The following is a 57,389-nucleotide window of genomic DNA, read 5'->3' on the forward strand; positions in this document are numbered from 1 at the left end:
GTGCGCAGACTCGGGTACCAGCGCAACGACAACGCGCGCAACCTGCGGCAGAAGAGACTGGGGACGTCCACGATCGGCCTGGTGGTGGACGACCTGGCGAACCCCTTCTACGCCCTGATGGCCCGTTCGGTCGAGGACGAGGCGCACCGCCGCGGGTACGTGGTCCTCGTCGGCAGCACCAACGACGAGCCGCGCCGGGAGCGCGAGGTCATCGCCGCGTTCACGGCCCGGCAGGTGGACGGCCTGATCATCGTCCCCACCATCGGCGGCCACGGATTCCTCAAACCGCCCATGGAGGCCGGCACCCGGGTGGTCTGCGTGGACCGCCCGGCCAGGGACCTCGACGTGGACACCGTCACCGTCGACAACCGGGACGGCGCGCGGGGCGCCGTCACCCACCTGCTGGGCCACGGCCACACCCGGATCGCCTACCTCGGCGACCGCTACGAGATCTGGACCCAGAGCGAGCGCTACGCCGGCTACCTCGACGCACTCACCGCCCACGGCCTCTCCGTCGACCCCGACCTCGTACGGCACGGACTGCGCTCGCACGGCGACGCGCAGGCCGCCCTGGCCGGCCTGCGCGCCCTGCCCGACCCGCCGACCGCCCTGTTCAGCAGCAACGACCTCATCACCCTCGGCGTGCTGGACGGCCTGGAGCGCCCCGCGCCGCTGGCCATCGTCGGCTTCGACGACCTGCCGCTCGCCAGACGACTCGACCCGCCGCTGACCGTCGTCAGCCAGGACCCGGTCGCACTCGGCAGCACCGCGGCCAACCTGCTGTTCTCCCGGATAGACGGCGACCGCTCCGCCCCGCGGAAGGTCATCCTGCTCACCCGCTTCGTCGTGCGCAGATCGGGTGAGCAGCCCGTTGCGCGGGGGGCCGTGAGGGTGCCGCACCCGCTGCCGGTGCCCGACTGATCCCGGCCGCCTCCGGACCACCGGCCCCGGCCCCCGGCACGAACCGGGAGCCGGGTCGGTAGCACGGCCCTAACCGGGCTGCAGTGCCGTCCAGCGCTGGTTCGCGCCGCCGTTGCAGTCCCACAGCACCACCTGCGTGCCGTCCGTGGTGGCGGAGGCGGGGTCGTCGAGGCAGCGCCCGGACACCGGGTTGCGGTAGCCGCCGTTGTACGCCTGCCAGACCTGGTTGGCGCCGCCGTTGCAGTCCCAGATCTCGATCCCGGTGCCGTTGGCGGTACCCCCCGCGGTCGCGTCCAGGCACTTGCCCGTCGAGCGCAGGGTGCCGTCGGCGTACGCGTTCCACCACTGTGCCTGGGTCCCGTTGCAGGACCAGATCTGCACGGCGGTGCCGTTGGCGGTGCTGCCCGTGTTGACGTCCAGGCACTTGCCGGCGACACCGGACTGCACCGGGCCTCCGAGGGCGACGGGTGCCTTGATCCAGCCGGCGGCGTCGGCGGCCTGGACCCCGGCGTCGAAGGCGGTGGCCATCTTCTCGAAGCCGTTGTCGTTCGGGTGCAGGGAGTCGGAGAGGTCGGCGCCGGTCAGGGCGCCCATGTCGACGAGGCGGACGTGCTTGCCGGCGGCCTGCGCGGCCTGGACGATGCCGGGGATCCGCTGGTTGAAGGCGGGCCGGCTGGCCTCCTCGGTCGGGCTGGTGGAGACGATCAGGGAGCCGACCAGCACGGTGGCGTCCGGGGCGCCCCGGGTGATCTGGTCGATCAGCGCGCCGAGGCGGTCGGCGGCGGCGGGCACCTGGTAGTTCTGGTTCAGGTCGTTGGTGCCGATCTCCAGCGTCACCACGTTGGGCCGGTAGCGGGCCAACGTGGCGTCCGTGATGGAGGCTATCTGGTCGATCCGCCAACCGGAGTGACCCTCGTTGTCCGGATCGGCCATCGGTCCGTTGCGGCCGGAGCCCACGAAGTCCGTCGTGTGGCCCTCCGCGGCCAGCCGGTTGGCCAGAAAGCCCCGGTAGCTGTTGCCGCTGGGGCTTCCGATGCCCCAGGTGATCGAGTCACCCAGGGGCAGCAGCCGCAACGCGGCGGGTGCGGCGGCAACGGCCTGGACGCCCGGACGGACGCCGGCCCCGGCGGCCTCGGCCGGCAGCACGGTGGCCATGCCGATCACCGGGAGGAGCACTGCGAGCAGGCCTGTCGTGTATCTGTTCATCACCGGTTCCTCGTCGAAGTCAGTGTGGCGGCGGGTACGGCCGGGCCCGGGCGGACGGGATGCGGGGTGTCCGCCCGGGCCGCGGCAGGTCAGGAGGCGACCGGCACGTTCCACTTCTGGTTGGCGCCGTTGTTGCAGTCCCAGATGTCGAGCTGGACGCCGTTGGTGGTGTCGAACGCGGGGATGTCGAGGCAGCGACCGGAGCCGGGGTTCACCAGGGTGCCGTTGGTCGGCTCCCAGCGCTGGTTGGCGCCGCCGTTGCAGTCCCACAGCTCGACGAGGGTGCCGTTGGCGGTGGCGGCTCCGGTGATGTCCAGGCACTTGCCGTTGACCTGCAGGGTGCCGCCGGTCTGCGTCCACTGCTGGGCGGAGGAGCCGTTGCAGTCCCACAGGTCGATCTTGGTGCCGTTGACGTTCGAGGCGGTGTAGTCGTCCAGGCACTTCGCCGTGTTCAGGCCCGAGGTGACCGGGCCGACCGGGGGCTGTGCGCTCCCGCTGCCGGCGACGATCGACAGGTTGTCGAACTGGTCGGTGCGGTAGCCCTGGATGCCGAGGCCGGCCTGGCCGGACAGGAACGAGGAGTCGGTGACCGTCCCGATCTGGTTGCCGTCGACCTTGGCGGTGATCCGCGTGCCCTGGAAGGCGAACGACAGGTTGTGCCAGCCGCCGGTGCCCAGCACGGTGGTCGTGCCGGTGGCCAGGGTGTGGTTCGAGCCGTCGGTGTACATCTTCTCGATCCACCACTGCCCGGTGTCCCGGATGCGCAGGTAGTACGCGTTCATGTGCGACTGCGGGCGCTGCTGGGTGTTCGCGCGGCCGATCAGTTCGGTGGTGCCCGCGCCGCGCAGCAGGACGTCGGCGCTGACGGTGTAGTTGGACCAGGTGGTGTCGCCGATCAGCGAGTAGCTGTCCGAGTCGTCCTGCCACTCGATCGGCTTGATCGGCGCCATCTGCTGCAGGCACCGGCCCGCGCGGCCGCCCGCGCAGGTCTGGACCTCATAGGAACCCTGCATGTCGGAGAGGTACTTGGGCTCGTCGTTGACGGCGACATTGTCGAAGTTGTCGTTGTAGGGCAGCGCGAGCGGGTAGGCGGCCGGTGCGGTCGCCGTGCCCTTGCCCTGGCCGGTCGTCGTGCTGACCGTGTAGACGTAGCCGGGCTGCATGGTCAGCGAGTAGGAGCCGTTGCTCGGGGTGATGTCCTGGGTGTGGACGAAGGACGTCGCCGGGCTCGGCGAGTTCACGTTGGTGGCCCAGACGTGCACGGTGCCGGTCGACAGCCCGCCCTGGACGTGGAAGTTGGCGGTCTGCGGGCCGCTCGAGGTGGTGGTCTCCAGGATGGTGGAGTAGTCGGAGTTGGTGTTCGACTTGATCGTCACGTAGGTGCCGCCCGACTCCGTGCCGCCGAGGTAGCCGGAGGCGGAGTCGACGAACTTCCAGCCCGGCTGGGTGAACTGGGTGACCTGGGCGGTGGCCCAGGTGCTGGCGCCGATGGTGTAGTTGCCGGACCAGGGCGAGTTGGCGGTGGCCAGGCCGACGGTGTTGTACGGCAGGTTGGGGTAGATCGCGGCGATCAGCGGCCAGTTGAAGTAGCTGACCATCTTCGCGTCGATGTAGCCCCGGGTGATGGCGCGGATCAGCGCCGGTGCGCCGGTGTTCATGTCCTGCGAGCCGTTCTCGCTGTCCCAGAGCGGCTTGCCGTTGTTCTTCGCCGCGGTGCTGCTGGAGCAGGAGTTGGCGTTGCCGCCGTCACCGCCCTCGCAGGAGTAGTGCGCGCCGATGATCGCGACCGCGTCGTTGAAGGCCTGGTTCTTGGCCATGTCGTCGGCGACGCCCCAGCCACTGTCGTCGGCGACGAGCTTCACACCCGCGTACCCGGCGTTGTTGAGGGCCGTACGCAGCTGGACGAACCAGTTGGCGTCGTGTCCGCGCTCGTTCCAGCCGCCGAGGTATCTGATGGTCAGGCCGTGCTGCTTGGCGCAACCGAGCCACGAGATGAGGTAGTTGATGGTGTCGGTGGACCAGAATCCGCCGTTGATCCAGCCGGGCGCGGTCCACGCCAGCCCGTACAGGCCGATGGCGGGATTGCGGGCCCTGGCCTGCTCGGCCAGCCAGAACTCGTAGCCGGCGTTGCAGTTGATCACGCCACGGCTGTGCTCGATCGACGGCTCCGAACCGTCGGTGGAGTTGGCGTCACCGCCGATCTCCAGCTTCAGCAGCTGCAGGTTCGCGCCGTATCCGGGCTTGAACAGGTAGTCCAGGATCTGGGTCTGCTGCGCCGCCGGATAGTCCTTCAGCAACCGCGAGTTTCCGCCACCGCCGCTGATCGCGCCGATGCCGTCGAAGGTCCGACCGCTCTGGCCACCGTCCACCGTGATCGTGGTGGTGGCCGCCTGAGCGGGGGCGACACCGACCGCGAGCATCGCGGCGAGCAGCGCCAACAACCACAGCGGGACGAGTTTGCTGACGTGTTTCACAGGAGAAATCCTTCCGTTCGGGATGCGCGCACGGTCTGCGGCGGCCTGCGCGCCTCGATGGACGTACGGATCTTCGGCCGGTCGCCGGCCGGACCGGACTGCGGCCGGCCCGACGGCGAAGCGGCGACGGGTCCGCAGCCGGTCAGCCGGCGGCGTTGAGCAGGTCCAGTACGCTCTGCTGGCAGCCGTAGTCGGAGGTGCCGGCGCCACCGGCCCAGTGCGGCCCGTACTGGTCGAGCGGGTTGCGGTCCCTGGTGTAGGCGGAGTTCGCCCAGGAGCCGAGGACCGGGCTGTAGGGGTGGTCGGACAGCTGGGTGTTGAGCCGTCCGAGCCCGCGGACGTAGGCCCCCTTGAAGGACGGGCCGTCGCCGGTGCAGCCGTCACCCTCGCCGGGCTCGCGCAGGACGCCACTGCTCTGGAGCCGGACGGTGGAGGCGTCGGCGAGGGTGCGTGCGGTGGCCAGCAGGCTCGCGTCACCGGTCGCCCGGTACAGCTCGGTCAGCCCGCCGAGCACCACGCCCTGGTTGTACGTCCAGGTGGGCTGGCCGTTGTTGGCGCAGGCGTCGTTCAGCCCGTCGTTGATCATGTTGTCGGAGTTGATCATCTTGCTGTTCTGGAACCAGGTCCACTCGCTCCTGGCCCGGTTCAGGTAGCTGGTGTCCCCGGGGATGCGGTTGTGCAGAGCGGCGGTGAGCTGGAGGAACAGTTCGTTGGTGATCGCGTTCTTGTAGGTGCCGTTCGTGCTCCAGCGCACCCCGCCACCGCAGGTGCTGTTCCAGTTCGCGAACATGTGGTCGGCGTCGGCGCGCGCGGTGTTCAGGTAGCGGCTGTCGCCCGTCTGGTCGTAGGCGGCCACCCAGGCGAGTCCCCACCAGCCGGTGTCGTCGAGGTACTCGTTGGTGAAGTTGCCGCCCTGGGCGCCGATGTTCTTGTTGTAGGTGTCGGCGATCGCGTACGTGTAGCTGCCCATGCCGCTGACCCGGGCGTTGTCGATGATCGCGGTCAGCGCGTTGGCGGCGGTCCACCAGCCGTTGCCGCCGAAGAGCTTGCTGGTGCGGTCGAACGACATCATGAGCGCGGTCGCCGCGGCGGTGCGCCGGTCGCCGGCGTTCCAGGTGGTCCGGGCCCAGGGTGTGCAGGTGATGCCGCTGCCCACCCGGCCGCACGCCCGCAGCGCACCGACGCCCTGGGTGTTCCAGTCGTCCACGTTGTACATCAGCGTGCGCCAGCCGTTGCCGCCGGCCGGGACGCTGGTGTCGCCGAGTTTGCTGCCGCTCGCCCAGGTGCGGCCGCCGTCCGTCGACCGGTCCAGCCACACCTCGTCGCCGCCGGCGCCGTTGGCGATCGAGGCCCAGCCCATCGCGTCGGTGTCGTCGAAGTGCAGCACCACGGAGCGGCCGGACAGGGTCGCGGACACCGGTTGCCGGTCCTGGGGGCTGAGAGCCGGATCCCGGGTGTCGCAGTACTTGTTGCAGACCGCTGCCGCTGCCGCGGCTGCGGCGGAGACGGGGGCGGGGGCGGCCTGGGCGGCCCCGGTGATGCCCGGCAGGGTTGTTGCCAGGGCGATGGACACGAGCACGGCAGGGAGTGATCGGGACATGCGCATGGGGACTCCTGGAATCGACTGATGTGCGTAATCCGTGGGGGGATCGGTCGAGGAGCGCTCTCCCGGAGGCCGGCCGGTGGGTGGCCGGCCTCCGTCGGCGGGCGGTGTCGTTCTTCTCGCGGCCGGCGGTCCGGCCGGCTGTCACCGGGTCAGGGGATGGCCCAGTGCTGGTTGGATCCGTTGTCACAGGTCCACAGGTCGAGCCGGACGCCGTTCGTCGTGGCGTAGCCGGGGTCGTCGAGGCACTTGCCGGAGGCCGGGTTGACCAGGGTGCCGTTGACGGCGGTCCACTGCTGGTTGCCGCCGCCGTTGCAGGTCCACAGCTGCACCAGGGTGCCGTCGGTCGTGCCGGCGGCGTTGACGTCGAGGCACGACCCGTTGGCCCGGAGCGTCCCGTCCGGCTGCCTGGTCCAGCTCTGCGCGGTGGTGTTGTTGCAGTCCCACAGCTGGACGGCCGTACCGTCGGCGGACGCGTTGGCGTTGACGTCGACGCACTTGCCGCTGTTCACGGCGGACAGGAGAGCGCCGGTGCCCTGGGCGGACCGGTCACCGGTCAGGGTGATGTCCACGGTGTGCGTCCCGGTGAGGGAGGCGGGCACCGAGTTGCCCGCGGTGGTCGCGCCGTCGAGCTTGAAGGCCGCCACGGTGTTGCCGGAGCCGTGCAGCGAGATGGTGAGTTTCGCCGCCCGGTACGGCACGCCGGACAGGGTGGCGTCGCCCCACCCGGCGGGCAGGGTCGGTTGGAAGGTGATGCCGCCGGGGGTGAGGGTCATCCCGAACAGGCCGTTGTCGATCATGCGCAGGTACGCGGTGGCGGACCAGGTCTGGTCGGGGGCGGCGCCCCAGTGGCCGCCGGTCTGCCACCCTCCGTCCACCGCGCCGGTCTGGGCGTTGTAGATCTCCGCGAACTGGTTGCCTGCGACGGCGAGCCCGGCCAGCGTGCGGACCTCGTTGGCGAACCGGGCCTGGTTGCCGGTCCGTGCCGCGGCGTCGGCCCAGTAGCCCTGCACCATCGGCCAGACGACGTTGTTGTGGCGGCCGGGCTTGGCATCGCTGTAGCGGGCGTAGTTCGGGTAGGTGTCGGCGATGCCGTACGGCTGGACGTGGGTGTTGCGCATGACCGACTGGGCCTGGCTGCTGTCGGCGACACCGAACAGCACGGCGAACGACAGGCCGCTACCCTCCTCGGTCTGGTCCAACTGGCCTGCCATGCCGTCGTTGCCGTGAACGAAGTAGCCGTACAGACCCTTGCCGGGGATCCAGAAGTACTGGTTGATCCGGTTCTTCAGGGTGTCGGCCGCCGAGTTCAGCGCGGCGGCCTCGGCGGCCGGCCGGCCGAGCGCCGAGGCCATCTGGGCCGCGCTGCGGTAGGCGGAGTAGTACAGCGTGTTGGTGCTCAACGTCATCATCGTGCCGGTCGCCGAGTAGTTGCCGACGAAGCCGCCGTGGCTCTCGGTACTGTCCGCCGGCGGGGCCGGGTAGCCCGCGATGCCGTCGTTGAAGAAGGACGGCCCCTGGAACAGCCCGTACGACGCGTTGTAGCTCTGGCTCCGGCGCACGTCGAGGGTGTTCGTCGCCACCTGGTAGGCACTGGCCAGGAAGCTCCGGTCGCCGGTGACCAGGTAGTGGTTCCAGGCTCCGGTCATCCAGACCACCTGGTCCCACTGCTGGTTGTCCTGCTGGACGATCAACTGCCCGTTGGACTGCTTGGTCACCGCCGCCCAGAGTGTGTTCGCGGCCGCCCTCGGCTCCAGCAGGCTGGCCGCGTTCCAGGAGTTCACGGCCGCGTCCCTGGTCCAGGGCTGCTCGTAGCCGCCGCCCGCGCGGACGAAGGTCCGCGGCGAGTCGGTCATCAGGCCCGATGAGTTGTACACCGCCGGGTCGTAGCCGACCGTGTTCGTGTCGAGCAGGTTCGCCAGGGCCATGGTGTAGGCCGTTCCGAGCTTCGCCTGAGTGACCGGGTCGGCGAACCGCAGGGACGGCCGGGGCGTGTCGGCGGCGGCCACGGCCGGACCTGCCGAGGGCAGCACACCGGAGGCGGCGACCGTCGCCAGCGCCATGGCGAACAGCGCGGCCGTTCGCCGGGGCCGGCCGGCCCGACGGGCGGGCGGCGAGGCCGGGCCCGCCCGGCCGGCGCCGCTGTCGTCCCGTTGCGTACCGCGCCGTCCTGCGCGGATGGCCTCAATCATCGTCTTCCTCCAGGGGATGTCGGTCGGGCGTCTCCCCGCGCCGGTCCGAGCGCCCGGAGTGGGTCGGCGACCTGCTCGCGTCACGGGGTGGCCCGGCGGCCGCAGCTGCAGCCGCCGGGCCGGCTCGGCTCAGGAGGCGGGCAGCGTCCACTGCTGGTTGGCGCCGCCGTTGCAGTCCCACAGGACGAGCTGGGTGCCGTCGGCCGTACTCGCGTTGGGAAGGTCGAGGCAACGGCCGGACTGCGGGTTCCGCAGCGCCTTGGCCGTGGCGTCGTAGGCCCACTGCTGATTGGCGGCCCCGGCGTTGCAGTCCCACAGGACGACCGGCGTGTTGCCGGCGGTGCCGCCACCGCTCACGTCCACGCACCGGCCGAAGATCCGCAGCGTGCCGTCACCGGGGACGGTGACCGCCTGGGCGGCCGATCCGTTGCAGCTCCAGGACTGGATGCGGGTGCCGTTCGCGGTCGAGGCGGTGTTGTCGTCCAGGCACTTGCCGGCGACGGCGGAGGTGGTGGCCCCGGTGCGGACCTTCGGCAGGTTCCATTTCTGGGCGGCGCTGCCGTTGCAGTCGAAGAGCTGGAGCTGGAGGCTGTTCGCGGTGCCGGAGCCGGGCACGTCCAGGCACTTCCCCGAACCGGTGTTGACCAGGGCGCCGCCCTTGGGCAGCCACTTCTGCCCGTCGCTCTGGTTGCAGTCCCACAGTTGGACGAGCGCGTAGTTGGCGGTGGACCCCCCGTTCACGTCCAGGCACCTGCCGGACTGCATCACCGTGCCGTCGCCGGGAAGGGTCCAGCGCTGCGCCGCGCTGTTGTTGCAGTCGTAGCTCTGCGCCCTGGTGCCGTTGGCGGTGCCGCCGGCGGCCGCGTCCAGGCACTTGCCCGCGATGCCCGAACCCACCGGACCGGTCGGGCCGACCTGGGCGACCGGCGGCTTCGTGCCGCCGTTGCCGTTGTAGGAGGGCGGTGCGGAGGTGGGGGTGGTGGCCCAGTTCGTGTTGGGTGTGGTGGCGAGGGCGAGGTTGAGGGTGGCGCCGTTGATGACGCTGTCGGCGGGGAGGTAGGCGTTGTTCCAGGTGGCGCCATTGAGGGTGGCGCTCTGGATGTAGGGGGCGTCGGTGGCGGCCTGGGGGGCGTTCACGGTCAGCTTTCCGCCGCCCGCGAGGGTGACGGTGACGTTGGTGAACAGGGGTGCGGCGAGGGCGAGGTCGGCGGTGCCGGGGGTCTCGGGGTAGAAGCCCATCGCGGAGAAGACGTACCAGGCGCTCATGGTGCCGAGGTCGTCGTTGCCGACGCTCCAGTTGGCGGGGTTGTTGGGCCAGAGTTGGTTCTGGACGTCGCGGACGGTCTTCTGGGTCTTCCAGGGCTGGCCGATGTAGTCGTACTCCCAGGGGAGTTCGATGGAGGGCTCGTTGCCGAGGTCGGCATGGGAGCCGCCGGAGCCGTGGAAGTCGGAGAGGACGTTGTCCAGGTAGGCGGCAAGCTTGGCGTTGCCGCCCATGGCGTCGGCGAGTCCGCGGATGTTGTGGGGGACGGCGCCGGTGTACTGCCAGGAGGTGCCCTCGACGAACTGGTCGCTGCTGGTGGGGTTGAATCCGGCGCGCCAGGAGCCGTCCTTCGACTTCGGCTGCATGAAGCCGGAGGCGGGGTTGAACACGTTGCGCCAGTCCTGGGCGCGGTTGGCGAACTGATCCCGGGTGGTGGTGTCGCCCAGTGATCCGGCGAACGCCGAGATGGCGAAGTCCTGTGCCGAGTACTCCAGTTGGGTCGCCACCGAGCCCTCGAACCCCCGGACGTACGTGCCGTCGGACGGCAGATACCCGTAGTTGGACTGGTAGTCCAGGCCCAGCCGGACGCCGTTGCCGACCACCGCCTCCTGCACCATCGCGTTCTTCGCCGCGGCGGTGTCGAAGTCCCGGGCGCCGAAGGCGTAGTAGTCGGCGATGATGGCCGGCCCCGGATCGCCGTTCATGACGTTGGTCTCGGCGTCGTTCAGCGACCACTTGGGAAACTGGTCGCCCTGCGCGAAGTCGTTGACCAGCGACTGGGCACTGTCACTGGCCTGTTGCGGAGCGACCAGCGCCTCCAACTGCGCCTGGGAGCGGTAGACGTCCCAGCCGGAGTACGTGCCGTACTGGGCCTTCTGTCGGCCGCTGACGGTGTGCACCTGACGGTCGAAACCCCGGTACTTCCCGTCGCTGTCGCTGATCAGGTTCGGGTGCAGCAGCGCGTGGTAGAGCGCGGTGTAGAACACCGTCTGCTGGTCCGGGGTGCCGCCCGCGACCGCGATCCGGCCCAGGACGTTGTTCCAGGCGTTGTGGGCGGCACTACGGACGGCGTTGAAGTCCCAGTTCGGGTTCTCCGCGATCCGGTTGGCGGTGGCACCGGCGACCGAGACGTACGACAGGCCGACCTTCGCCTGCACCGTCCGGCTGCCCGTGGTGTCGAAGGTGACCGAGTTGCCGCCGCCGAACGTACCGGTGGAGGTGAACGGTCGGTCGAACACCATGTCGAAGTACGCGGTGTAGGACGGGCTGGACGCGCAGAAGAGACCGGCGTCCACCGAACCGCTGACCTCGGTGCTGCTGACCCTGTCGAAGTGCAGGTTGGTGGCCTTGTCCGCGTTCAGCTTGAACAGCAGGTTGGCCTGGGTGGTCGACGGGAACGTGAAACGCGCCATCCCGGAGCGGGCGGTGGTGGTCAGTTCGGTCGTGACGCCGTTGCCGAGGCCGACCGAGTAGGCGCCCGCGCTCGCCGACTCGTTGGCGTGCGAGAAGCCGACCGTCGCAGCGCCGTCGATGCCGCCGACGGTCGGCAGCACGGGTATGTCGCCCATCGCTCCGCAGCCCGGACCGGACAGGTGGTTCAGGCTGAACCCGGTCACCACTTTGTCCGAGTACGCGTAGTCGCCCCCCGGCGGTCGTGACGGGGTGTCAGGACTCCACTGCACCATGCCGAACGGCGTATCGGCACCGGGAAAGGTGTTGCCCTCGTGCGACGTGCCGAGGAGGGGATCGACCAGTGCGGCAGGGTCGGACACCGCGGCCACCGCCTCGGCCGCGCCGCCCCGTAAGGAGGCGGGCGCGGCCTGGGCGGACCCGGGCGCGGCGAGTCCGAGGACCACGAGACAGGTGACGAGAGGTAGGCGCCATCGTTTCATCGTTGCGACTCCAGAACTGAACAGACGGACTGTCACCGAACCGGATGGGGCTCGTATGCGGGTAAGCAAAGATGAGCATGGCAACGTTGTCAACGCACCGGACCGAATCAACTGCCGGTCGGCTTCAGGGATCAGAACTTGTACTCCCGGGACAGTCCCCCAATTCGCCGTCGTCGGCGACCATGCCCTATCAGTAGGCAAACCGACTGCGGTCGGGTGAATCGCCGCACTCGACCTGCGAAACCTTGCGGTGAAACCCCGAACGGAAAGACCATCAGGAATCCGTCTGAATCGCTATTATCGGGCGTCCCTTGTCTCCAAGTTCCGAATACGGTTCGGCCGCCCGATGCACCCGCTTCCGGCGCCACTGGTAAACCCCTCGGACCTGCTGGCATGCGCCACCCCGGATGCCCCGTCGGCTCCACCACCGAGCGCGGGCGGGCCACCCTCGGCCACACCGGACACGTCAGGGACGAGGGTTCGCAGGGCGCCCTCGCCCCGCGGTCCGCAGGGCCGCCTCCGGCCGAGGAACGGCCCCACCGGCCCGCGGCCCGCGCGGGCCGGCCGCCCCCCGGTCGGTCGATGAGGACGGCGGAGCAAGAGCCGGCGAAGGCACCCGCGCAGCCCCGCGTCCACAAGCCCGGACGAGGATCGGCATCGACGGCCCGTCCGTCAGCCCGCCTCCGCTGCGGCTGACGCGAGGCCTCGCAGCACCGGCCGGAGCAGCGGGTGGTCCTCGGCTCCGCTGCGTACGGCCGCGAAGACCCTGCGGGTGGCCAGCGCGCTGTCCACCGGGCGGACGGCCACCCGGTCGAGGTCCGCGCCGCGCAGCGCCGAGCGCGGGACCAGCGCCACCCCGGCGCCGGCCGAGGCCAGCGCGACCACCGCGTTGAAGTCGTCGGAGGAGTGCACCAGGCGGGGCTGGAACCCGGCGTGCTCGCAGGCCAGCAGCACCACGTCGTGGCAGGGGTTGCCGGGGTAGGGGCCGATCCAGGGTTCCGCCGCGAGCTCCGCGAGGTCGACCACGGCACTGGCCCGGCCGGGCGCGGCGAGCGGATGGGTGAGCGGCAGCACGGCCTCGAAGGGCTCGGCGTACAGCGGCACCCTGGTCAGCCGGGCGTCGTCGGCGCGGGGCGCGCCGCGGTACTCGACCGCGACCGCGAGGTCGGCGCGGCCGTCCAGCAGCATCGGCAGGCTGGCGTCCCCCTCGGCGTCCAGCACCTTCAGCCGCAGGCCGGGGGCCTGCGAGGCCAGGGCCCGGATGGCGGGCGCGAGGACGAGCGCGATCCCGGTGGCGAAGGAGGCCACCGTGACCTCTCCGGCGACTCCCCCGCTGTAGGCGGCGAGGTCGGCCTCGGCGCGTTCCAGCTGGGCGAGCACGGCGTCGGCGTGCCGGAGCAGGATCTCGCCGGCCGCGGTCAGCCGCACCCCGCGGCCGTCCCGGGCGAGCAGGTGGTGCCCGGTCTCCTGTTCCAGTGCGGCCAGCTGCTGGGAGACGGCGGAGGGGGTCAGGTAGAGGGCGGCGGCGGCAGCCGTCACGGTGCGGTGGTCGGCCACGGCCCGCAGGGTCCGCAGCCGTCTGGCGTCGATCACACCGCAATTCTGCCAGCGTCGCCGGTCGCGCCCGGCCGGCCCGCCCCGAGCCCGCCCCGAGCCCGCTCCGGGCGGGCCCCTCCGGGCGGCCGGTTCCCGGTCGCCGGATCCGCCCGGGGAGCAGCCCTCGGCACACGAACCGGAGCGCGCCGTACCGCCCTCGCCACCCGCCGTGACCTGCGCCGGGAAGCGAAACGCACGCCACCCGCGCCCCGCTCGCACTCCGCGCGCCCTCACGCGCTCCCGCGCCGGGGCCGGTCGCGCCTTCCTATCGTGAGGGCCGGCCTGTCATGAGGGCCGGCACTCCTCGGCGAAGGGCGTTCAAGATGGCGAGACGTTGGCTGGTGACGGGCTGCTCGTCGGGGCTCGGGTACGCGCTGGCCGAGGCGGTGGCCCGGGGCGGGGACACCGTGCTGGCGACCACCCGGCGGCCGGGCGCGCTGGAACCGCTGGCCAAGGCCCATCCCGGCCGGATCACCGAGGCCGTGCTCGACGTCCGGGACGCCGGACAGTGCCGGGCCGCGGTGGAGCTCGCCGTGGAGCGCCTGGGCGGGGTGGACGTCCTGGTCAACAATGCCGGCTGCGGGCTGTTCGGCGCGGTCGAGGAGGTCTCGGACGCGGAGTTGCGCGAGCAGCTGGAGGTCCTGGTGGTGGGCCCCTGGCGGCTCACCCGCGAGGTCCTCCCCCTGATGCGGGCCCAGGGCTCCGGACACATCGTCAACGTCTCCTCCCTCGCCGGCCGGACGGTCTTCCCCGGCCTGGGCGCCTACAGCGCCGGGAAGTACGCACTGGAGGCGATGAGCCAGGCCCTCGCGGTGGAGGCGGCGGCGTTCGGCGTCAGGGTGACGGTGCTGGAGCCGGGCGGCTTCGCCACCCGCTACGGCAGCTCGCTCACCGCCGCCGCGGCCCGGATGCCGGAGTACGAGCCGGCGACCGACCCGATGCTGGACGGGCTGCGGGCGATGGAGGGCAACGCCGAGCTCGGCCGGCCGGAGGACTTCGCGGCCCTGGTGCGCAGGGTCGTGGCGAGCGGCTCCGCGCCGCTGCGGCTGCCCGTGGGCGAGGACGCCTTCGGCTACCTGACCACCCTCGCGGCGGCGGCCGTGGCGGAGCTGGCCGAGGCCGCGGACTTCGTCGGCGACCCGGGGGCGGCGCAGACCGCGCCCGTCCCGACGGTCCCGGCGCCGGCGCGGGCCGAGGCCGCCGGCAACCCGGCCTGACCCGTCCACCGTCCAGGGCGGGGGGCCGGACGGCGGGCGCGGGTGCCCGTGCGGGCGAGCGGGCGGACGGGCGGACGGACAGGGGCAACCCCGCGGCCCGCCCGGTTCCGGGCGGACGGGCCGCGGGGTCGTCGGTGGGGAGCGCCGGGAGACGCTCCGGGGAGGCTAGGCCTCCAGGGCCGCGCGGGCGTCCACGAAGGCCGCGACGGCGCGCTCGACGTCCTCGGTGGAGTGGGCGGCGGAGAGCTGGACCCGGATCCGGGCGGCGCCGTGCGGGACGACCGGGAAGGAGAACCCGATCACGTACACGCCGCGCTCCAGCAGGAGTTCGGCCAGCCGGCCGGCCTTGGCCGCGTCGCCGATCATGACGGGCGCGATCGGGTGGTCGCCCGGCAGGATCTCGAAGCCCGCCTCGGTCATCTTCGAGCGGAACAGCGCCGTGTTGGCGGTCAGCCGCTCGCGCAGCTCGTTCGACTCCTCGACCAGGTCGAGCACCTTCAGCGAGGCGGCGGCGATCACCGGGGCGAGCGAGTTGGAGAACAGGTAGGGGCGCGAGCGCTGGCGCAGCAGGGCGACGATCTCCCGGCGGGCCGCGACGTAGCCGCCGGAGGCTCCGCCGAGGGCCTTGCCGAGGGTGCCGGTGATGATGTCGACGCGGTCCATCACGCCGTGCAGCTCGGGGGTGCCGCGTCCGCCGGGGCCGACGAAGCCGACGGCGTGCGAGTCGTCGACCATGACCATGGCGTCGTAGCGGTCGGCGAGGTCGCAGATCTCGCGCAGCGGCGCGACGTACCCGTCCATCGAGAAGACGCCGTCGGTGACGATCAGGCGGCGGCGGGCGTCCTGGGTGTCCTGGAGCTGCTTCTCCAGGTCGGCGAGGTCGCGGTTGGCGTAGCGGTGGCGGCGGGCCTTGCTGAGGCGGATGCCGTCGATGATGCTCGCGTGGTTGAGCGCGTCGGAGATGACGGCGTCGCGGTCGTCCAGCAGGGTCTCGAAGACGCCGCCGTTGGCGTCGAAGCAGGAGGAGTAGAGGATCGTGTCCTCCTGGCCGAGGAAGGCGGAGAGCCGGTCCTCCAGCTGCTTGTGGACGTCCTGGGTACCGCAGATGAAGCGGACCGAGGCCATGCCGTAGCCCCAGCGGTCCAGCGCGTCCTTGGCGGCGGCGAGGATCTCGGGGTGGTCGGCGAGGCCGAGGTAGTTGTTGGCGCAGAAGTTCAGCACCTCGCCCGGCCGGCCGCCGCCGGTGACGGTGACGGCGGCGCTCTGCGGGGTGCCGATCACCCGCTCGGGCTTGAAGAGGCCGGCCTCGCGGATCTCGTCGAGGGTGGTGGCGATGTCGTCGCGCACGGAGTCGAACACGGCTACGGGCTCCTTGTGAGAGGGTCAGACGGTCCAGTCGAGGATGATCTTGCCGCAGCGTCCGCTCGCGGCGTCGTCGAAGGCGGACTCGAATTCGGCGGCGGGGTAGCGGCCGGTGATCACGGGGCTGAGGTCGAGCCCGCCCTCCAGCAGCACCGACATCGCGTACCAGGTCTCGAACATCTCGCGGCCGTAGATGCCCTTGATGGTGATCATCGAGGTGACGATCCGCGCCCAGTCGACCGGGAAGTCCTCGGCGGGCAGGCCCAGCATGGCGATCTTGCCGCCGTGCGTCAGGTTGGCGATCATCTGCTGCATCGCCTCGGGACGGCCGGACATCTCCAGGCCCACGTCGAAGCCCTCGCGCAGGCCCAGCTGCCGCTGGCCCTCCTCGATGGTGTGCTCGGCGACGTTCAGCGCCAGCGTCACGCCGACCTTGCGGGCCAGGTCCAGGCGGTACGGGCTGACGTCGGTGATCATCACGTTGCGGGCGCCGGCGTGCTTGGCGACGGCGGCGGCCATGATGCCGATCGGGCCGGCGCCGGTGATCAGCACGTCCTCGCCGACCAGCGGGAAGGACAGCGCGGTGTGCACGGCGTTGCCGAACGGGTCGAAGATCGCGGCCACGTCCAGGTCGACCGGCACCCGGTGCACCCAGACGTTGGAGGCGGGCAGCGCCACGTACTCGGCGAAGGCGCCGTCGCGCCCGACGCCCAGGCCGACGGTGTTGCGGCACAGGTGGCGGCGGCCGGCCAGACAGTTGCGGCACTTGCCGCAGACCAGGTGGCCCTCGCCGCTGACCAGGTCGCCGACGCTCACCTCGGTGACGGCGGCGCCGATCTCGGCGACCTCGCCGACGAACTCGTGACCGAGCGTCAGCGGCGTGCGGATGGTCTGCTGCGCCCAGCCGTCCCAGTTGCGGATGTGCAGGTCGGTACCGCAGATCCCGGTGCGCAGCACCTTGATCAGCACCTCGCCGGGGCCGATGGCGGGCTTCGGGACGTCCATCAGCCAGAGTCCCGGCTCGGCCTTCTGCTTGACGAGTGCCTTCACTGCGGCGGCTCCTGACGCACGTGGGGGCGGCCTGGTGTGGGCAGGCCGGCGGAGCCCGGCGGGGGCGGCCGCTGCGGCCGGCGCCGCACCGGGCACTGTGCAATCTGCCTGGTGGGAGCGGGTGCGGTCCATCGAGGAATTCTTAAGGGCCGCCACAGCTGGGCTTCACGATGGTGCCCGAGCCGTGCCCCCGCGACCCGGCGCCGTGCCGCGCGCCACCCGTACGGAGGATGCGGTGCGGTGCGCGGCGGTGCGGTGCGCGGCATGGCGTGACGTGGCTCGCGGGCGGCTGCGGTGCGGCCGGCCACCCGGTCCGGCGGGCCGGGACCGGGCGCCGGACCGGGCGGCCGGGACCGGTCGCCGGTGGAGCGGCCGCGGACCTCAGGGGGTCGCCGGGGCCTGGGACTGCCGCCGATCATTGCGGCACATTGCGGCGGCGTGACATTTAATCCGGACTGTTGACGTAAATTCGTCGCGCTCGCCATCCTGACTGGCATGCACCAACACGACGGCCCTCTGGCGCGCTTGAGGCAGGGCCACGAAACACTGGTCCTCGACCTGCTACGGCGACACGGCCCGCTCACCCGGGCCGGTCTCTGCACGCACACCGGCCTCTCCCGCACGACGCTGTACGACATCGTCGGCGGGCTGGTGACCGCCGGTGCCGTGGTCACCGCGCCCCCCGAGGCGACGGGCCGCCGGCGCGGGCGCCCGGTGGAGACCCTGAGCCTCAACCCGGCCGCGGGGCTGGCGATCGGGATCGACTTCGCCCGTCGGGCCGTCCATGTCGCGGCCGTCAACGTGGCGCACGAGGTGGTCGGTTCGGCGAGCGAGCAGCACCCGGCCGACCTCTCGTGGGACCGGCGGATCGCGCTGGCACGCCGGCTGGTCGGCACGCTCGCGGGGGGCTCGCTCAGGCTCGACGCGGTGGCCGGCATCGGCGCCGGCGTGGTCGGCCCGGTCGGACTCCCCGCCCCCGCCGGCACCGCCCCGGGCACCGCGCCGGGCACGGCGCAGGCCCACCCCGGCCCGCCGGCCGACCCGGGCCCGCAGGCCCTGGCCGGCACCGCAGAGGCGGTACGCGAGCGACTTGCCGAGGCCTTCGGCGTGCCCGTGCACGTCGACAACAACACCCGGCTGGCCGCACTCGCCGAGTCGGTCTGGGGCGCGGCCACCGGCTCGCGGGACGTGCTGTACCTGCGACTGTCGCACGGCGTCGGCGGCGGCCTGGTGGTCGGAGGCGCGCTGCACGGCGGCGCCCACGGCCTGTCGGGCGAGTTCGGGCACATCACCGTCGACCCGGCGGGCGCCCCGTGCGACTGCGGCGGCCGTGGCTGCCTGGAGACCGTGGCGTCGGTCGGCGCGGTGCTGGACGCGTACCGGGCCGCGGGCGGGAGAGCGACCGACGTCGCGGGGTTCACCGCGGCGGCGCGGGACGGGGACGCCGCGGCGGCCGGCGTGCTGCGCGCGGTCGGCGCGCAGGTCGGGGCCGTCCTCGCCGCGGTGTGCAACGCGGTGGGCCCCGGGGTCGTGGTGGTCGGCGGGGAGCTGGCCGAGGCCGAGGAACTGCTGCTGGGGCCCGTCCGTGAGGCGCTCTCGGCGCAGGTGCTGCCGCTCGCCCGCAGCCTGCTGGACCTGCGGCGGGCCGCGCTCGGCGAGTACGGCGGCGCCCTCGGCGGCATCGCGCTCGTCCTGCACGCCTCGCCGCTGCTCGCCCACTACCCCACCAGACCCGAGCACCGACCCGAGCACCGGCCCCGAAACCGACCCGAAGTCGAGGAAACCCCGTGACCCGAACCGACCGGAGGCGGCGGCGATGGCAGCCGTGACGACCGGGGCGGCCCGGCCCGCGCGCCCGGCCGCGCGCCGCCTGGCCCGGACCCTCACCCTCAATCTCGCCGCGGTCGCCGCGGGCCTGGCCGGCTGGGCCCTGCTCGCCTCCTCCGGAATGCAGGGCCTGCCGGGACCGGCCGAGGTCGCCGGCCGGGCGGGCGAGCTGATCGCCGACGGCACCCTGCTCGACGACACCCTGGCCAGCCTGCGCCGGGTGCTGACCGGGTTCGCGCTGGGCACCCTGACCGCCGTACCGGTCGGGTTCCTGATGGGCTGGTACCCGACGGCGCGGGCCCTGCTGGAGCCGTACGTGCAGTTCTTCCGGACGATCCCGCCACTGGCGCTGATCCCGCTGGCGATCGTGCTGATGGGCATCGGCGAGGTGCCGAAGGTCTTCGTGATCTTCCTGGCGGCGTTCCTGTCGAGCGTGGTGGCGGCGTTCCAGGGCGTGGTCGACGTGGACGTGACGCTGGTCAACGCGGCCCGGGTGCTCGGCGCGGGCGACCGTGCGATCTTCCTCCGGGTGGTGATCCCGGCGGCGGCGCCGTTCATCCTGGTCGGCATGCGGATCGGGCTCGGCTCGGCCTGGGGCACCCTGGTCGCCGCGGAGCTGATCGCCGCCCAGGAGGGGCTGGGCTTCCGGATGCAGCAGGCGCAGCTCTACTACGACCTCCCGACGATCTTCGTGGGGCTGATCACGATCGGCGTGCTCGGCCTGACGATGGACCGCCTGCTCCAGCTCGCGGAGCGGCGCCTCACCCGATGGCAGGAGCGCCGATGAGCACCGCGCAGAGCAGTCCGACCGCTTCCCCCGATCCCACCGGCACCACCAGCACCACCAGCAAGCTGTCCTTTCGGGCGGTCGGCCGGACCTACCCGGTCGGGGACGGCGTGTTCACCGCACTCGACACCGTCTCCCTCGACGTCGCGGACGGTGAGTTCGTCACCGTCGTCGGCCCCTCCGGCTGCGGCAAGAGCACCCTGCTCGGCATGGCCGCCGGGCTGGTCGAACCGACCTCCGGCCGGGTACTGCTGGACGGCGTGCCGGTCACCGGGCCGGGCCCGGACCGCGGGGTGATCTTCCAGCAGTACGCGCTGTTCCCGTGGCTGACCGTCCGCCGCAACGTCGAGTTCGGCCTGCGGCTCGCCGCGATCCCCGCCGCCGAGCGCCGTCGCCGCGCTCAGTACGCCATCGACCTGGTGGGCCTGACCGACTTCGCGGACGCGCTTCCCAAGACGCTGTCCGGCGGTATGCGGCAGCGCTGCGCGATCGCCCGCGCCTATGCCGTCGACCCGCAGGTGCTGCTGATGGACGAGCCGTTCGGCGCGCTCGACGCGCTGACGAGGGTCCAGCTGCAGAACCAGCTGCTGGACACCTGGAGCCGGGAGCGGCGCACCGTCCTGTTCATCACGCACGACGTGGACGAGGCCGTGCACCTCGCCCGGCGGGTGGTGGTGATGGCCGCCCGGCCGGGCCGGATCGACCGGATCGTGGACGTCGACCTGCCCTACCCGCGCACCGAGGAGATCCGGCTCTCCGAGGCCTTCGGCCGGATCCGCAACGAGGTCTGGCACGCCGTCTACCACCAGCCGCCGGCCGCCCCCGCCGTCCCGGCCGTCTGACCCCCTCCCTCCGGCAACTCCTCTCCCCGACAAGGAACTCACACGCCATGCGTATACTCCGTCGCGCCCTCTTCACCGCCTCCACCGTGACCGTGCTGTCGCTCTGCGCGACCGCCTGCTCCTCCGGCTCCGCGCAGGACGCGTCCGGCGGCACCACCAAGGTGCGGTTCGGCTACATCAGCGACTACAACGGCGCCAGCCTGCTGGCCATCGCGGACAAGCAGGGCCTGTGGAAGAAGTACGGCCTCGCCCCGGAGCTGAAGGTCTTCACCAACGGCCCGCTGCAGATCACGGCGCTCGGCGCCGGCGACCTCGACTTCGGCTACATCGGCCCCGGCGCCGTCTGGCTGCCCGCCTCCGGCAAGGCGAGGATCGTCGCGGTCGACACCCTGGCGTACGCGGACCGGGTGATCGCCCAGCCCGGCATCGGCTCCGTGCAGGACCTCAAGGGCAAGAAGGTCGGCGTACCGGCCGGGACCTCCGGCGAGATGGTCCTCAACCTGGCCCTCCAGCAGGCCGGACTGTCCCCGCAGGACGTCCAGAAGGTGCCGATGGACCCGTCGACCGTGGTCTCCGCGTTCGTGTCGGGGCAGATCGACGCCGCCGGCATCTGGTACCCGCTGATCGACACCATCAAGGCCAAGAAGCCGGACCTGGTGGAGATCGCCAGCACGAAGAACTTCACCGACCGCGCGTTCCCCACCGCGTTCGTCTCCGGCACGAAGACGGACGCCGCACTGTCCGGCAAGGTCGTCAAGCTGCTCCAGGAGGCCAACGACTGGCGCGCCGCCCACCCGGACGAGGCCGTCGAGGAGGCCGCCACGCTGCTCAAGCTCGAACCGGCGAAGGTGAAGGCCGACGCGGCCAACGTGCAGACCATGACCACCGCCGACCTGGTGGCCAAGACCAAGGACGGCACGGTGGACGGCTGGTTCAAGGGCCTCGGCGACTTCTTCGTCTCCACCGGCCAGCTCAAGACCTCGCCGAACCCGGCCGACTTCTACGCCGGCGACGCCTACGTCAAGGCGGCCGCGAAGTGAACCTGCTGTTCCTGATGACCGACCAGCACCGGGTCGACACCCTCGGTGCGTACGGCAATCCGCACGTGGCGACCCCCCACCTGGACCGGCTGGCCGCGACCGGCACCCGCTTCGACCGCTTCTACACCCCGACCGCGATCTGCACCCCGGCCCGCGCCAGCCTGCTCACCGGCCAGAACCCCTTCCGGCACCGGCTGCTGGCCAACCAGGAGCGCAACGTCGGCTACCTGGAGGACCTCCGCGAGGACGTCTTCACCTTCCCCGAGGCGCTGCGGGCCCGCGACTACCGGCTCGGGCTGATCGGCAAGTGGCACGGCGGCACCGAACGCAACGCCGCCTCCTACGGGTTCGAGGGCCCCGACCTGCCCGGCTGGCACAACCCCGTCGACCATCCGGACTACCTGGCCTACCTCGCCGAACGCGGCCTGCCGCCGTACCGGATCTCCGAGCCGGTCCGCGGTACCACCCCGAACGGCAACCCCGGCAACCTGCTCGCGGCCCGCCTCCACCAGCCCGCCGAGGCGACCTTCGAGCACTACCTCGCGACCCGCGCGATCGAGCAGTTGGAGCGGTACGCGGCGGACGGGCGGCCGTTCTTCCTCGCCACGCACTTCTTCGGCCCGCACCTGCCGTACCTGCTGCCCGACGCCTACTACGACATGTACGACCCGGCGCTGGTCGAACTCCCCGCGTCCGTCGCCGAGACCTTCGAGGGCAAACCGCCCGTCCAGCAGAACTACTGCGACCACTGGACGTACGACACCCTGACGGAGGAGACCAGTCGCAAGCTGATCGCGGTGTACTGGGGGTACGTCACCCTCATCGACCAGCAGATCGGACGCATCCTCACCCGGCTGGACGAACTCGGCCTCACCGACGGCACGTCGGTGTTCTTCACCGCCGACCACGGGGAGTTCACCGGCGCGCACCGGCTGCACGACAAGGGCCCGGCGATGTACGAGGACATCTACCGGATCCCCGGCATCGTCCGGGTGCCGGGCGCGCCGCCGCAGGTCCGCGACGAGCTGGTCTCGCTCACGGACTGCACCGCGACCATCCTCGAACTCGCCGGCGCCGATCCCTCCCCCGCCGTCGACAGCCGCAGCCTGCTGCCGCTGGTCCGCGGCGAACAGCCGCACTGGCCACAGGAGTTGATCGCCGAGTTCCACGGCCATCACTTCCCCTACCCGCAGCGGATGATCCGCGACGACCGGTACAAGCTCATCGTCAACCCCGAGTCGGTCAACGAGTTGTACGACCTCGACCAGGACCCGCACGAGCTGGTCAACCGCCACGGGGACCCGGCGTACGCGGACGTCCGCGCCCGGCTCACCCGGCGGCTGTACGACCTGCTGCGCGAGCGCGGCGACAACTTCCACCACTGGATGGCGCCGATGTACGAGGTCGGCGCGCTCGACCACGACCCCACCCTCAGTGCCTTCGAACCCGAGGGCACCGACGCCACCGCTCGCGGCCGCAGCGACACCCGCACCGCACCCACGACCAGGGAGACGGCATGACACGCACGCAACGCACCGGCAGAAGGCGGCTGTTCCGGCTGGCCGGCGCCTGTGCGCTCGCCTTCGGCCTCGCCGCGGGCACCCTCCCGGCCGCGCACGGCGCGCAGGTGGCGCGCGTGCCCCGGGCGGCCGTGCAGGCCCCGGGCGCACAGGCCGCGACGTACACCAACCCGGTGAGCGCCGGTACCGTCGACACCTTCCCCGACCCGACCTCCATCCGCGGCAAGGACGGCTACTGGTACGCCTACGGGACCCAGAACCCCGTCCTCCAGAGCAAGGGCGAGGACGGCGAGCGCATCCTGCCGATCCTGCGCTCCGCCGACCTGGTGCACTGGGACTACGCCGGTGAGGTCTTCACGCCGGCCACCCAGCCCGCCTGGGAGGGCGGCTCACGCCTCTGGGCCCCCGACATCCGGTACTTCGACGGCCACTACAGCCTGTACTACTCGGTGCCCGGCAGGAACACCGTGGCCATCGCCACCGCCCCGACCCCGACCGGCCCGTGGACCGACGGCGGCGCCGTCCTGCCCTCCCCCAGCGGCTGCCCCAGCGGCAACATCGACCAGTCGCAGTTCACCGACACCGACGGAACCCCCTACCTCTACTGGGGCAGTTACGACACCATCTGCGTCGCCCAGCTCAGCCCCGACCGCACCCGCACCCAGGGCGCCGTCACCCAGATCGCCCGCGGCCGGCGGATGGAGGGCGGCTTCGTCGTCCACCGCGGCGCCTACTACTACCTCTTCTACTCCGACGCGGGCTGCTGCGACGGCGCGTTCAGCGGCTACCAGGTGAAGGCCGGCCGGGCCACCAGCCCGCTCGGCCCGTTCACCGACGACCAGGGCACCGACCTCGGCGCCCTCACCAGCAAGGCCGGTTTCGTCGTCGGCGCCAACGGGAACCGCTGGATCGGCCCCGGCCACAACGCCGTCCAGACCGACCTCGCCGGGCAGGACTGGCTGGTCTACCACGGCATCCCGTCCGACGCGCCCGACCTCGCCCCCGCCGCGGGCGGCACCCTCAAGCTGAGCCGGCGCCCGCTGCTGGTCGACCGGCTCGACTGGATCGACGGCTGGCCGGTCGTCCGGGCCGGTGCCGGTCCGTCCGACACCGCGCAGACCGCCCCCGCCACCGGCTGGTCGGCCGGCGGCACCTTCAACGACGCGACGCTGAACGGCTGGCACGCCGAAGGCGCCGGGACGGGCGGCTGGACGACACCCGTCCTGGCCGACTCCGGCGGCTACGCCGCGCACGCCGACAGCGGCACCGCCGCCGCCCACCTGGTCAGCAACGGGACCGCACCCGCGAACGTCCGGGCCGAGGCGGACCTGCGGGTCACCGCGGCCGGCGGCGCCGCCGGCCTGACCCTCGCGTACGCCGGGCCGGGCGACCGCGTCACCGCCTGGATCGACCGGGGCCGAGGCGCCCTCGTCACCGAGGCGGTGGTCGGCGGCACGTCCGCCGGCGAGCAGGTCACCGCCCTGCCGGCCGGCTTCACCTGGAACACCTGGCACAGCGTCACCGCCGAACTCCGCGGCACCGCGCTGACGGTGGAGGTCAGCCACGACCGGCTGCACGACCCGGTCGCCGTGCAGACCCGTACGCTGCCCGCGGGCGCCGCCCGCGGCGGCTCGGTCGCCCTGTCCGCCCGCGGCGCGGGTGCGGGCGGTGACAACGCCACCGCCACCGCGCTGTACACGCCCGTGACGGCCCGGGTCGCCGCTCCCGTCCCCGGCGCCCTGCTGCCCGCGTACAGCGACGAGTTCGACACCGGTACGGTGCCCGGCAGCACGGCCGGCTCCCCGTGGAGCTGGGTCCGCGGCCCGGCCGCCGGTGTGACGTCCGGCTCCGGCTCCCTCTCCTGGCCCACCCAGGACGCCGAGCTCTACCTCGGCACCAACACCGCCTCCGTCCTGCAACGCCCGGCGCCTTCGGGTGACTTCACCGTCGAGACGAAGATGGTCTTCGCGCCGGGGCAGAGCGCGCAGCAGGCCGGTCTGGTGCTGTACGAGAACGACGACCGGTGGTTCAAGCTCGTGCACTCCGTGCTGCCGCTGAACAACGGCAACGGCGCCCTGTTGCACGTCACCGAGTTCGGCAAGGAGGGCGAGCGTCCCACCACCACCCCGCCCACCGCCGTCGCCAACGCCCCGATGTTCGGCGGGCCCGCCGCCGACACCCTCTGGCTGCGGCTGGTCCACCACACCGACACCGCGAACAACGAGCACGAGGTGCGGGCCGTCACCAGTCGCGACGGCGTCACCTGGTCGTACTCCGGTGTCTGGACCCTCCCGGTCAGGGGCGCGCTGAAGATCGGCCTGGTCTCGATGAACAAGTCCGGTGCCACCGCCAGGTTCGAGTACCTGCGGACCTACGCCGGCTGATCCGGCCCGGAGCAGCCCCGGCCGTCCGGGGGCCGCCCCCTGCGGGCGCCCCCCGGACGGCCGGGGCTTCGCACCGAGCGCCTCCCGCAACGGTCCAGGACCATGCCGCTCGGCGCGGTCGGGCAGCACGGGGGCCGACCGTCAGCCGGCGAGCTCCACGGTGGTGCGGGTCTCGCCGTCGTAGCTACGGGCGGCGTCGAAGGTGCCGGCGGGCCGGCACGGCACCGGCAGTACGGCGTGGGCGAGTGCCAGGCCGCGTACGTCCAGCGGGCGGGTGAGGCTCAGGTGCGGCCGCCAGCGTCCGGGGACGAGCCACGGGTGCGGACCGGGAGCCCCGTCGAGAAGTGCCCAGACCTCGCCGTGGAGGTCGAGCAGCTCCGCCGTCGGATCGACCGCCAGTGCGAGGACGTGCCAGCCACGGGCGGCCGGCAGGACGACCGGCCCCGTCGACCGGGCCGGCAGCGGCAGCGCGGCGCGCAACAGGCCCGCGATCTCCGCCAGGACCGCCGCGGGCACCGTCTCGCACGCGGCCACCGTCAGGTGCGGCCGGTTGGTCGGGTGGGGGTGCGAGGCGAGGCTGGGCACGCCCGCGTCGGCCAGCCGGCGCCACACGCGCCGCACCTGGGCGTCGAGGTCCGGCAGGCAGGTCAGCTCGACGGTCCGCACCCTGCCACGGTACGGCGTCCGGGTCCGCCGGACCCGGCGGCGGAGGACGGGCCCGCGACTCCGGCACCGGCCGGCAGCGGATTCCCGGCGCGCTACGCCCCCAGCACCCGCGCCAGGTCGTACGAGACCGGCTCCTCCAGCTGCTCGTAGGTGCAGCTCTCCGGCGTCCGGTCCGGGCGCCAGCGGCGGAACTGCGCGGTGTGCCGGAACCTGGTGCCCTCCATGTGGTCGTACGCCACCTCGCAGACCCGCTCGGGCCGCAGCGCCACCCAGGAGAGGTCCTTGCCGCCCGTCCAGCGGCTCTGCGCGCCCGGCAGCCGCCCGCTCGCCTGCGCCTCCTCGTCGGCCCAGGCACCCCAGGGGTGCCCGGCCGAGGGGTCCGTCCGCAGCGGCGCCAGCTCCTCGACCAGCTCGCGGCGGCGGGCCGCGGTGAAGGCGGCGCAGACGCCGACGTGCTGCAGCCGCCCGTCCGCGTCGTACAGGCCGAGCAGCAGCGAGCCGACCACCGGGCCGCTCTTGTGCTCGCGGTAGCCGGCCACCACGCAGTCGGCCGTCCGGCCGTGCTTGACCTTGAACATCGTCCGGTCGCCCGGCCGGTAGGGCTGGTCCAGCGGCTTGGCCACCACGCCGTCCAGTCCGGCGCCCTCGAACTGGGCGAACCAGGTACCGGCCAGCTCCCGGTCGGTGGTGGCGGGCGCGGTGAACACCGGGTCGGCGGCCGTCCGCAGCGCCTCCACCAGGGCCGGGCGGCGCACCTCCAGCGGCTCGTCCAGCAGCGAGCGCCCGCCGAGCGCCAACAGGTCGAAGCCGACGAAGGAGGCGGGAGTGCGTTCGGCGAGCGTCCGCACCCGGGAGGCGGCCGGGTGGATCCGCTCCAGCAGCTCCTCGAACCGCAGCCGCCCCTCGCGGGCGATCACGATCTCGCCGTCCACCACGCAGCGCGGCGGCAGTTCGGTGCGGAACGCGGCCACCAGTTCGGGGAAGTACCGGGTGAGCAGTTTGCCCGTCCGGCTGCCGATCTCGACCTCGTCGCCGTCCCGGAAGACGATCGCGCGGAAGCCGTCCCACTTGGCCTCGTACTGCATTCCGGGCGGGATCTCGGGCACCGCCTTGGCGAGCATCGGCGCGACCGGCGGCATCACAGGCAGGTCCATGCCTTCGATGGTGCCGCCGCCCGCCCCGGCCCGCGCGGGGACGGCCGCGCTCCGGGCGCGCACCCCGGCCCCTCCGCCTAGCGTGGACGTCATGGCTGGAGCTGTGGAACTGGACGTCGCCGGTCGTGCGGTGCGGCTGTCGAACCCGGACAAGGTGTACTTCCCCGAGCGGGGGTACACCAAGCTGGACGTGGCGCAGTACTACGTCGCGGTCGCCGAGGGGGTGCTGCGCGGCCTGCGGGAGCGGCCGACCACCCTGCAACGGTTCCCGGACGGGGTGGACGGCGAGTTCTTCTACCAGAAGCGCGCGCCCAAGGGCCTACCCGAATGGCTGCCGACCGCGACGATCAACTTCCCCAGCGGCCGTTCGGCGGACGAGATCTGCCCGACCGAGCCGGCCGCCGTGCTCTGGGCCGCCAATCTCGGCTGTCTGACCTTCCACCCCTGGCCGGTGCGCCGGGCCGACACCGAGCACCCGGACGAGCTGCGGATCGACCTCGACCCGCAGCCGGGCACCGACTTCCACGACGCCGTCCGGGCCGCCCACGAGCTGCGCGACCTGCTGGCCGGGTACGGGATGCAGGGCTGGCCGAAGACCTCCGGCGGGCGCGGCCTGCACGTCTACGTGCCGCTGGAACCGCGCTGGACCTTCACCGACTGCCGGCACGCGGTGATCGCGCTCGGCCGCGCCCTGGAGCAGCGGATGCCCGGGCAGGTCACCACCGCCTGGTGGAAGGAGGAGCGCGGCGAGAAGATCTTCGTCGACTACAACCAGATGGCCCGCGACCGCACCATCGCCTCGGCGTACTCGCTGCGCGCCCGCCCGGGCGCCACCGCCTCCACCCCGCTGCGCTGGGAGGAGCTGGACGACGCCGCGCCCGAGGACTTCGACCTGCGGACGGTGCCGGCGCGGTTCGCCGAGGTGGGCGACCTGCAGGCCGGGATGGACGGGCAGGCCTTCGGGCTGGATCCGCTGCTGGAGCTGTACGAGCGGCAGGCGAAGGACGAGGGGCTGGGCGAGCTGCCGTACCCGCCGGACCATCCCAAGGTCGCGGGCGAGCCCACCCGGGTCCAGCCGAGCCGGGCCCGCAAGCACTGACCCGGGGCGGCCGGGCGCTGCCCGGGACGGCGGCCCCGGGAGAAGGGGCCGGCGGGCGACGGGCCCCAGGAAAAAGGTGCCGCGGGCGTCCGGGGGCCCGCGCTACCGTGCTGCCATGACACTCGGCTCCCCCGACGACGTCCGCAGCCGCGAGGACCTGGCCGCGTTCGTCCGGGACCTCCGCCAGGACCTCCGCAGCCCGGACCAGCGCTGGGAGAACGGCACCCTGGACTCGTTCCTGGACGCCCTCGCGGCGTGGATCGAGGATTCCCACGGCCGGTACCGGCGGTTCGGCGAGGAACTCCCGGCCGACGGCGACTGGACCTTCTTCGCCCGGGCCCTGGACGCGGCCACCGTCTACGAGTGACCCGCCCGGGGTGACCACGCTCCGAGTGACCCCGCCGAAGGTGATCCCGCCCGGGCCGGTCAGGTCAGGGGGACGGGGCCGCGGCGCCGGCCGGAGCCGTCCGGCTGATGATCCGGACGGCGTCGGCGATCTGCCGGTCCGTCAGGTCGCCGCGGGCGGTCAGCCGCAGCCGGGAGACGCCGTCGGGGACGGACGGCGGCCGGAAGCAGCCCACCGCCAGGCCGGCCGTGCGGCAGTCCGCCGCCCAGGCCACCGCCGCCTCCGGGCCGGGGGCGCGGACCGAGACGACGGCCGCGTCGGGGGTACTGGCCGACAGCCCTTCGGCCGTGAGCCGGGCGGCCAGCGTCCGGGCCACCTCGCGGGCCCGCTCGGCGCGGTGCGGTTCGGCCCGCAGCAGGCGCAGCGCGCCGAGCGCGGCGCCCGCCGCGGCCGGGGCCAGGCCGGTGTCGAAGATGAAGGTGCGGGCGGTCTCGGTGAGGTGCCGCACCACCCGGCGCGGGCCGAGGACGGCGCCGCCCTGCGAGCCGAGCGACTTGGAGAGGGTGACGGTGGCGACGGTGTCCGGCTGCCCGGCCAGCCCGGCGGCGGCCAGCGCGCCCGCGCCGCCGGGGCCGAGCACGCCGAGCCCGTGCGCGTCGTCCACCAGCAGCGCGGCGCCGTGGGAACGGGCCGCGGCGGACAGCTCCGGGAGGCGGGCGGCGTTGCCGTCCACGGAGAAGACGGAGTCGGTGACGACCAGGGCCCGCCGGTGCGTGCGCGCGGCCAGCGCGGCGGCCACGGCGGCGGGATCGCTGTGCGGCGCCCGGTGGACGTCGCTGCGCGACAGCCGGCACCCGTCGATCAGCGAGGCGTGGTTGTTGGCGTCCGAGACGATCAGGGTGTCCGGGTCGGTGAGCGCGGTGAGGGCGGCCAGGTTCGCGGTGTAACCGGAGGAGAAGACCAGCGCCGCCTCGACCCCGCAGAACGCGGCGAGCTCCTCCTCCAGCTCGGTGTGCAGCGCGGTGGTGCCGGTGACCAGCCGGGAGCCGGTGGAGCCGCCGCCCCAGCGCAGCGCCGCCTCGGCGGCGGCCCCGGTGACGGCGGGGTGGTGGACCAGCCCGAGGTAGTCGTTGCTCGCCAGGTCCAGCACCGGGTCGTCGGCGGGGCGGCTGCGCAGGGTCCGGGTGAGGCCGGCCCGGGCCCGCAGTTCGGCGGCCTCGTCGAGCCAGTCGAAGACGGCGGCCGGGGTGAGGGTCTGCTGCTCGGGCGCGGTGGGGTGGGCCATGGGCCGCACTCTGGCACGAGGGACGCGGCCCGGGCAATGTGCGCCTGCGCACACGCCCGGGCCTCGGCCGTCGCCCCGTCAGATCCCCGCCGGCCGGCCCGGGGCCCGGGCCGATCCCGACCGCCCGGGCGGCCCGGCCCCGGCGACCGCGCTGCTCAGGCTGCCCGGTCGGTCAGCCGGCGCAGCCGCAGCGGTTCGGCCAGCACCTCGGCGAGGGTCTCCGAGACCAGCTGGAAGTGCGCGGTCGCGAAGTGCAGTCGGAGGGCCTCCTCGTCGGTCCACTCCTCGATGATCACCATCTGTTCGGGCCGGTTCGGGTCGGCGAGGAGCTGGTAGCCGAGGCAGCCGGGCTCGTCCAGGGACGGCTCGATCATCGCCTCCAGCGCGGTCCGAAGCCGGTCCGTCCGGCCGGGCTCGGCCAGCAGGGTCGCGATCACGATCACGGGGTTCACTCCTTCTTCTCTGCTTGCTCGTTCCTGGGACGACCGGGTACCCGGTCAGGGGCGCAGCGGTCCGGCGCCGGCTCCGGTGCGGGCCAGCGCTCCGGTGATCGCGTCGAGGTCGGCGGCGTCGAGCGCCAGCTCCACGGCGCCGGCCCAGTCGTCGATCTGCCCGGGCCGGCGGGCGCCGACGATGGCGCCGCTCACGCCCGGCCAGGCGAGGGTCCAGGCGATGGCGACCGCCGCGACCGTGGTGCGGTGGCGTTCGGCCACCGGGCGCAGCGCGTCCACCAGGGCGAGGTTGCGCGGGAGTCCGGTGGTGAAGTCCGGGTGCCCGCGCCGCCAGTCCTCCGGGTCCAGGCCGGCCACCCGTTCGGCGGTGAAGGCGCCGGTGAGCAGGCCGGAGGCGAGCGGCTGGTAGACCACGGCGGCCGCGTCGTTGGCGGCGGCCCAGGCCAGCTCGGGCGCGGCGGACCGGCTGAGCAGCGAGAACTGCGGCTGGATCGCGTCGACCCGGGCGACCTTCGAGGCCGCCGCCAGTTGCTCGGGGTCGTGGTTGGAGAGGCCGATCGCCCGGACCTTGCCCTCGGTCCGCAGGTCGGCCATCACCTGCCAGTACTCCTCCAGCGGGGTGCCGTGGGACTCGGCCGGCGGCTCGGCCCCCCACTCCAGCGACTGGCCGTCGGCGGGCCAGTGCACCTGGTACAGGTCGATCGTCTCGGTGCCGAGCCGGCGCAGCGAGGCCTCCAGCTCGCGGCGGACGCCGGCCGGCTCCATCACCTTGCGCGGTGCGCCGAGCGGGTCGCGCTCGTCCCAGAGCAGGCCGCACTTGGTGAAGACGTAGGGGCGCCGGGAGGCGGGCAGCGCGGCCAGCGCCCGCCCGACCACCTCCTCGGAGTGGCCGAGGCCGTAGACGGCGGCGGTGTCGATCCAGTTGACGCCCAGCTCGACGGCGCGGTGGACGGCGGCGATCGAGTCGCGGTCGTCCTGGGCGCCCCAGCTGTAGCGCCAGCCGGCGCCGCCGATCGCCCAGGCGCCGAAGCCGATCCGGCTGATCATCAGGTCGGTGCCGCCGAGCGGCACGGTGGGTACGTCGGTCATGTCGGTCCGTTCAGAAGGGGTGCGGTCTGCTGCCGGACACGATCCTTCGCCCGCCGCGCGGTCCTCGGCAGGGCTCCGCCGCACCCTGGGTCTGGCAGGACCAGGCTCGGGCCGCGCCCGGTGCGCGATGATCTGCCGTATGGACAGACGAGCCGAGTTGGGGCAGTTCCTCCGGTCGCGCCGCGCGCGCCTGAAGCCGGAGGAGACCGGTCTGCCCGTGTACGGCGGCCGGCGGCGGGTGCCGGGGTTGCGGCGCGAGGAGCTGGCCCAGCTGGCCGGGGTGAGCGTCGACTACTACGTGCGGCTGGAGCAGGGCCGGACCGACCACGTCTCGCAGGCGGTGCTGGACGCGGTGGCGCGGGCCCTGCGGCTCGGCCCGGACGAGCGCCGCCACCTGGGCAACCTGGCCCGTCCGCGGCCGGCGGCCCGGGTGCCCCGACCGGCCCAGCGGGTGCTGCCGGGTCTGCAACGGCTGCTGGACGCGATGGCCGACGTCCCCGCGTACGTGCTGGGGCTGGGCACTGAGGTGCTGGCGTGGAACCGGCCGGCGGCGGCGTTGATCACCGACTTCGGGGCGCTGGAGCCCGGGCGGCGGCAGAAGGCCCGGCTGGTCTTCCTGGACGAGGCCTCCCGCGAGCTGTACGCCGACTGGGAGCAGAAGGCCGCCGACGTGGTCGCGTACCTGCGCCTGGGCGCCGGACGCCACCCGCACGACCCGGAGCTGTCCGCCCTGATCGGCGAACTGAGCATGGGCAGCCGGGACTTCGCCCGGCTCTGGGCCGGCCAGGAGGTCCGCGACAAGACCCGGGGCTCGTACGTGTTCCGGCATCCGGTGGTCGGCCGCCTGGAGCTGGCGTTCGAGACGTTCCGGCTGCCCGACGACCCGGACCAGGCCCTGGTCGCGTACACCGTGGAGCCGGGCAGTGCGAGCGAGGCGGCGCTGCGGTTGCTGCTCTCGCTGGAGGCGACCGACCGGCCCGCGCCGGCGCCCGCCGCCGGGCCGGGCGGCGCCCCGGGTCGCCCCGGCGTCCCGCCCTTTGCCCACGGACGTCGCGAGCAGGCAAGATAGCCGGGTGACCCTCCTTGACCTGATGCCGAGCCCCGCCACTCCCGACGCGCTGTACGAGACCTTCGCCGCCTGGGCGGAGGAGCGCGGCATCACGCTGTACCCCGCCCAGGAGGAGGCGCTGATCGAGCTGGTCTCGGGGAACAACGTGATCCTGGCGACCCCGACCGGCTCGGGAAAGAGCCTGGTGGCGGCGGGTGCGCACTTCGCGGCGCTGGCCGAGGGCAAGCGGACCTTCTACACCGCCCCGATCAAGGCGCTGGTCTCGGAGAAGTTCTTCGACCTGTGCAAGATGTTCGGCACCGAGCAGGTCGGCATGATGACCGGCGACGCGAGCGTGAACCCGACCGCGCCGATCATCTGCTGCACGGCCGAGGTGCTGGCGAACATCGCCCTGCGCGACGGGGCCCAGGCCGACGTCGGCCAGGTGGTGATGGACGAGTTCCACTTCTACGCCGAGCCGGACCGCGGCTGGGCCTGGCAGATCCCGATCCTGGAGCTGCCGCACGCGCAGTTCCTGCTGATGTCGGCCACCCTCGGCGACGTCCGCCGCTTCGAGGAGGACCTGGCCCGCCGCACCGGCCGCCCGACCACCGTGGTCCGCTCGGCGACCCGGCCCGTCCCGCTGTTCTACGAGTACCGCCGCACCACCATGCACGACACCCTGGAGGAGCTGCTGACGACCGGTCAGGCGCCGGTGTACGTCGTGCACTTCACCCAGAAGGAGGCGGTCGAGCGGGCGCAGTCGCTGATGAGCATCAACATGTGCTCGAAGGCGGAGAAGGACGCGATCGCCGACCTGATCGGCAACTTCCGCTTCACCACCAAGTTCGGCCGCAACCTCTCCCGGTTCGTCCGGCACGGCATCGGCGTGCACCACGCCGGCATGCTGCCCAAGTACCGCCGGCTGGTCGAACGCCTCGCGCAGGCAGGCCTGTTGAAGGTCATCTGCGGCACCGACACGCTCGGCGTGGGCGTCAACGTGCCGATCCGCACGGTGCTGTTCACCGCGCTCTCCAAGTACGACGGCATCCGGGTGCGCACCCTGCGGGCCCGCGAGTTCCACCAGATCGCCGGCCGGGCCGGGCGCGCCGGCTTCGACACCGTCGGGCAGGTCGCCGCGCAGGCGCCCGAGCACGTGGTCGAGAACGACAAGGCGCTCTCCAAGGCCGGCGACGACCCGAAGAAGCGCCGCAAGGTGGTCCGCAAGAAGGCCCCCGAGGGCTTCGTCGGCTGGACGGAGGAGGGCTTCGAGAAGCTCATCGCCGCCGACCCGGAGCCGCTGGTCTCCCGCTTCAAGGTCACCCACGCGATGCTGCTCTCGGTGATCGGCCGGCCGGGCAACGCCTTCGAGGCGATGCGGCACCTGCTCACCGACAACCACGAGGAGCGCTCCGCGCAGCGCCGGCACATCCGCAGCGCCATCGCGATCTACCGCTCGCTGCTGGACGGCGGCGTGGTCGAGCGGCTGCCGGAGCCGGACGCCGACGGCCGGATCGTGCGCCTGACCGTCGACCTGCAGGAGAACTTCGCGCTCAACCAGCCGCTCTCCACCTTCGCGCTGGCCGCCTTCGAACTGCTCGACCCGACCTCGCCCTCGTACGCGATGGACGTGGTCTCGGTGGTCGAGGCGACCCTCGACGACCCGCGCCAGATCCTCGCCTCGCAGCAGAACAAGGCGCGCGGCGAGGCGATCGGCGAGATGAAGCGCGACGGCGTCGAGTACGAGGAGCGGATGGAGCGGCTCCAGGACATCACGTACCCGAAGCCGCTGGAGGAGCTGCTCAGCCACGCGTACGACGTCTACCGGCGCGCGCACCCGTGGATCGGGGACCACCCGCTGCAGCCCAAGTCGGTCGTCCGTGACCTGTACGAGCGGGCGATGACCTTCAGCGACTACGTCGGCCACTACGACCTGGCCCGCACCGAGGGCATCGTGCTGCGCTACCTGGCGGGCGCGTTCAAGGCGCTGGAGCAGACCGTCCCCGAGGACATCAAGACCGACGACCTGAAGGACGTGATCGCCTGGCTGGGCGAGCTGGTCCGCCAGGTCGACTCCAGCCTGCTCGACGAGTGGGAGCAACTGGCCAACCCCACGGACCCGTTGGCCCCCGAGGTGACGCTGGACGACCGGCCGGCGCCGGTCACCGCGAACGAGCGGGCGTTCCGGGTGCTGGTGCGCAACGAGATGTTCCGCCGGGTGGAGCTGGCCGCGCTGGAGAACTACCACGCGCTCGGCGAGCTCGACGGCGAGTACGGCTGGGACGCCGACCGCTGGGCCGACGCGATGGACGCGTACTGGGAGGAGCACGACGACCTCTCCACCGGCCCGGACGCGCGCGGCCCCAAGATGCTGCTGATCGAGCAGGACGAGGACTCCTGGCAGGTCCGGCAGATCTTCGACGACCCGGCCGGCCACCACGACTGGGGCATCAGCGCCGAGGTCGACCTGCACGGCTCCAACGAGGAGGGCCGCGCGGTGCTGCGCGTCACCGCCGTCGACCGGATGGACGGCTGACCCGGCGACGACGCCGAACGGACGGGGCCCCGACGATTCGTCGGGGCCCCGTCCGGCTGCTGCGGGTCGAGAGCGGCCGCTCCGAGTCCCGACCGCGCCGGCCACCGGCCGCCGGGCCCGGGCCGGCGCGGGCGGGCCCCGCCGGGCTCAGGTCCAGATGAACTGCGCGCCGGCCGCGAAGGAGACGGCCCTGGTGGCCTCGTCGACCAGCTGCTTCGGGGTCGGGCCGGCCGGGGTGCTCGCCGTGGGACTCGCCGGGACCGGCGCCGTCGTGGACGCTCCCGGGGCCGGGGTGCCGCCGGCGGTGGCACCGCTCGCCGTGGGGCTCGGGGTGGCGCTGCGCGGCTCGGCGAACCGCGAGACGGCGACGGTCAGGAAGTGGCCGACGGACTCCACCCGGCCGGCCGTGGCGGGCTTGGTGGCACCGGCCTGGACCACCGGAACGGCCGCCGCGGAGGCGTCGGGGAGGATGAAGGCCAGCGCGTCCGCCGGGCCCGGCTCGGCGCGCAGGGCCTGCGCGGCCCGGGCCGCGGAGGCGTCGTCGGGGAAGCGCAGCACGGTGACGCTGCTGAGCAGGGCGGGCTGGTCGACGGAGCTGAAGCTGACGGTGACGTAGCCCTGGCAGCCGCTGCCCTGCAGCGGGTCCAGCTCGCGGGACTGCAGGGTCTCGGCGCAGTCCTGGCCCTGCCGGGCGCCGTTGCGCCGGCCCTTGTAGGAGCCCATCTCGACGACCCGCTGGGCGGGGAAGTACCGGTCGGCGGTGAGGCCCTCGGGGTCCGTCACGGTCGGCGGCAGCGGGTTGCCCACCACCGGAGGGGTCCGGACGGCGTCGGAGCTGGAGGGGCCGAGCCCCGGTATCCAGTCGCCGGGATGCGGCCGGCTGACTATCCATCCCCCGCCGGCGACCACCGCGACGACGACGCACCACCCCAGCGCCCGGGCCGGGAGGGCCCGGCTGGCCTGGCGCGCCCGCGCGGCGCGTCCCTCGGGTGTCTGGGCTGCCGGATGCGGGTCACGTTGCCCCTGCGTGGTCATGGCGCAGATTCTAGGCGGTGGGCTCGGGCCGTCGATCAAGGGGTGCCGTCGCAGCCGGGGTGACCTGCACCACTACTGTGAGCGGCGACACTGTGACAACTCGCACATCTGCCGGGAGATCTTCTGGCGGGTTCCCTCTGGCGCGGGCCACCGGCGAGCGGGCAGGATCAGGCGCATGGATCTGCTCGACACCCTCACCGCCAAGGGCCTGCGCCGGGAACTCCCCACCCGCGAGGAAGCCCTTGCCGTCCTCGCCACCACCGACGACGAACTCCTCGACGTGGTCGCGGCCGCCGGGCGGGTGCGCCGGCAGTGGTTCGGCCGCCGGGTCAAGCTCAACTACCTGGTGAACCTCAAGAGCGGCCTCTGCCCCGAGGACTGCTCGTACTGTTCGCAGCGGCTCGGCTCCAAGGCGGAGATCCTCAAGTACACCTGGCTGAAGCCTGAGCAGGCCGCCGAGGCGGCGGCCGCGGGCCTCGCCGGCGGCGCCAAGCGCGTCTGCCTGGTCGCCAGCGGGCGCGGACCGACGGACCGCGACATCGACCGGGTCGCGGACACCATCGCCGCCATCAAGGACGCCAACGAGGCCGTCGAGGTGTGCGCCTGCCTCGGCCTGCTGTCCGACAACCAGGCGGAGCGGCTCAAGGCGGCCGGCGCCGACGCGTACAACCACAACCTGAACACCTCCGAGAACACCTACGGGGACATCACCACCACCCACACCTACGCCGACCGGGTGGACACCGTCACCAAGGCGCACGGCGCCGGCCTGTCCGCCTGCTCGGGCCTGATCGCGGGCATGGGCGAGAGCGACGAGGACCTGGTCGACGTGGTCTACGCCCTGCGCGAGCTGGACTCGGACTCGGTGCCGGTCAACTTCCTCATCCCGTTCGAGGGCACCCCGCTGGCCAAGGAGTGGCACCTCACCCCGCAGCGCTGCCTGCGCATCCTGGCGATGGTCCGGTTCGTCTGCCCGGACGTCGAGGTGCGGATCGCCGGCGGGCGCGAGGTGCACCTGCGCACCATGCAGCCGCTGGGCCTGCACATCGCCAACTCGATCTTCCTCGGCGACTACCTCACCAGCGAGGGCCAGGCCGGCCAGGCCGACCTCGACATGATCGCGGACGCCGGCTTCGAGGTGGAGGGCGCCGGCCAGGTGACGCTGCCGCGCCACCGCGCCGACGCCGCCGAGGCGGCCGGGCATGCCTGCGCCCCGGCCGGCGGCGGCTGCGGTTCGGGCGGCGGCTGCGGCCCCTGCGGCGGTCACGGCGAGAGCGCCCCCGCCGCGGAGCCGGCCGCCGCCGCGTCCGGCGCGCAGGAGGACGAGGTGCGCAGCGACCTGGTGCGGGTGCGGCGCCGCGGCGCCGGCACCGAGCTGGCGCCCAACGCCTGAGCGACGCGCAGCGAACCGAGACGACCGAGGAACCGACCACCGTGGCACAGCTCTCCCCGCAGTCCCTGCTGGCGCTCGACCGGGCACACGTCTGGCACCCGTACGGGCCGATGCCCGGCACCGTGACCCCGTACGTGGTGGAGTCCGCGTCCGGGGTCCGGCTCCGGTTGGCCGAACCGGCCGGCGGGCACCGGGAGCTGGTGGACGGCATGTCGTCCTGGTGGGCGGCGATCCACGGCTACGGCCACCCGGTGCTGGACGAGGCCGTCCGCGACCAGCTCGGGCGGATGAGCCACGTGATGTTCGGCGGGCTCACCCACGAGCCCGCCGTGCGGCTCGCCGCGACGCTGGTCGAGATCACGCCCGAGCCGCTGCGGCACGTCTTCCTGGCCGACTCCGGCTCGGTGGCCGTCGAGGTCGCGATGAAGATGTGCCTGCAGTACTGGCAGTCGGTGGGGCGCCCGGCCAAGCAGCGCCTGCTGACCTGGCGCGGCGGGTACCACGGCGACACCTTCCACCCGATGTCGGTGTGCGATCCCGAGGGCGGCATGCACCAGCTCTGGGGCGGTGTGCTGCCGCGCCAGCTGTTCGCGGGCGAGCCGCCGGCCGGCTTCGACGCGCCCGTGGACGAGGCGTACGCGCAGGAGCTCTCCGACCTGGTCGAGCGGCACGCCGACGAGCTGGCGGCGATCATCGTCGAGCCCGTGGTCCAGGGTGCCGGCGGCATGCGCTTCCACTCCCCCGACTACCTGCGGCTGCTGCGCCGGCTCTGCGACGAGCACGGCGTGCTGCTGGTCTTCGACGAGATCGCCACCGGCTTCGGCCGCACCGGCGAGCTGTTCGCGGCCGACCACGCCGGCGTCTCGCCGGACGTGATGTGCCTGGGCAAGGCCCTCACCGGCGGCTACCTGACGCTGGCCGCGACCCTCTGCACGAGCGAGCTCGCGGACGGGATCAGCCGGGGCGCCGTCCCCGTGCTGGCCCACGGCCCGACCTTCATGGGCAACCCGCTCGCGACGGCCGTCGCCAACGCCTCGATCGGTCTGCTGCTCGACCAGGACTGGCGGGTGGAGGTGAAGCGGCTGGAGAGCGGCCTGAACACGGCGCTGGCCGGCGCCGCGCAGCTGCCGGGCGTGGCCGACGTCCGGGTGCTCGGCGGGATCGGCGTCGTCCAGCTCGACCATCCGGTGGACATGGCGGCGGCCACCGCGGCGGCGGCCCGCGAGGGCGTCTGGCTGCGGCCCTTCCGGGACCTGATCTACACCATGCCGCCGTACGTCACGGGCGACGAGGACCTGGCCCGGATCGGTGCGGCGGTCACGGCGGCGGCGGTGGCCGGATGAGCGCCGAGGTGCTCTTCGTGACCGGTACCGGGACGGAGGTCGGCAAGACCGTGGCCACGGCGGCGGTCGCCGCGGCGGCCCTGGCCGGCGGACGCCGGGTGGCCGTGCTGAAGCCCGGCCAGACCGGGGTGGCACCGGGCGAAGCCGGGGACGCCGAGGAGGTGGTCCGGCTGGCCGGGCCGCTCACCACCCGTGAACTGGCCCGCTATCCCGAGCCGTTGGCCCCCGACACGGCCGCCCGGCGCAGCGGTCTGCCGACCCTCGACCCGGCCCGGGTGGCCGAGGCGGTGGCCGAGCTGGCCGAGCAGCACGACCTGGTGCTGGTCGAGGGCGCCGGCGGGCTGCTGGTGCGCTACGACGAGCAGGGCCGCACCCTGGCCGACATGGCCCGGGCGTGCGCCGGTCTCGGGCTCGCGCCCGAGGTCCTGGTGGTCGCGGCGGCGGGCCTGGGCACCCTCAACACCACGGCACTGACCGCGGAGGCGCTGCGGGCCCGGGGCCTGTCGCTGCTGGGCGTGCTGGTCGGCTCGTGGCCGCGGGAGGCCGACCTGGCCGCGCGCTGCAACCTGGCCGACCTGCCCGTCGCGGCGGGCGCACCGCTGCTGGGCGTGCTGCCGGCCGGGGCCGGGCGCACGGACACCGCGGGTTTCGGCCCGCTCGCGCTCGCGGCGCTGTCCCCGCGCCTGGGCGGGCACTGGGACGCGGAGGCCTTCACCGCCGCGCACCGGGTGCCGCACCCATAACCCCGGACGGCCCCCGACCGGTGCGGGCTCGGCGGCCCGCCCCGTGACCGGGCCGCCGAGCGGCTCTCAGGCGGACCGGCCGCGCAGGCCGGCCGTGTCGAAGACGACGGTGGACTCGACCACCAGGCCGTCCACCAGTCGCATCCGGTCGGCGCCCTCCCAGGCGGCGGCCCGGCCCTCGACGGTGGCGGTGGCCTCCCAGCCGATGAAGGCGACGTCCCCGTTCAGGGCGTGGGCGATTACCCGTAGCCGCAGGTCCGGGAAGCGCTCCAGGGTGCCGGCCACCTGGGCCCGCCAGTGGTCGAGGCCGACGATCGGTTCGGGGCGGCCGGGCCAGTGCAGCACGATCTCCCGGTGGCTCAGGGTGCCCAGCCGGGCCGGGTCCGGCGCCGCCCAGAAGGCGGACCAGCGGTCGGCGAAGTCCGCCGCGTCGTACCCGGCCCGACGGCCTGCTGCCCCGGTGCCGCTCGCGGCTCCGGTGGCGGTGGGCTGAATATCCGTCATGAGCTGTCCTCTCCCCCGAGGGAAGCTAGTTACATACCAACAGTACGTACTTGCGGTACGCAACTTACGTACCGTTAGTATGTGATGTCAAGAGGAGGCGACCATGGCCAGAAGGACCCAGGCGGACCGCTCGGAGAGCACCACCGGCGACATCGTGGACGCCGCGATCGACCTCTTCGGCCGGGACGGCTACCCGGCCGTCTCGATCGACGAGATCGCCCGCGCGGCCGGCGTCACCAAGGGCGCGGTCTACCACCACTTCGACGGCAAGACCGCACTCCTGCGGGCCGCCTTCGTGCACCAGGAACAGCGCCGCGCAGAGCAGTTGACCCAGGCCGCCGCAGGCTCCGCCGACGCCCTGGCCGCGGTCCGCGCGGGCTGCGCCGCGTTCCTGCGCAGCTGCCTGGACCCGGCGGTGCGGCGGATCCTGCTGCTCGACGGGCCGGCCGTGCTCGGCTGGGAGAGCGTCCGGGCGATCGAGGCCGAGTACAGCGTCGCACTGCTCCGCCGGGGCCTGGGCGCCGCCGTGGCCGAGGGACGGCTGCGCCCCGGCGACCTGGACGTCCGCACCCACCTGTTGCTGGGCGCCCTCTGCGAGGCGGGGATGCTGCTCGCCCGGGCCGCCGACGCCCCGACCGCGCTGGCCGCCGTCACCCGCGAGGTGGACGCGCTGCTCGACGCGTTCGCCGCCCCGGCCGGGGCGTGACACGGCCGGGAGCGGTGGGTGACGGCGGGGCGACGGCACGGGACGGCGGGTCGGATCTCAGCCGCGCCGTCGCCCGCGGTGGTCAGTCGCCGAGCGGCTTCACCCAGCGGGTCCACTGCGGCGAGGGGCCGTAGCCGGTACCCCGCCAGATCCGCTGTCCCAGCTCGTTGTCGTTCAGCACCATCGCGTCGGCCCGGCGACCGCCCAGTTCCTCGAAGCGCCGCTCGGCGGCCTCCAGCAGGGCGGCCCCGATCCCCTGCCGGCGGTGGCGCGGGTCGACCGCCAGGCGGTACAGGTGGCAGCGCCAGCCGTCCCAGCCGGCGATCACGGTGCCGACCACCGCACCGTCGAGTTCGGCGACGATCAGCGCCTGCGGGTCCCTGGCGATCAGCCGGGCCACACCGTCGGGGTCGTCGGTGATGCTCGTGCCCTTCGCCGCCAGGTCCCAGAACTCCAGCAGGGCGGGTACCTCGTCGAGAACCGCGGTACGGATGATCAGATCAGTCATACCGACTGTCTACCAGCCGGACCGGGCCCCGTACGAAGGGTTTCCCCCGGGCCGCCGCCGCGCGTGGCACCGCCCCGCCCGCTCCGACTCGGTGCGAGGGCGGGGGCGGGGGCGGGGGCGGGGGAAGGAGTCCGACGGTGCTCGTCGATCTGCGGGACCGGCCGAAGGACTCAGGCCTCGCCGCGGGCGACTTCCAGGAACCGTGCGACCAGGGGGTCGGGGTCGTCCTGACGCCAGGTCATCGCCACGGTGGTGCGCGCGTCGCTCGGCTCGATCCGGCGGTAGGCGACACCCCTGAGGCGGATCCGGCGGATGCTCGCCGGGGCGAGCGAGACCCCGAGCCCCGCCTCGACGAGTGCGCAGACCGTCTGCCACTCCACCGCCTGCTGGCCGAGGCGGGGCTCGAAACCCGCACTGCGGCACAGGTCCAGGATCCGGTTGCGGACGGTCGGCCCGGCACTGTCCGGCAGCAGCACGAACGGCTCGTCCGCCAGCGCCTCGACCGGGACGACGCGTCGGGCCGCGAGGGGGTGGCCGACCGGCAGGACGGCGACGAACTCCTCGGACAGGAGCGTCTCGCTCCTCAGCCCCGGCTCGTCCGGCGGCTCCCGGAGGAGCCCGACGTCGATCACGTGCTCGCGCAGGGCCGCCACCTGCGGCGCCGTGGTCATCTCACGGATCTCCAGTTCCACTCCGGGGTACCGGCCGCGGTAGGCGCGCAACAGACCCGGCAGGAGGGTCAGCGCCAGTGACGCGGAGAAGCCGACCCTGATCCGACCGGCCGCACCGCCGCCGACCCGCCGGGCCGCCTCCAGGCCGACGGTGACCTGGTCGAGCGCACGTCGAGCGGCCGGCAGGAGTTCGTGTCCTGCCGCGGTGAGGGCCACCCGGCCAGGCCCTCGGGTGAACAGCGGGTAGCCCACCTTCGCCTCCAGGCGGCGAATCTGCTGGCTGAGCGGCGGCTGCGCGATGCCGAGCCGCTCCGCCGCGCGTCCGAAGTGGAGCTCCTCGGCGAGGACCGCGAAGGCGTGCAGTTGTTGGAGTCCGAGCTCCGGGCGGTTCATAGCTGTAGAGATATCACTTCATGCTCTGCGACGTATTGGACATATCACTGCTGGTTGCCTAGCTTTCGCCGCATGACAGAGCGACGCGTGATCCTGAGTGGTTCCACCTTCGAGGAGGAGATCGGCTACGCCCGGGCGGTGGTCGACGGCGACTGGGTGCACGTGTCCGGGACGACCGGGTTCGACTACGCAACCATGACCATCTCCGACGACGTGATCGAACAGGCCGAGCAGTGCCTGCGCACCGTCGAAGCGGCACTGGCCGAGGCCGGCTGCTCGTTCGGCGACGTCGTCCGGGTCAGGTACCTGCTGCCCGACCGCGAGGACTTCGAGCCGTGCTGGCCCACGCTGCGCCGCTGCTTCGGCGACATCCGGCCCGCCGCGACGATGCTCGTGTGCGGCCTGGCCGACCCCCGGATGAAGATCGAGATCGAGGTGTACGCCCGGCGGCCCGCGGCGCCGGCGGGCTCGTAGGCCGCCGGCCGGCCGTCAGCAGAAGTCCGTGGGTCACCCACGGCCGGCCGGAACACCGCGGGCTCACCCGCCCGGGGGCACCGCCGGGCCGAGCCGCCACACCGTGGTCGTCTTCAGGGCGGCGTCCTCCAGATCGGCCACCACCGGGACCTCGTACGCGGCCAGCGCGGTGAACCGCCCGTGCGGGAGGTACGCCCGGCCCGGGTCCCCCACCAGCACCACGGCGCCCCTGGCCTGCGCGCGCTCCAGGAAGGGCAGGAACCGGGCGGCCATCCCCCGCTCGTAGAAGACGTCCCCGGCGAGCACCACCTCGGCCGGTCCACCGTCCCCGTCCAGCAGGTCCTCGACCGCCGCGTCGATCCGCACCCCGTTCGCCTCCGCGTTGATCCGGACGGCCGCCACGGCGTAGGCGTCGATCTCGGCGGCGCGCACCGCGGCGGCGCCCGCCTTGGCCGCCGCGATCCCGACCAGCCCCGACCCGGCCGCGAGGTCGAGCACCGTACGGCCCGCCACCAGTTCGGGGTGGTCGAGCACGTAGCGGGCGACGGCCACACCGCCGGCCCAGGCGAACGCCCAGAACGGGGGCGGCAGTCCGATCTCGCCGCGTGCGGCCTCGGTCGACTCCCAGAGCGCGATCGCGTCGTCCGCCATGTGCAGGCTGATCTCGGGGACGAAGGGAACGAGAGCCGGCCGGGTCCTCTCCCGCACGAAGGCGGGATCCGACAGTGCGGTGGTGCCCGGGTGGTGCGTGCGGAGCTCGTTCGGCATGCCCGCAGCATAGAGGCCTCCCGCGGGCTCCGATGACCGTCGAACGGGCGCGCGCCCCGGCACCCGCACGCCCGACACCCGCACGCGTCGGACGCCGCGCGCCGGTGATCCGGGAGCACCTGCTCCCGCCGCGCGATCGGCGCCCGCTCACGCGTCCGCGTGAACGCCCCGGGGCGTCGGGGCCGGCCGCGGCCCCACCCCCGCTACCTTCGCAACGGAGAGAAGGTTCGACCACGGAGGAGCGCATGGGCGGCGACGGACACACCTTCAGGATCCATCCTGCGATCGGCATCGCTCGGGTCGGCAACAGCGAGGAGGACTTCGTCGGGCCGGAGGTTCCGGACCGCCCGCCCGCCGCGCCCGGGGGCTTCAAGGACGCCGAAGGCCGGATCAAGCGGCAGGCCGCCCGCTTCCGGATCTACGCGTACGACGCCGACGGCGCCGCCGTCCGCGAGGTGGTGGTGGGCCGGGACGGCGTCAGGGACGTCTCCTGGACGGTGCACCTGGCGAACAAGAAGGCGGCCTGGTACCAGTTCTACGTGCCGCTCGACGTGCCCGACGGCAGACGGCTGAAACAGCGCCAGTACGGCCGGCGCAACGCCGGGTTCCAGGGCGACCGCGAGGCCCTGGTCATCGACCCCGGCCCGCGGACGGTGTCGGCCGGCGAGCGGCAGCAGGAACGGATCAGCGGCCAGATCCTCGGGCAGAAGGCCCACCTGGGGGACCTCCGCGGCGAGGCGGCGGGCTCGCTGCTCGTCCTCGGCGGCCGGGGAGCGGCCGGCTCCTGGGCGGATCCGCCGCGGCCGATCACCGGGATCGCCAACAACGACACCTGGTTCGACGACGTCTCGGACGGCCCGGTCACCGCGCGGATCGTCCTCGACGACGGCGGGGAGATCGAGGCGACCGGCGCCTGGGCGGTGGTCGCGCCGCCGGACTACGCCCCGGCCGTGCGGAGCATCCGCACCCTGCACGACCTGCTGCTCGACGTCTTCGTCGGCAACGGCACGCTGCCCGCACCCGCCCCGGTCACCTACGCCGGACACATCGAGCCGATCCTGGCCCGCTTCTGCGGACTGCAGTGGGTGAACCGCGGCTTCGCCGCCCAGTTCGGCTGGGGCGCTCCCAACGACTTCCTCGCCCCGGCGATGCGCGCACGCCTGGCCGACCCGCTCCCCCGGAACCGGGAGTTCCGTACGCAGATCTACAACTCGCTGCGCGACTACGACCGCGACGGGCGCTCCCCCGCGCCCTGGCCGTGGATCTACGGCGACGGCATGGCCGTCCCGCCCAGGTCGGACCTCCAGCACCTGGCCCTCACCACCACCCAGAACCGGTTGCTGGAGGAGTGGGCCGCCGGCCGGTTCACCCCCGGCACGAGGACGACGCCCGACTCGCTCGCCGACGCCCCCGTCGCCGACCGGCCGGGCCTGCTGGACCGCGCGGCCCTGGAGGCCTGCGCCGCCGACGCCTTCCACCCCGGCTGCGAGGTCACCTGGCCGGTCCGTCACGACACCATGTACACCGAGCCGTTCCGCATCCGCCACCGCACCGCGCAGGACGGCCCGGAACCCGACTACGGCCCCCTGCTCACCCCGGAGATCGCCCTCTCCGTCCACGGCCCGCTGTACGCGCAGGGGCCCGGCGACCTCACCCGCTGGATGGCGGCGCCCTGGCAGACCGACACCGCCGGCTGTCGCTCGGGCTACGAACTCGCCGACAACGTCAACGCCCGCTACAGCCCCTACCTGCCGACCTTCTGGCCCGCCCAGGTGCCCAACCAGGTGCTCAAGGAAACGGACTTCGTCCTGGTCAACGCACCGGGCGACGACGAGGCCCGGGCCGACGCCTTCGAGCGGCGCGCCGTCTGGCTGCGCGGGCTCACCGCCACCGACAAGATCAAGCAGCTCCAGCAGATGACCGAGACCTGGTGGAAGTTCGGCATCGTCGAGGAGCGCTCCTACGACGTGGGGGACGAGCGGTTCCCCCGCACGATCCTCGTCGAGTCCACCCCGGCGGCGCCGCTCGACCAGGCCCCCGACCACCACAACCTGATCAACGTGCACGTGCCGCAGGCCGGTGTGCCGGGCCTCTCGGAGGCCGCCGCCGGTGCGGCCCTCGACCGGGCCGTGGAGGTGGCCCTGGAGGGAACGGCCTTCCGGGCGGAGGACGTCTCCGCCGGCTACCTGGAGAAGGTCGACCCCTTCCAGGAGTGGCAGTGAGCCCGGCGCGGGCTCAGTCGGGGACGGGGAGGGGAACGGGGACGGGGACGGTAGTGGACGCGACGGCGGTGGGGCCCGGAACGGGCCCGACGGAGGCGGCCCGGCCCACGGCGCGCCAGGAGGCTCGTCACGGGAACCGCCACGAGGTGCGCTACGAGGTGGTGGTCGCGGGCGGCGGGCCCGCCGGGTGCGCCGCCGCCCTCACCCTCGCCCGGGCCGGCCGGGAGGTCCTGCTCGTCGACGCCGGCAGCGGCCCGCCCAAGGCCGGCGAGTCCCTGGTCTCGGTCGCCGGAGTGCTGCTCGGCGACCTCGGGATCAGGCACCCGGTCCTCGGGTCCGGGCACCTGCCCTGCCACGGCAACCTCTCGGCCTGGGGGTCGTCCGAACTCCACGCCACGCACTCGATCCGGGACCCGTACGGCCACGGCTGGCACCTCGACCGGGCCCTGTTCGACCAGCGGCTGCGCGCCGCCGCCCGGGCGGCCGGCGCGGACCTGCTCGAACGCACCGCCGTCCGGACGCCCGTACGGACACCGGACGGAAGCTGGACCCTGGAACTGCGCGGCCCCGGCGGCCGCCGGACGGTGCGGTGCGACTGGCTGGTGGACGCCACCGGGCGCACCGCCGCCCTCGCCACCCGCTGCGGCGCCCGTCGCCACGTCCACGACCGCCTGACGGCCACCCACCTCACCCTCGCGCCGCGGCCGGACGCGGTCGACGGCTGCTCCCTGGTCGAGTCGGGCCCGGACGGCTGGTGGTACACCGCCCTGCTGCCCTCCCGTGGCCGACTGGTCGCCTACTTCACGGATGCCGACCTGCCCGCGGCGGCGCCCGGCGACGCCGAGCGGTTCCGGCAGCGGATGCTGCAGACCCGTCACATCGCGGCACGGGCGGAGTCGCACGCCCTCGCGCCCGGCAGCGCGCCGAGGCGCGCGCCGGCGCACAGTGCCCGACTGGACCGGCCCTGGGGCGACGGTTGGATCGCCGCCGGCGACGCCGCCGCCGCCTTCGACCCGCTCTCCTCGCAGGGCGTCCTCACCGCCCTGGTCACCGGCCTGAACGCGGGGGATGCCCTCGACGCCCGACTGCGCGGCCACCGCCGGGCCCTCGCCGAGTACGGCGAGGGGGTGCGATCGGCGTACGCGGCCTACCTCCTCGACCACCGCAGCGTCCACCGGCTGGAGGGCCGTTGGGCCGACCGGCCGTTCTGGGCCCGTCGGGTGGCCGATGCCGACACCGGCGCCCGGCCCGCGCCGTCCGCGGTGGGAGGCCCGTCCGCGCCGCCCCGGTGACCTGCGCGACTCCCCCGCCCCGGCGGGCGGGCCGGGCGGCGTGACCGGGGCGTGCGGGCCGGTCGCGGGCCACCCACGGCAGGGCCGCTGGCCGGGCCGAGCGACCCGGGCGCCCACCGGACCGGCGCAGCGGCGGGGAGCACCGTGCGCGGCGGGCGCCGGAGCGTCGGCGAGCGGGACGGCGACGGGTGGGGCATCGGCGAGCGGGACGGCGGTGAGCGGGCCCGCGACCGGCCCGGCCCGGCCCCCGGAGGCGGGCACCCACAGATCCGTACCATTTCGATACCGAAGCCGTTATGAGCTGCGGAAATGCTCGCCCACCGACAGGCTCACGGGTAGCATCCCGCTCACGCCCTCCGGTCACCGCCGCACCGTCGCACGCGCTCCGGAAGGGCGTGTCCCGCGGTGCGTCAGAAGCCACCGCGCACTCGAACTCGGCACCGCGCGCCAGAGTTGTCGCGCGAACGCGGAAGGGTAGCGCCTTGTCGGATCGGCTCACCGGAGGAGACTCCTCGCTGCTGCGGCGGATCAACGCCGCCGTCACGCTTCGCGCACTGCGATCCGGTCAGTCGGTGACCCTCACTCAGCTGGTCGGTGACACCGGGCTCTCCCGGCCCACCGTCGAAGGCGTGATCGAGAGTCTGGTGGAGTCCGGCCTCGTCGCCGAGGTCGAGCACGCCCAGAGTGCGGCGCAGCCCGGCGGCGGACGGCAGCGCGGGCGCCCGGCCCGCTGGTTCCGGTTCCGGGCCGAGGCCGGGCACATCCTCGGCGTCGAGATCGGTGTGCACGACATCCGGGTGATCCTCGCCGACCTGGCCGGCGAGGTGGTCGGCACGCACTTCAAACCGGTGGACGAGGCGCTGGACGCCGAGGAGCGGCTGAGCGCGGTGCGCGGCACCGTCGCCGAGGTGCTGCGCAAGGCCGGGATCTCCCGGGACAACCTCTGGGCGGTCGGCGTCGGCAGCCCCGGCATCGTCGACCGCGACGGCACCATCCAGCTCGGCACGGCGATGCCCGGCTGGACCGGGCTCGATCTCGGGGGCCGGCTGCGGCGCTCGTTCCGCTGTCCGGTCCTGATCGAGAACGACGCCAACCTGGCCGCCATCGCCGAGCACTGGCAGGGCGCCGCGGTCGGCATGGGCGACGTGGTGTTCGTGATGGCCGGCCTCAGCCCCGGCGCCGGCTCGCTGATCAACGGGAAGCTGCACCGCGGCTTCGGCGGCGCGGCCGGCGAGATCGGCGCCCTGCACCTGCTGGGCCGGGAGGCCACCCCCGAGCGACTGCTCTCCACCTCGGGCAAGCCGCTGGACCCGCTGGACGAGGCGGCGGTGGCCCGGGTGCTGCGGCTGGCCCGCGAGGGCGACGAGGTCGCCCAGGTCGCGATGGACCGCTTCCTCGGCAAGCTGGTGCACGACGTGGCCGCACTGGTCCTCGCGATAGACCCGCAACTGGTCGTGGTGGGCGGCTGGGCCGCCGGGCTCGACGGCGTGCTGGAGCCGCTGCGCGAGCAACTGGCCCTGTACACCCTGCGGGCGCCGGAGGTCGCGCTCGCGGCCCTGGGCTCCGAGGTGGTGGCGATGGGGGCGCTGCGGGTGGCCCTCGACCACGTCGAGGACCAGCTCTTCGCGGTGGACCCGCCGACCAACGGCGGCGGCCGGGCGTAGGCCCGGCCCGGCGGGGGCGGGGGTCGGATCGGGGGACGGGTCGGGGGACGGGTCGGGGGACGGAAGTCGAAGTCGGCGGTCGGATCGGGGGCCGGCGCCGTTCCTCCTGCCTGCCCACCTGCCAGCCTCCTTGCCCTGCCCGGCGTGCCACCGACCGGTACGGCTACGGGCGGACGCCGACGACATGACGCCGGGGCCCCGTTCACCGGATCTGGTGAACGGGGCCCCGGCGGTCGGTCGGGTCCACCGTTCGGGCTGCGGTGGATCGGACGCGGTGGGTCGGAAGGGGGGTGACTCCGGAGGGGTGCCTCAGGAGGCGGTGGCGACGACGGCACCGGAGGTCACCGGGGTGACCTCGACCAGGCCGGTCTCGCCGAAGGTGAGCTTGCAGGTGTCGGCACGGTAGGTGGAGACGGCCAGGGCGACCAGACGGCCACCGGCCGCGTACTGGCTGGTCACGACCAGGACCGGGGTGCCCGGCGGGCGCTCCAGCAGGGAGGCCTCCTGCGCCTCGGCGACACCGAGCTCGACCGAGCGGGACTCGCCGTCGACCTCCAGGCGCTCCAGGTGGCGCAGCACCGAGCGGGCGCGGTCGTTCTCCGCGCGGAAGCCCGGCAGGTGCGGCAGCGCGGACGAGGGGACGTGCAGCAGCTCGCTCGCCACGTTCTGGCCCTGGACCATCCGCACCCGGCGGACGGAGTGGACGATCTCGCCCTCCGGGACGCCGAGGCTCTTCGCGAGCTGCGCGCCGGCCGGGGCGCTGGTGCAGTCGACGGTTCGCCAGGCCTGGCTGCGGGCGGTGCCGGGCCAGCCCTCCTCGCGGCGGCTGACCGGGACGCCCACGCGGGGTGCGGCGACCAGGGTGCCGATGCCGCGGCGACGGACCAGGCGGCCCTCCAGCTCCAGCTGGTCGAGCGCCTGGCGCAGCGTGGCGCGGGCCACGCCGAAGCGCGCCGACAGCTCGCGCTCGTTGGGAAGGACCTGGCCGGTCGAGAACTCCGTGTCAATGGCGCGAAGAAGCACGGTACGCAGGTGCCAGTACTTCGGCTCCGGCACCGCCGCGAGTTGTCCTGTCGTGCCCACCATGTCCTCCACCCGGCCCGAAGGGACGTCGGCCAGCCCGTGCCCGGTGTTGCGGCAGGTGGGAGAGCGGGCTTTATCCGTCCTTCTTTATTAAAGGTCTTTGCAGTAAGTGACAGTAGGGGGTGTGTCGGGAGATGGTCAAGACCAATGCACGGCCTTGATGAGGATGAATCGTGGATTCATGGCGCGTTCATGAAGTGAACGCCCGCGACGCGCCCGCGTACGGCCCTCCGGCGTCCGGTGTCAACGGGCGCCTCCGGCGCTGGGTAGGCTGCCCCGGTGACCGTGGTGACGAGTGTGAATGTGAACGGGATCCGGGCAGCCGCGAAGAAGGGCTTCACGGAGTGGCTGGCGGCCACCGAGGCGGACGTCGTCTGCCTTCAGGAGGTGCGGGCCGAGGCCGACCAGCTGCCGGTCGAGCTCCGGGATCTGCCCGGCTGGCACGCCGTGTGGGCGCCGTCCGTGGCCAAGGGCCGGGCCGGCGTGGCCGTGCTCTCGCGGTCAAAGCCTGAACGCACGACGATCGGCTTCGGATCGGATGAATTCGACAATTCGGGCAGGTATGTCGAAATCGACCTTCCGGGTCTGACGATCGCCAGCCTCTATCTCCCGTCCGGCGAGGTCGGCACCGAGCGCCAGGAGGAAAAGGAGCGGTTCATGGCCGAGTTCCTGCTCCACCTCGGCAAGCTGCGCGAGCGCGCGGCCGGCGAGGGCCGCGAGGTCGTGGTGTGCGGTGACTGGAACATCGCCCACCGCCCCGAGGACCTCAAGAACTGGAAGGCCAACCAGAAGGCCGCCGGTTTCCTCCCCGAGGAGCGCGCCTGGCTCGACCTGGTCCTCGGCGACACCGGCTACGTCGACGTGGTCCGCGCCCTCCACCCCGACCGCACCGGCCCCTACACCTGGTGGTCCTACCGCGGCCGCGCCTTCGACAACGACTCGGGCTGGCGGATCGACTACCAGATCACCACCCCGGGCCTCGCCGCCCGCGCCACCGAGGCGATCGTGGAGCGCGCCGCCACCCACGCCGAGCGCTGGAGCGACCACGCTCCCGTCACCGTGGTCTACGACCACACCTCCTGACGCTCCTTCTCGGGCCGGGCCCCTCGCGCCGGGCCCCTCGCGGAGGGTCGTCGTGTCCATGCCCGGGCGGCGGCACCGTCGCCGCCCGGGCATGCGCTCGACGGCTCCGCCGTGGTCACGGTTCTCCTGGCGGGCGGCCCGGCCGCCCAGCGGGCGAGCCGTCGGACCGGAGGCCGCCGGCGCCCCGCGGACCGCGGGCGGCGGTTTACGTCGGGGGCCGGGTGTGCCAGGCTGGGAGAGTGCGTGGGTTCCCCGCACCCGACGGCGGGAAACCCGGCTCCGGTGTCCGGAATTGTCACCCTCCGTCACCCGGCCCGATGCGGGCCGACAGTGACGCCGTGTGCCCGGGACTCCGGTCGGCCGGGCCCGGAAGCGCCGCCGGACGCGGTGGGCAGTCCCGGTCCCGTGCTCACGCACCGCAGCCGTCGAGCGGGGCCGCCGGCAAGGTGGTGAGTACCGTGAGCCTGGTTCAGATCGAAGGCTCCGAGGAGGTCCTGCGTACCGTGCAGGGCATTCCGGAGCTCCACCTGGTGCGTTCGAGCCTGGAGTCCCGTTCCGACCACCGGTACAAGGTCGCGGCGTACGCGTCCGACCAGGCGGTCGATGCGGCGCTCGCGCAGGGTGCGCAGGTGACGGTGCTGCTCTCCTCGGAGGGCGTCGACGAGCACCACGCCCGGATGTCGGCCGTGATCGGCCAGGGGTACACCGACCGCGGGGAGGTGTGAACGATGCCCCCTCCGTACGCAACGCCCACCGTGCCGCAGACACCGGCCCAGATCGAGGCGGCACTCGCCGACCTCGCGGCCACCTTCCCCGCCCTGTGCACGCTCGGTGAGTTCCCGAACCGCAGCGTCGAGAACCGGAAGATCCACTTCGTCCGGATCGCGAACGCACCGCAGAACGGCCGTCCGGCCGTGGTGCTGACCGGAGGTGTCCACGCACGCGAGTCCGCGCCGCCGGACGCGCTGGTCCACTTCGCGCAGAACGTCCTGGTGAGCCGCACCACCGGCGACGACATCGTCTTCCCCGCGACGTCCTGCCGGCCGCTGCCGGCCGGGCCGACGGTGACCTACCCTCCGTTCACCGTCCCGGCCGTCGAGGTGGAGCGGATCCTGAACGGCGTCGACCTCTACGTCGCGCCGCTGATCAACCCCGACGGCCGGCTGTTCGACCAGCTGAACCCGCCGTCCGACCCGATCGGTGCCGGCTGGCGCAAGAACCGGCGGTCCCACCCCGACCCGGCCAGGATCGGGGTGGACATCAACCGCAACCACGACATCGCCTGGAGGTTCGAGGACTACTACGACATGGAGGTCTACCTGTCCTTCTACCAGGGCGGCCCCGCCTCCACGGACACCAGGGCGGAGACCTACCGGGGCCCCTCCGCGGCCTCCGAGCCGGAGACCGCCAACGTGCAGTGGCTCGTCGACGACACCAGGGCCACCTACTTCGTCGACGTCCACCAGTTCGGCCGCAAGGTCCTGCTCAGCTGGGGCATCGAGGACAACGGCAGCGACCCGTCCATGAACTTCTCCTCCCCCGCCTGGACGGGAAAGCGGGACGGCCTCCGCCCGGGCAGCCCTGGCCTGCCGCCGGGCCGACCCGACTACCGGGAGTTCGTCACCGACGCCCCGCCGCACTTCGTGCGCAAGACCCTCGTCACCCTCGCCGGTGAGATGCGCGACGCCATCCTGCGCAGCGCCGGCGTGGACCCGACCGTCAGCACCGCACAACCCCAGCGCGCCCACTCCACCTACGACGTCGGCCAGAGCGCCTCGCTCTACCACCCGCTGGGCGGACCGGTCACCGGCACCACCGACGACTACGCCTTCCGCCGGCAGTTCGACGACCCGACCAGGGCACCGGTCTTCGCCTTCACCATCGAGACCGGGCACGAGGAGGAGTCCGGGTTCCACCCCGACTACGACAGCCCGCCCGGGCACTACGCCAAGATCGAACGAGAGGTGCACGCGGCGCTGATGGCGCTCTGCAACTTCGCTTCCTGAGAGCCGAGTTGCCGGATCGTCCGGAACGCGTACCGGGCCGGCCGCCCGACTCCCGGGCCGGCGCGGCCCGGCGCGTCAGGCGTCCGGCGGCCCCGCCCGAGAGCCACTCGACCCCGTTGACGCACGGAGCCCGCGACTCCGACTCCGCCGCCACCGGGGTGACGTTCCGTGACCACCGACCGTGCGACGAACTCATGCCACCCGCCGGCACCGGCCGGCCGAGGCCGAAGTGATGTACCGCCTGCCCGTACGTCGATCCCATGAGCGGTCGGCAGACCGTGGCAGGACCGTAACACCCGCGTCACGCACCCGCTCGGGTTCGACGTCCACGATGGGCTCGACCACGAAGTGGCGCTATGGATCTTCGATGCCGGTACCCGAGTTCCGGAACGTCGGATTCCACCGTCCCCCGCCGTGGCATCGCGGCGCTCGAATAATAATCACTCGGGACTGCTTCTCGGTCATGGTTGCAATTAACCTGCGTGACATTCCGCCGTAATCCAATGGGGCAAAACCCATGCCTCCGGACAAAGTATACCTTATGGGTGAAAGTTATAGCTTGACGAACCGAGGGGCCGGTATTTTAATTACTGGCAGACTATCGCAATTGCAGCCTGGGGGAAAAATGACACCTCTGCAGATCGATCTCACCTCGGCGCCGAACGACACCCGCACGGTGTCGCTGCACGGATGCGACAGCCAGCTGTTCGGCCTGGACGAACTGTTTCTCGAGGTGACCGGGGGGAGATGCCGGATCGCCGTCGTGAGCGGACCCGCCGGGACCGGCAAGACCGAGCTGCTCACCACGTTCGGCGACCAGATGGTCGCAGCGGGTGCTCCCCGGCTGGTCGCGACCGCCTCCCAGGCGGAGCAGGCCGTGCCGTACGGCGTCCTCGCGCAGCTCTTCCGGAAGGCGGGCTTATCGCCCGAGCGCAACGGCGAACTGGCCCGGCTGCTGCGCCGGGCGGGGGCCGTCGGGCCGACCGATGCGGTCGGCGACGGCGAGTCCTCACGGATCTTCCACGAGCTCTGCCTGGCACTCCTCGACGTGGTCGAGCGGATCGCGGGGCCGGTGGTGATCTGCGTGGACGACGCGCACTACGCGGACACCCAGTCACTGCAGTGCCTTTCGAGCGTGATGCGCAGGCTCAGGAACGAGCCGCTGCTGGTGATCTGCACCGAGTCGGTGCATGCCGAATCCACGGACATCCTGGTCAGAGCCGAGTTCCCGCCGGAGCCGCTGAGCCTGCGACTGACGCTCGGCCGGCTCGGGCGATCCGGTCTGAAGGGCTTCCTCACCCAGTGGCTCGGTCTGCGCGCGGCCAACCGACTGGCCGCCGAGTGTTACGCCGCCACGGGCGGCAACCCGCTGCTGGTGCACGGGATCGTCGAGGACAACCGGGCCAGTGCCTCGGATCCGGACGGCCCCCTCGTGATCGGCTCCGGTTTCGACCGGGCGGTACTGCGCTGTCTCTTCCGCTGCGGGCCGGCGGCCATCGCGCTCTGCCGCCAACTCGCCCTACTGGAAGAGCCGTTGACCGCCGAGCTGCTCAGCCAGTTCGTGGGGCTGGACCCCAAGACGGTGACCAGAGCGTTCGAGGTGCTGGAATCGGCGGGCCTGCTGACCGCCGGCTGGTTCCGGCACCCGAGGATCCGCTCGGTCGTGCTCGGGTCGATGGCCGCCGAGGAGCGAGCCGACGGTCACACCAGAACCGCACACCTGCTGTACCAGGTCGGGGCCAGCACCCTGGCGGTCGCCGGTCAGCTGCTGGCCGCCGGGCAGGTCGCGTCGGGCTGCTCGGTGTCGGTCCTGCACGAGGCCGCGGAGCAGGCGCTCGGCGACGGCGAGGTGGACCTGGCGATGGGGCTGCTGCGGCTGGCCTACCAGTTCAACGGGGACGAGAGGCAGAAGGCCACCACGGTCGCGATGCTCGCCCGCACGGAGTGGCGGGCCGACCCCTACACGGCCCGCCGCCGCACTCCCGATCTCACGGCCGCGACCCAGGCCGGACAGATTCCCGGAAAGTACGCGTCGGTTTCCGTAAATTCTCTTCTCTGGTTCGGAAACACCGACGCCGCGAATACCATATTGCACAACTTCGAAGAATTGACTTTCGACCGGGACCCGGAGGCGGCCGCTCAGCTGCAGGCCTCCCGAATGTGCTTGAGTACGTTCTATCCTGGCCTGGCGGAACCCTTCCCGTCCGTAGGAGGTCCGGACGTCCAGGTGCCGGCCGCGACGACTCCGCAGGGGAATGCCGCCCATCTGTTCGGTTGTTTGCTGACCAACGGTCCGACGGAATGCCTGCTGGCCGAGGCCGAACAGATTCTGCACTCCCACCAATTGGACGAGCGGTCGATGGCGGCGCTGCTCGGCGCCGTGACCACACTGGTCTTCGGTGACCAGTTGGTGGCGGCCGAGCGCTTTCTCGCGGCGCTCGACCGGCAGGCCCGGGCGCTCTCCGCGCCGGTCTGGTGCGGGCTGCTGGGCACGGCACGAGCGGAGATCGCGCTCCGCCGCGGTGACCTGCGGGCGGCCGACCGGGAGGCGCGGTCCGCGCTGGCCGCCATCCCCGGACGGAGCTGGGGGGTGGCGGTCGCCGTCCCGCTGAGCACCCTGCTCCAGGTGAGCACCGCCATGGGCGCCTACGACCAGGCGCTCGAACACCTGCGGGTCCCGGTGCCGGACGCCGCCTTCCGGACCCCGGCCGGCCTGTACTACCTGAGCAGCCGGGGGCGTTACCACCTGGCGATCGGCCTGCCGCAGGCCGCGCTGCGCGACTTCCTCGCGGTGGGCGAGCTGGCGATGGCCTGGCGGCAGGACAGTCCGGCGGTCATCCCCTGGCGGGGCGGGGTGGCCCGGGCCCTGCTCCAGGGCGGACAGGCCGAGCGGGCGCGGGAGTTCGCACGGGAGCAGCTCGACCTGTGCAGGCCGGACCAGACCCGGGCACGGGTGGTCTCGCTCCGGGTGCTCGCCGCCTGCAGCCGTCTCAGTGCGAGGCCCAAGCTGCTGGGCCGCGCACTGGAGGCCCTGCAGGACATCGAGGCCAGGATCGAGCTGGCGCGGGTACTGCACGACCTGGGTGCCGCGCACCAGGAGCTCGGCCAGTACAGCAAGGGGCGGCTGCTGATCCGCCAGGCTCTGAAGATCGCCGAGGAGGCCGGCGCGGTGCTGCCCGGCCCCGGCTCGGCGACCGGGTCGGGCAACGCGGAGCGGGCGGCCCTGGCCATGGTGAACGGGCCGGCCGGGACGCTCAGTGACGCCGAACTGAGAGTGGCCAAGTTCGCCGCCAGTGGGCACAGCAACCGGCAGATCGCGAACCGACTCTTCGTCACGGTCAGCACGGTGGAGCAGCACCTCACCCGGGTGTACCGGAAGTTGCAGGTGACGCGGCGCACCGACATCGCCCGTGCACTGCACAGCGGCATGGGCGGCGCGGCCTGACCCCGGGAGGACGTCCTCCGGCGGACGCCGACGGCGGGCCCGGCCGCCGCTGAGGCGGTTCGGCCGCCGTCCCGCGACCGGCGGTCCCGGTACCGGTGGCCGAGCCGCCCCGGGAGCGCGCCGGGTCGTCGGGAGGGCCCGCGGCTCGCGGTCGCCCGAGGCCCGGACAACGGTGGCGAAGCGGTGCCGCAACGGCTCCGACGCCCAGGCGATGTCGGCGAACTGCTCGCCGACATCGCCTGTCACCGGCGGCCGGTCCCGGTCCGCACGAGGTCGCGCGGCTCCTGGACGGTCGCGTGGTCCACCGGGTGCGTCCCGTGCGGGTCGCCGATCGCGAGCAGGTCGCCCGGCCGGCTCACCCCGCTCATCCCGTGACCCCTTCCGTTGCCGGTGCGTCCGACGGTGTTCAGGCCCCGGCGGGCGCGTCGCCCTCCACCTGGATGCGGGAGACGGTGTCGTAGAACGACAGGTAGCCCGCGATCTCGGCCACGGTGTCCAGCGGGTAGGGGTAGGACCACACCGCGTCCGTCCGGACCGCCGCCGTACCGTCCGGACCTCGGTAGGACCAGTAGTGGGCCTCGCCCTTGTAGGGGCAGGTGGTCCGGGTACCGGTCGGCTCCAGCAGGGCCATGTCGACGTCCTCCGGGGGAAGGTAGTAGCGGACCGGCAGCCCGGTCTCGTACACCAGCACCGGGCGGCTGGACTTGGCGACGATCCACCCGTCGATCTCCACGGTCACGGTCTGCGTACTGCGTACCGTCTCCACCCGGTGGGCGGGGTCAGGGCTCGGCACGGGGATGTCCCCTTCCTCTTGCTCTTCCGCATGGTCGGATTCGGGAGTGGCGGGCCGGTCAGCCGGCCTCGGTGACGGCCGCGTACTCCTCGTCGGAGAGCTGGAGCAGCGCGCTGGCGACGTTCTCCTCCAGGTGGGCGACCGAGGTGGTGCCCGGGATGGGCAGGGTGGCGGGCGAGTGCCGGAGCAGCCAGGCCAGCGCCAGCTGGGGCGGGGTGGCCTCGTGGGCGACCTGGACCGAGGCGAGCCGGGTGCCCGGCTGGGCCAGCTGTCCCATCGCGATCGGGAACCACGGGATGAACGCCAGGCCCTCGCGCTCGGCGTACCGCAGCACCTCCTCGTACTTGCGGTCGGCCAGGTTGTAGAGGTTCTGGATCGAGGCGATCGGGGCCACGGCCCGGGCCTGCTCCA

Annotated in this window: 46 protein-coding genes (1 of these 46 running past the window's edge); 24 read left to right on the plus strand and 22 right to left on the minus strand. The window is 73.1% G+C overall.

From position 1 onward, the window contains the following. Positions 1-921: LacI family DNA-binding transcriptional regulator (locus tag ACFTWP_RS32195; protein ID WP_380268499.1), on the plus strand; the 921-nt coding region annotated here is incomplete at its 5' end. A gap of 69 nt (positions 922-990) precedes the next feature. Here ACFTWP_RS32195 and ACFTWP_RS32200 read toward each other — a convergent pair. The 6 genes from ACFTWP_RS32200 to ACFTWP_RS32225 all read right to left on the minus strand — a co-directional run bounded on the left by ACFTWP_RS32200 (position 991) and on the right by ACFTWP_RS32225 (position 13,145). Further along, positions 991-2,127, minus strand: coding sequence for a ricin-type beta-trefoil lectin domain protein (locus ACFTWP_RS32200; RefSeq protein ID WP_380268500.1), 1,137 nt, complete (start codon positions 2,125-2,127; stop codon positions 991-993). Positions 2,128-2,216: 89 nt separating this feature from the next. Beyond that, positions 2,217-4,601: a ricin-type beta-trefoil lectin domain protein gene (locus ACFTWP_RS32205; protein WP_380268501.1), complete on the minus strand. Its 2,385-nt coding sequence runs from the start codon at positions 4,599-4,601 to the stop codon at positions 2,217-2,219. A gap of 142 nt (positions 4,602-4,743) precedes the next feature. Next, a complete protein-coding gene (locus ACFTWP_RS32210) occupies positions 4,744-6,207 on the minus strand; it encodes a glycoside hydrolase family 76 protein (RefSeq protein WP_380268502.1) in 1,464 nt (487 codons plus the stop codon). A gap of 149 nt (positions 6,208-6,356) precedes the next feature. Then, the gene (locus ACFTWP_RS32215; RefSeq protein WP_380268503.1) at positions 6,357-8,396 is read right to left on the minus strand and encodes a ricin-type beta-trefoil lectin domain protein; all 2,040 of its coding nucleotides are present in this window, start codon (positions 8,394-8,396) and stop codon (positions 6,357-6,359) included. 129 nt (positions 8,397-8,525) lie between these two features. After that, on the minus strand, positions 8,526-11,552 hold the full coding sequence (locus tag ACFTWP_RS32220) for a lectin (RefSeq protein WP_380268504.1): 3,027 nt from the start codon (positions 11,550-11,552) through the stop codon (positions 8,526-8,528). Between the two features lie 672 nt (positions 11,553-12,224). Beyond that, positions 12,225-13,145, minus strand: coding sequence for a LysR family transcriptional regulator (locus tag ACFTWP_RS32225; protein ID WP_380268505.1), 921 nt, complete (start codon positions 13,143-13,145; stop codon positions 12,225-12,227). A gap of 326 nt (positions 13,146-13,471) precedes the next feature. Here ACFTWP_RS32225 and ACFTWP_RS32230 point away from each other — a divergent pair, with 326 nt between their 5' ends. Next, the gene (locus ACFTWP_RS32230; protein WP_380268506.1) at positions 13,472-14,365 is read left to right on the plus strand and encodes an SDR family oxidoreductase; all 894 of its coding nucleotides are present in this window, start codon (positions 13,472-13,474) and stop codon (positions 14,363-14,365) included. A 165-nt stretch (positions 14,366-14,530) separates the two neighbouring features. Here ACFTWP_RS32230 and ACFTWP_RS32235 read toward each other — a convergent pair whose 3' ends face one another. Beyond that, positions 14,531-15,724, minus strand: coding sequence for a glycine C-acetyltransferase (locus tag ACFTWP_RS32235; protein ID WP_380268507.1), 1,194 nt, complete (start codon positions 15,722-15,724; stop codon positions 14,531-14,533). A 24-nt stretch (positions 15,725-15,748) separates the two neighbouring features. Then, entirely contained in the window at positions 15,749-16,777 is a 1,029-nt protein-coding gene (gene tdh, locus ACFTWP_RS32240) for an L-threonine 3-dehydrogenase (RefSeq protein WP_380268508.1), read from the minus strand. 483 nt (positions 16,778-17,260) lie between these two features. Here tdh and ACFTWP_RS32245 point away from each other — a divergent pair, with 483 nt between their 5' ends. From ACFTWP_RS32245 to ACFTWP_RS32270, 6 genes are read left to right on the plus strand one after another with little or no spacing between them, the layout of a single operon-like run. Then, a complete protein-coding gene (locus ACFTWP_RS32245; RefSeq protein ID WP_380268550.1) occupies positions 17,261-18,568 on the plus strand; it encodes an ROK family transcriptional regulator in 1,308 nt (435 codons plus the stop codon). Between the two features lie 25 nt (positions 18,569-18,593). Then, positions 18,594-19,391, plus strand: a complete 798-nt coding sequence (locus ACFTWP_RS32250) for an ABC transporter permease (protein ID WP_380268509.1) — start codon at positions 18,594-18,596, stop codon at positions 19,389-19,391. After that, on the plus strand, positions 19,388-20,233 hold the full coding sequence (locus tag ACFTWP_RS32255; protein WP_380268510.1) for an ABC transporter ATP-binding protein: 846 nt from the start codon (positions 19,388-19,390) through the stop codon (positions 20,231-20,233). The genes ACFTWP_RS32250 and ACFTWP_RS32255 overlap by 4 nt, the downstream gene beginning before the upstream one ends. A gap of 47 nt (positions 20,234-20,280) precedes the next feature. After that, positions 20,281-21,273: an aliphatic sulfonate ABC transporter substrate-binding protein gene (locus tag ACFTWP_RS32260; protein WP_380268511.1), complete on the plus strand. Its 993-nt coding sequence runs from the start codon at positions 20,281-20,283 to the stop codon at positions 21,271-21,273. Continuing rightward, positions 21,270-22,793 (plus strand): sulfatase-like hydrolase/transferase, encoded by a 1,524-nt coding sequence (locus tag ACFTWP_RS32265; RefSeq protein ID WP_380268513.1) that lies wholly within the window; start codon positions 21,270-21,272, stop codon positions 22,791-22,793. The genes ACFTWP_RS32260 and ACFTWP_RS32265 overlap by 4 nt, the downstream gene beginning before the upstream one ends. Then, the gene (locus tag ACFTWP_RS32270) at positions 22,790-25,177 is read left to right on the plus strand and encodes a family 43 glycosylhydrolase (protein ID WP_380268514.1); all 2,388 of its coding nucleotides are present in this window, start codon (positions 22,790-22,792) and stop codon (positions 25,175-25,177) included. Before ACFTWP_RS32265 ends, ACFTWP_RS32270 begins: the two co-directional genes overlap by 4 nt. Positions 25,178-25,318: 141 nt before the next feature. Here the strand turns inward: ACFTWP_RS32270 and ACFTWP_RS32275 are convergent, their stop codons facing one another. Continuing rightward, positions 25,319-25,843: a 2'-5' RNA ligase family protein gene (locus ACFTWP_RS32275; protein ID WP_380268515.1), complete on the minus strand. Its 525-nt coding sequence runs from the start codon at positions 25,841-25,843 to the stop codon at positions 25,319-25,321. Positions 25,844-25,935: 92 nt separating this feature from the next. Then, entirely contained in the window at positions 25,936-26,997 is a 1,062-nt protein-coding gene (locus ACFTWP_RS32280; RefSeq protein WP_380268516.1) for an ATP-dependent DNA ligase, read from the minus strand. A gap of 91 nt (positions 26,998-27,088) precedes the next feature. Between ACFTWP_RS32280 and ligD the strand changes: the two genes are divergently transcribed. Beyond that, complete coding sequence (gene ligD, locus ACFTWP_RS32285) at positions 27,089-28,096, plus strand: non-homologous end-joining DNA ligase (protein WP_380268517.1); 1,008 nt, start codon at positions 27,089-27,091, stop codon at positions 28,094-28,096. A gap of 115 nt (positions 28,097-28,211) precedes the next feature. Next, positions 28,212-28,463 carry a hypothetical protein gene (locus ACFTWP_RS32290; protein WP_380268518.1) on the plus strand — a complete coding sequence of 84 codons (252 nt, stop codon included), beginning with the start codon at positions 28,212-28,214 and terminating at the stop codon, positions 28,461-28,463. Between the two features lie 64 nt (positions 28,464-28,527). On the opposite strand, the gene ACFTWP_RS32295 is transcribed toward ACFTWP_RS32290, so the two are convergent. From ACFTWP_RS32295 to ACFTWP_RS32305, 3 genes are all read right to left on the minus strand, one after another. Beyond that, positions 28,528-29,727, minus strand: a complete 1,200-nt coding sequence (locus tag ACFTWP_RS32295; RefSeq protein ID WP_380268519.1) for an 8-amino-7-oxononanoate synthase — start codon at positions 29,725-29,727, stop codon at positions 28,528-28,530. A gap of 155 nt (positions 29,728-29,882) precedes the next feature. After that, positions 29,883-30,170: a putative quinol monooxygenase gene (locus tag ACFTWP_RS32300; protein WP_380268520.1), complete on the minus strand. Its 288-nt coding sequence runs from the start codon at positions 30,168-30,170 to the stop codon at positions 29,883-29,885. A 54-nt stretch (positions 30,171-30,224) separates the two neighbouring features. Continuing rightward, positions 30,225-31,268: an aldo/keto reductase gene (locus ACFTWP_RS32305; RefSeq protein ID WP_380268521.1), complete on the minus strand. Its 1,044-nt coding sequence runs from the start codon at positions 31,266-31,268 to the stop codon at positions 30,225-30,227. A 139-nt stretch (positions 31,269-31,407) separates the two neighbouring features. Here ACFTWP_RS32305 and ACFTWP_RS32310 point away from each other — a divergent pair, with 139 nt between their 5' ends. Together ACFTWP_RS32310 and ACFTWP_RS32315 are read left to right on the plus strand one after the other, a co-directional pair. Beyond that, entirely contained in the window at positions 31,408-32,337 is a 930-nt protein-coding gene (locus ACFTWP_RS32310; RefSeq protein ID WP_380268522.1) for a helix-turn-helix transcriptional regulator, read from the plus strand. A gap of 22 nt (positions 32,338-32,359) precedes the next feature. Next, positions 32,360-34,852, plus strand: a complete 2,493-nt coding sequence (locus tag ACFTWP_RS32315) for a DEAD/DEAH box helicase (protein ID WP_380268551.1) — start codon at positions 32,360-32,362, stop codon at positions 34,850-34,852. A gap of 147 nt (positions 34,853-34,999) precedes the next feature. Here the strand turns inward: ACFTWP_RS32315 and ACFTWP_RS32320 are convergent, their stop codons facing one another. Continuing rightward, the gene (locus ACFTWP_RS32320; RefSeq protein ID WP_380268523.1) at positions 35,000-35,887 is read right to left on the minus strand and encodes a hypothetical protein; all 888 of its coding nucleotides are present in this window, start codon (positions 35,885-35,887) and stop codon (positions 35,000-35,002) included. A gap of 175 nt (positions 35,888-36,062) precedes the next feature. Between ACFTWP_RS32320 and bioB the strand changes: the two genes are divergently transcribed. The 3 genes from bioB to bioD are packed head-to-tail and all read left to right on the plus strand — an operon-like array spanning position 36,063 to position 39,366. After that, entirely contained in the window at positions 36,063-37,280 is a 1,218-nt protein-coding gene (gene bioB, locus ACFTWP_RS32325; protein ID WP_380268524.1) for a biotin synthase BioB, read from the plus strand. A gap of 41 nt (positions 37,281-37,321) precedes the next feature. Continuing rightward, positions 37,322-38,623 carry an adenosylmethionine--8-amino-7-oxononanoate transaminase gene (locus ACFTWP_RS32330; RefSeq protein ID WP_380268525.1) on the plus strand — a complete coding sequence of 434 codons (1,302 nt, stop codon included), beginning with the start codon at positions 37,322-37,324 and terminating at the stop codon, positions 38,621-38,623. Continuing rightward, the gene (bioD, locus tag ACFTWP_RS32335) at positions 38,620-39,366 is read left to right on the plus strand and encodes a dethiobiotin synthase (RefSeq protein WP_380268526.1); all 747 of its coding nucleotides are present in this window, start codon (positions 38,620-38,622) and stop codon (positions 39,364-39,366) included. Before ACFTWP_RS32330 ends, bioD begins: the two co-directional genes overlap by 4 nt. Positions 39,367-39,432: 66 nt before the next feature. Here bioD and ACFTWP_RS32340 read toward each other — a convergent pair whose 3' ends face one another. After that, entirely contained in the window at positions 39,433-39,870 is a 438-nt protein-coding gene (locus ACFTWP_RS32340; RefSeq protein ID WP_380268527.1) for a nuclear transport factor 2 family protein, read from the minus strand. Positions 39,871-39,973: 103 nt separating this feature from the next. Here ACFTWP_RS32340 and ACFTWP_RS32345 point away from each other — a divergent pair, with 103 nt between their 5' ends. After that, positions 39,974-40,576: a TetR/AcrR family transcriptional regulator gene (locus ACFTWP_RS32345; protein WP_380268528.1), complete on the plus strand. Its 603-nt coding sequence runs from the start codon at positions 39,974-39,976 to the stop codon at positions 40,574-40,576. An 82-nt stretch (positions 40,577-40,658) separates the two neighbouring features. Here the strand turns inward: ACFTWP_RS32345 and ACFTWP_RS32350 are convergent, their stop codons facing one another. Further along, complete coding sequence (locus ACFTWP_RS32350; RefSeq protein WP_380268529.1) at positions 40,659-41,084, minus strand: GNAT family N-acetyltransferase; 426 nt, start codon at positions 41,082-41,084, stop codon at positions 40,659-40,661. A 170-nt stretch (positions 41,085-41,254) separates the two neighbouring features. Beyond that, positions 41,255-42,148, minus strand: coding sequence for a LysR family transcriptional regulator (locus ACFTWP_RS32355; RefSeq protein WP_380268530.1), 894 nt, complete (start codon positions 42,146-42,148; stop codon positions 41,255-41,257). 72 nt (positions 42,149-42,220) lie between these two features. Here ACFTWP_RS32355 and ACFTWP_RS32360 point away from each other — a divergent pair, with 72 nt between their 5' ends. Then, positions 42,221-42,622, plus strand: a complete 402-nt coding sequence (locus ACFTWP_RS32360) for a RidA family protein (protein ID WP_380268531.1) — start codon at positions 42,221-42,223, stop codon at positions 42,620-42,622. Positions 42,623-42,685: 63 nt separating this feature from the next. Here the strand turns inward: ACFTWP_RS32360 and ACFTWP_RS32365 are convergent, their stop codons facing one another. Then, positions 42,686-43,390 carry a class I SAM-dependent methyltransferase gene (locus ACFTWP_RS32365; protein WP_380268532.1) on the minus strand — a complete coding sequence of 235 codons (705 nt, stop codon included), beginning with the start codon at positions 43,388-43,390 and terminating at the stop codon, positions 42,686-42,688. A 245-nt stretch (positions 43,391-43,635) separates the two neighbouring features. Here ACFTWP_RS32365 and ACFTWP_RS32370 point away from each other — a divergent pair, with 245 nt between their 5' ends. The 3 genes from ACFTWP_RS32370 to ACFTWP_RS32380 all read left to right on the plus strand — a co-directional run bounded on the left by ACFTWP_RS32370 (position 43,636) and on the right by ACFTWP_RS32380 (position 48,568). Beyond that, entirely contained in the window at positions 43,636-45,612 is a 1,977-nt protein-coding gene (locus ACFTWP_RS32370) for a LodA/GoxA family CTQ-dependent oxidase (RefSeq protein ID WP_380268533.1), read from the plus strand. Positions 45,613-45,758: 146 nt separating this feature from the next. Continuing rightward, positions 45,759-46,904, plus strand: a complete 1,146-nt coding sequence (locus ACFTWP_RS32375; protein ID WP_380268534.1) for an NAD(P)/FAD-dependent oxidoreductase — start codon at positions 45,759-45,761, stop codon at positions 46,902-46,904. Between the two features lie 482 nt (positions 46,905-47,386). Continuing rightward, positions 47,387-48,568, plus strand: coding sequence for an ROK family protein (locus ACFTWP_RS32380; protein WP_380268535.1), 1,182 nt, complete (start codon positions 47,387-47,389; stop codon positions 48,566-48,568). A gap of 309 nt (positions 48,569-48,877) precedes the next feature. Here the strand turns inward: ACFTWP_RS32380 and ACFTWP_RS32385 are convergent, their stop codons facing one another. Beyond that, positions 48,878-49,651 carry a GntR family transcriptional regulator gene (locus ACFTWP_RS32385; RefSeq protein WP_380268552.1) on the minus strand — a complete coding sequence of 258 codons (774 nt, stop codon included), beginning with the start codon at positions 49,649-49,651 and terminating at the stop codon, positions 48,878-48,880. A gap of 288 nt (positions 49,652-49,939) precedes the next feature. Here ACFTWP_RS32385 and ACFTWP_RS32390 point away from each other — a divergent pair, with 288 nt between their 5' ends. The 4 genes from ACFTWP_RS32390 (at position 49,940) to ACFTWP_RS32405 (ending at position 56,185) form a co-directional block, all read left to right on the plus strand. Beyond that, positions 49,940-50,734, plus strand: coding sequence for an exodeoxyribonuclease III (locus tag ACFTWP_RS32390; RefSeq protein WP_380268553.1), 795 nt, complete (start codon positions 49,940-49,942; stop codon positions 50,732-50,734). A 458-nt stretch (positions 50,735-51,192) separates the two neighbouring features. Further along, positions 51,193-51,459, plus strand: coding sequence for a hypothetical protein (locus ACFTWP_RS32395; protein ID WP_380268536.1), 267 nt, complete (start codon positions 51,193-51,195; stop codon positions 51,457-51,459). A gap of 3 nt (positions 51,460-51,462) precedes the next feature. After that, positions 51,463-52,740, plus strand: a complete 1,278-nt coding sequence (locus ACFTWP_RS32400) for a M14 family zinc carboxypeptidase (RefSeq protein ID WP_380268537.1) — start codon at positions 51,463-51,465, stop codon at positions 52,738-52,740. A 625-nt stretch (positions 52,741-53,365) separates the two neighbouring features. Continuing rightward, positions 53,366-56,185: an ATP-binding protein gene (locus ACFTWP_RS32405; RefSeq protein WP_380268538.1), complete on the plus strand. Its 2,820-nt coding sequence runs from the start codon at positions 53,366-53,368 to the stop codon at positions 56,183-56,185. A gap of 242 nt (positions 56,186-56,427) precedes the next feature. Here ACFTWP_RS32405 and ACFTWP_RS32410 read toward each other — a convergent pair whose 3' ends face one another. The 3 genes in view from ACFTWP_RS32410 to ACFTWP_RS32420 are tightly spaced (at most 58 nt apart) and all read right to left on the minus strand, a layout consistent with a single transcriptional unit that may run on beyond the window. After that, positions 56,428-56,553, minus strand: a complete 126-nt coding sequence (locus ACFTWP_RS32410) for a hypothetical protein (RefSeq protein ID WP_380268539.1) — start codon at positions 56,551-56,553, stop codon at positions 56,428-56,430. A 38-nt stretch (positions 56,554-56,591) separates the two neighbouring features. Continuing rightward, on the minus strand, positions 56,592-56,978 hold the full coding sequence (locus ACFTWP_RS32415) for a DUF427 domain-containing protein (RefSeq protein ID WP_380268540.1): 387 nt from the start codon (positions 56,976-56,978) through the stop codon (positions 56,592-56,594). A 58-nt stretch (positions 56,979-57,036) separates the two neighbouring features. Next, a protein-coding gene (locus tag ACFTWP_RS32420) for an aldo/keto reductase (protein WP_380268541.1) crosses the window boundary here: on the minus strand, positions 57,037-57,389 show its 3' portion. The gene runs 520 nt beyond the window's last position; 353 of the gene's 873 nt are visible here — the last part of the coding sequence; its start codon lies off the right edge, out of view; the stop codon is at positions 57,037-57,039.

The sequence above is a fragment of the Kitasatospora sp. NPDC057015 genome, from assembly GCF_042673745.1.
Classification (GTDB): domain Bacteria; phylum Actinomycetota; class Actinomycetes; order Streptomycetales; family Streptomycetaceae; genus Kitasatospora.

What these genes read in the sequence shown, in the direction of transcription:
- ACFTWP_RS32295 (WP_380268519.1), bottom strand. Translation starts at nt 29,727, where the DNA reads ATGGCCCACCCCACCGCGCCCGAGCAGCAGACCCTCACCCCGGCCGCC.
- ACFTWP_RS32320 (WP_380268523.1), bottom strand. Translation starts at nt 35,887, where the DNA reads ATGACCACGCAGGGGCAACGTGACCCGCATCCGGCAGCCCAGACACCC.
- ACFTWP_RS32405 (WP_380268538.1), top strand. Translation starts at nt 53,366, where the DNA reads ATGACACCTCTGCAGATCGATCTCACCTCGGCGCCGAACGACACCCGC.
- ACFTWP_RS32250 (WP_380268509.1), top strand. Translation starts at nt 18,594, where the DNA reads ATGGCAGCCGTGACGACCGGGGCGGCCCGGCCCGCGCGCCCGGCCGCG.
- ACFTWP_RS32340 (WP_380268527.1), bottom strand. Translation starts at nt 39,870, where the DNA reads ATGACGGATATTCAGCCCACCGCCACCGGAGCCGCGAGCGGCACCGGG.
- ACFTWP_RS32260 (WP_380268511.1), top strand. Translation starts at nt 20,281, where the DNA reads ATGCGTATACTCCGTCGCGCCCTCTTCACCGCCTCCACCGTGACCGTG.
- ACFTWP_RS32270 (WP_380268514.1), top strand. Translation starts at nt 22,790, where the DNA reads ATGACACGCACGCAACGCACCGGCAGAAGGCGGCTGTTCCGGCTGGCC.
- ACFTWP_RS32350 (WP_380268529.1), bottom strand. Translation starts at nt 41,084, where the DNA reads ATGACTGATCTGATCATCCGTACCGCGGTTCTCGACGAGGTACCCGCC.
- ligD (WP_380268517.1), top strand. Translation starts at nt 27,089, where the DNA reads ATGGCTGGAGCTGTGGAACTGGACGTCGCCGGTCGTGCGGTGCGGCTG.
- ACFTWP_RS32410 (WP_380268539.1), bottom strand. Translation starts at nt 56,553, where the DNA reads ATGAGCGGGGTGAGCCGGCCGGGCGACCTGCTCGCGATCGGCGACCCG.
- ACFTWP_RS32290 (WP_380268518.1), top strand. Translation starts at nt 28,212, where the DNA reads ATGACACTCGGCTCCCCCGACGACGTCCGCAGCCGCGAGGACCTGGCC.
- ACFTWP_RS32400 (WP_380268537.1), top strand. Translation starts at nt 51,463, where the DNA reads ATGCCCCCTCCGTACGCAACGCCCACCGTGCCGCAGACACCGGCCCAG.
- bioD (WP_380268526.1), top strand. Translation starts at nt 38,620, where the DNA reads ATGAGCGCCGAGGTGCTCTTCGTGACCGGTACCGGGACGGAGGTCGGC.
- ACFTWP_RS32210 (WP_380268502.1), bottom strand. Translation starts at nt 6,207, where the DNA reads ATGCGCATGTCCCGATCACTCCCTGCCGTGCTCGTGTCCATCGCCCTG.
- ACFTWP_RS32310 (WP_380268522.1), top strand. Translation starts at nt 31,408, where the DNA reads ATGGACAGACGAGCCGAGTTGGGGCAGTTCCTCCGGTCGCGCCGCGCG.
- ACFTWP_RS32255 (WP_380268510.1), top strand. Translation starts at nt 19,388, where the DNA reads ATGAGCACCGCGCAGAGCAGTCCGACCGCTTCCCCCGATCCCACCGGC.
- ACFTWP_RS32305 (WP_380268521.1), bottom strand. Translation starts at nt 31,268, where the DNA reads ATGACCGACGTACCCACCGTGCCGCTCGGCGGCACCGACCTGATGATC.
- ACFTWP_RS32370 (WP_380268533.1), top strand. Translation starts at nt 43,636, where the DNA reads ATGGGCGGCGACGGACACACCTTCAGGATCCATCCTGCGATCGGCATC.
- ACFTWP_RS32360 (WP_380268531.1), top strand. Translation starts at nt 42,221, where the DNA reads ATGACAGAGCGACGCGTGATCCTGAGTGGTTCCACCTTCGAGGAGGAG.
- ACFTWP_RS32355 (WP_380268530.1), bottom strand. Translation starts at nt 42,148, where the DNA reads ATGAACCGCCCGGAGCTCGGACTCCAACAACTGCACGCCTTCGCGGTC.
- ACFTWP_RS32280 (WP_380268516.1), bottom strand. Translation starts at nt 26,997, where the DNA reads ATGGACCTGCCTGTGATGCCGCCGGTCGCGCCGATGCTCGCCAAGGCG.
- ACFTWP_RS32200 (WP_380268500.1), bottom strand. Translation starts at nt 2,127, where the DNA reads ATGAACAGATACACGACAGGCCTGCTCGCAGTGCTCCTCCCGGTGATC.
- ACFTWP_RS32315 (WP_380268551.1), top strand. Translation starts at nt 32,360, where the DNA reads ATGCCGAGCCCCGCCACTCCCGACGCGCTGTACGAGACCTTCGCCGCC.
- bioB (WP_380268524.1), top strand. Translation starts at nt 36,063, where the DNA reads ATGGATCTGCTCGACACCCTCACCGCCAAGGGCCTGCGCCGGGAACTC.
- ACFTWP_RS32365 (WP_380268532.1), bottom strand. Translation starts at nt 43,390, where the DNA reads ATGCCGAACGAGCTCCGCACGCACCACCCGGGCACCACCGCACTGTCG.
- ACFTWP_RS32220 (WP_380268504.1), bottom strand. Translation starts at nt 11,552, where the DNA reads ATGAAACGATGGCGCCTACCTCTCGTCACCTGTCTCGTGGTCCTCGGA.
- ACFTWP_RS32345 (WP_380268528.1), top strand. Translation starts at nt 39,974, where the DNA reads ATGGCCAGAAGGACCCAGGCGGACCGCTCGGAGAGCACCACCGGCGAC.
- ACFTWP_RS32215 (WP_380268503.1), bottom strand. Translation starts at nt 8,396, where the DNA reads ATGATTGAGGCCATCCGCGCAGGACGGCGCGGTACGCAACGGGACGAC.
- ACFTWP_RS32230 (WP_380268506.1), top strand. Translation starts at nt 13,472, where the DNA reads ATGGCGAGACGTTGGCTGGTGACGGGCTGCTCGTCGGGGCTCGGGTAC.